This window comes from Streptomyces sp. NPDC051136 (assembly GCF_044455745.1).
Taxonomy (GTDB): domain Bacteria; phylum Actinomycetota; class Actinomycetes; order Streptomycetales; family Streptomycetaceae; genus Streptomyces.
On the sequence record NZ_JBITFE010000013.1, the window covers coordinates 1 to 56,320 of the forward strand.

Below are 56,320 nucleotides of genomic sequence, written 5' to 3' on the forward strand. Positions count from 1 at the left end.
TGGGTGGGGGTGGGGGGGGCGGGGGGGGGGGGGGGGGGGGGGCGCCCCGCGCCCCCCCCCCCCCCCGGCGCGCCCGGGCGCCCCCCCCCCCCCCCCCCCCCCCCCCCCCCCCCCCCGCCTCCTGCCCGTCACCTGCCGAGGATGCCCTGGGGCAGGAGCGACTGCGGGGAGGTGGCCGGGTGACCCACCTCCAGTGAGCCGAGGAGACTGTCCAGGAGCTGACCACCGGGAACGCCGGCGGACGGGCCGGGAGCGGGGGCCGCCTCGGCGACGGGAGCGGAGACCAGCACAGCGGCGGCCATGACGGAGACACAGGCGAGCTTCTTGATCATGTCCGTCCCAACGAACGGAGGCCCGGGGGGAAACGCTCACCGCGCACCGACTGGGCCAGTCGGGTTCAGCCCGGACCCGACGTCCCCGGACGCAGCGCGCCCGGCGTGCTCCGACGCCGTGTGTCCGACGTACCGGCGTACTCGGAGGTACCGGCGTACCCGGACGTACCGGCGTACCCGGACGTACCGGCGTACTCGGACGTGCCGAGTCTCCGGTCTTACCCGCCAGGTAATCGACCGTTCTCCACCGCCCCGGCAGGATCGGACGCGTCGACGGCGACTCCCGCCGACAACCGGATCACGCCAGCAAGGAGCACAGGATGCCCGCCACCCGTACCGCCCCCACGGGAGACCCGGTCGCCGAGGCCACCCGCTCGGTCGTCCGCGACTTCCTCGCCGCCCGCACGACCGGTGACACCGGGCGCCTGGCCGAGCTCTTCGCCGACGAGGTCGACTGGCTGCTCGCCGAGAACCCCGCCGTCCCCTGGATCCGTCCCCGCTCCACCGGAGCCGAAGCCGCCGCCCAGTTCACCGAGTTGTCGGAGCACGTCGTGCCCGAGGCGTCGCGAGCCGCCGTCGACACCTTCCTCGTCGACGGCGAGGACGCGGTCCTCATGGGGCGGTTGTCCGGGACCGTACGCGCGACGGGCAAGTCCTTCGAGGGCCCGTTCGCCCTGCGCCTGACGGTCGAGAACGGCAGGATCACCCGGCACCACCTGTACGAGAACAGCCTGTCCATCGCCGAGGCCTGCACACCGGACAGGTGAGGTGCGCGGCACGACCGGCCGCCCTCGTCACCGGCCTTGGGGAACATCGGTACAGCGGTTGGCGCTGAGAACGATCCTGTTCCGCACAGGGCTGGTCCGCCTGGCACCCGCTCTGCAAAGAGTCTCGCCAAGGTGCCCCCGGAAAGAGCCGCTACGCGATGATCTCGGCGACCAAAGTGCAGGCCGGCGGGGTCGTGCTCGCTTTCCGTACCGCCCGGGGTCAGCCGAGGCTGGTGCCTGCCTCTGGAGCCTTTCGGGCGTTGTTCCTGAGGTTGGCGAAGGGCAGCGCTCCGTGGACCTCTTTGAACTCGTCGATCAGGTCCTGCTCAGCCTCACCGGCCTCGTTCTCGGCCATCGGCCGCCAGGCGACGAGTAGCGCGTCCGAGTCGGCCAGCTGCCAGATGTAGCGACCGCCCCAGTGGCCGGCCAGGGTTCCGGCGCCATGGCGGCGGTAGTCGCCAAGCCGCTGCTTCAGTCCGTCCTGGCCCGCGGCCTTCCCGATGTACACGACCGTTGCCCCCTCCACCCAGGCATTGCTGAGCTTGTCGGCTGTCACGGACGGGTCGCGGCCTTTGAGGTGTCCGGCAGGGCTGGTGGGGAGGAACGACGGGGGCGAGGTGTCCGTGCGGATCACCACGTAGATTCCGTGCCCGGTGGGGACGTTGCTGTCGGGCAGTTCGCGGAACAAAACGAAGCCGCCGAAGCCTCGTTCGGTCAGGGTTTTCTGCGTCAGCTCTGGCGTCGGGCTCATGCACGGCATCGTGCCAGGCGCGTCTGACAGTCCTCGACGGCAGACTTCGTACCGCAGCCGAGCGGGGGGAGGTCAACGCGCTGTGAGTGATCGTAGGCCGCTGGGTCCTCCGCGGCGGCGGCGGGGTCCGAGGGTGGCGCCGCGAGGCCATCGGGCGTCTGGGGTGCAGGTTCCCGAAGGCCACCGAGGATCGTCCTCGAACGGCTCCTCCTCGGTGCCTTCCGGCTGCTCGCCGTGTCTTCCTTGCCCCCGAACGGCTTACCGTCTTGGGGGGAACCTTGATGGCGACGCCGTATCTGGTCACGAGCGGCGAAGGACAAGCAGGACCGCTTGTGTCCCTGAGGAACCAGGAGCCGCTGAACCCGCGTCTACCCGGTACTAGGCATTGAGAGGACACATGCCCCGTTCGCGTCCGCGTTTACGAATACGACGCCTGACACCTCGCCCGCCGCTCCGGCCGCAACCAGCTACGCCCCAGCCCGCACCAGCAACGCGGCTGAGCAGAGTGCTCCTCTCCTCCCGCGCCTGGTATCAGCGCACCGATTGGAGCAAACACACTGCCGTCGTCGCGGCCGCTGTCGCAGCTGCGGGTCTCGGGGTGACTGCGTGGGGCACGCTCATGTCTGCCCGTGTCGCGGAGGACCAGCTGGAGCAGTCGAAGGAGCAGCGAGTCGCGCACTCCATGGAGCAGGCCAGTCGTGTCACCTTCTGGCAGGAGCCTGGAGTCACCATCGTTGCGAACAGATCGCTGGACCCAGCGAACGTCTTTCTCGACCTCACAGGCCTCGGGGACAACGGGAGCATGATTACCGGTATTGAGTACTTGGGCACCGTACCGCCGTGTATCCGTCTGGCAGTGCCTGATGAAGAACTGCTGAAGCTCCTGGAATCGCGGGAGCCCAACGCCCCCGAGTCCAAGCGTGCGCATGTATCCAAGATCTACATTCAGGATTCCCGCGGCGAAACGTGGCAGCGCTCCAGCTACGGACGGCTCGAGCCGCAGGGGGAGGACGCCAGCGTCCGCATAGCACAGGGCATCGCCGCAATGACGAGGGTAATGGGCTACAAGGACGTGCTGCTGTCCCACCCTTCATTGAAGCGTGAAGCGCTGGATGCATGCGCCGAAGGAAGCTGACCATCGAGATCAAGATCGTTTCTGCACAATTGCGCAAGTGCTCCGTCACCCCGCAAGGCCCGCCGCGAGTACGAGAACCGCGTCACCACTCTCGGAACTCCGGCCTGACCAAGATCACCGGCTTAGTGTTAACCGCTGTACCCGGCCTTGGGGAACATTGGTACAGCCGTTGGCGCTGAGATTGATCATGATGTCTAGCTGCGGATCTCCGCGTTCGGGTGGGGCTGGGCCCGGAGTCGGTTGCGGAGGTCAATCTCCTCGGGGGTGAGCGTGTCTTCTGGACGGCGGATGCGGACGGGCTTGGGCCGCAGTGGCGGGCCGTCGTCCGCCGCGGCCTCTTCGGCTTCGGCCAGTGCCCGGTAGAGCGAGGCGACCGAGGGGTTTTTGCCTGCGTTCTTCCCGGTCTCAATGACCAGCTTCTTCGCGATCTCAGGGACGGGTACGCCCTTGTCCTTCAGCGCGACGGCGAAGGTGAGCATGTCGTCGTCGATGACCTTCGGCCGTCCGCCGTGGTTGCCCTTGGTCGCTGCGGTGACCTGGCCTTCGAGGGTCCTCTCCCGGATGTAGTTGCGTTCGATCTGTCCGGCGACGGCGAGCACGGCGAAGAACATGGCGCCCATGCCGTTGGGGTCGTAGATGCCGGTGAGCGGGCCGGTGAGGAGTTCGAGCTGGATGCCGCCGGCTTGGAGTTCGGCAGACAGCGTCATCAGCTCGGCGGCGTTGCGTGCGAGCCGCTTGAGCTCGTGGACGATGAAGATGACCGGCGTCTCGGGTGCGGCTTCCTTGAACTGGCGGGCCAGCGCAAGCGCCTTCTCCAACTCGGGCCGCACCCTGACGTGGGTGCCGATCTGCTCCTGGAAGACCTTGTGACACTCTGCGTGGTGGAGGGCGTCGAGCTGGCTCGCCAGCTCCTGGCGGGCAGTCGAGGTGCGGGCGTACCCGATCCTCACGGACCGCTCGGTGCGGGGCGCGGGCACGACGGCGAGCGCGGGGCCCCTGCTTCCACACGCGGCCGGGGAGGCGGACGCCGGGGGCGGGGATCTCCAGTTCCTCACGGAGCGCGGAGTGTGGTACTTCGCGGCGGTCTTCCCGCTCCGGGTGCGGCAGGCGCTTCCAGCGGGCGCGTCACAGTTCGGGCAGTCGTGACGCTCCACGCCAATGCTGCCTGATCGGGCGTGAGATCCATGGCGGCAGCCTCTCAGAAGTGCCTCGCACAACACGCCGGTTTCCAGAGGACTTTTGCGTACGGTGACCTGCGGAGATGCGATCACGCCGGGCCTCTCGCAGATCTCTCAGAGATGTTCATTTGTGAGAATGCCGAGAAGTCGAACGTGCAACCGATCGGCGCGCCTTGCCCGGCGCCGCGTCTCGGCGAAGACCGAACTGTGTGCTCAGGCGGGCTGACGGAGTGCGCTGACCAGTGCGCGCGGGTCGTCGGCATGGAAGCGGATGGTGTGGGCCTCTTCTGTTGCGCCGAGCGGGCGGGTGAAGGGGAGTGGCCGGTTCAGCTCCAGGGTCACCGAGGTTTGGCTGCCCACGATCAGGTCGAGGACCCCGTCCTCGGAGAGGGTGATGAGACCGCCCTCGGGATAGCGCCGGTCGACCCGGACCGAGGCGACCGCGTCCGGCGGTACAGCGAGGTCGAAGAGGGCTCCGTAGCGGATCCGCAGAGAACCGTCGGGGCGCACGACGTGCGGCCGGGTGACGCAGGCGGCGTGCAGGGCCAGCACAAGGACGACGCCGTACAGGTCGAGTACCAGGACCACCCGGTGGACTGCCGGCCAAGGGATGAGGAAGGCCAGGCCCACCGTCTCGATCACCATCACGAAGAGCAGCCCGTACATCATCGCGGTCTGGGGCCCGGTGTACGCGGCAGCGAGGTCCCCGGGGCGCACCCCGTGCGTGCCGCGCCGGATCCACCGCCCCAGGGAGGCGAGGGCGCGCAGTTCGTGGAGGACCAGGCGGCGGACCGTCACCGGCACTGCCTCCCGTACGGCGGCTCGCCGCGCCGCCCGGCGGTCCGCGCCGCGGGCGCGCGCGGCGACGTACAGAGAGCGCAGCACCCAGGCTTCCAGCAGGAGCACTGCGAGCACCAGCGTCTCGGCGCCCGCCAGCGCCCACCCGGGCGGCCGGACCCCCGCCACCAGGCAGGCCGCCAGTGCCAGTTCCCCCGGCAGTACGGCGGCTACCGCGATCCGCGCCTCCCGTACGCCCCTTGCCCGGCCGCTCATCCCCGACCCCTTCCCATGAAAGCCTCCATGAGTCGGCCCACGACTTCCGCCTGCGCTGGGGTGTACTCGGCGAGCAGCGCCTCCTTGAATCCGGTCACGACCACCCCGTCCTTGGGGATCGCGGCGAAAAGCTCCTCGGGGACGGCTGCCATCAGGTCAGCTGCCAGGGGTGCGATCCTCGGATCGTCGGTGGAGGCATCGGCGAGCGCGTCAAGGCGCTCGTACAGTTCGACAACCGCGGGATCGGCGATCAGCGTCCCGAGCAGCGCGAAAATCTCTTGGTTACCGGCGCTGGTGGCGTCCAGCAGTGTGAGGTACTCGCGGTCTTTGGCCTCGCTCGGCGAGTCTGTTCGGGAGGCCTGTGCCAGCAATGCGGCGAGGGCGGGTGAGACGGGCCCGGTCGCGCCCGGCGGCTCGGCGAGCAGGGCGCCGAGCCGGCAGCGGCGCTCCCTGATGTCGGCTTCCTGGCGGGCCAGGTCGGCGTCGAGTTCTTCCAACATCTCGGTCAGTTCGCGCCCGGCATCGTCGGCGAGGGCGTCGCGCACTTCATCGAGGCTGAGGCCGAGTTCGGTGAGCCGGCGCACCCGGGCGAGCAGGACGGCGTCGCGGACGCTGTAGGCCCGGTAGCCGTTGGGGCGCCGCTCCGGTTCCGGAAGCAGGCCGATGTGGTGGTAGTGCCGGATCGCCCGGGTGGTGAGTCCCATGAGCGCGGCGATCTCTCCGATTCGCATGCTGCCAGTAGAAACCCTGCCGTTGCGTCAAGGTCAAGGGGCGGAAGCATCGTCGGGCGCAAAGCGGTTCAAGCGCGTCTGCACACCGGCGTGGTACGGCCTCGCCAGCGCACGTATCTGGCCGGAGTCCGCTCCCGCTACCCCTCATCGTCCTCGTCGAGTTCCACTGTGTCCGGGTTGCGAAGCGGGCGTAGGGCGCCGTCTTCCGGGGTGGAGGCGGTGAAGCTTCAACGGCCCAGGACGTTGAGGTTGCGGTGCTTGAGTGGGGACAGGCGGGCGATGTCCTCGTCCCGGATCTTGTGGCCCTCGGCACGGAGCCGGGCGATGGCGGCGTCGATGTACCGGGTGGTCCAGAGCACCACGGCGTTGAGGACCAGGCCCAATGAGCCGAGCCGGTCCTCCATCCCGTCCCGGTACGCCTGGTGGATGGTTCCGCGCTTGCCGTGGCACACGTCGCGGGCCGGCTTGTGCCGGGCCTCCTGCACGGTGAGCTGGCGGTTCATCTGGCGGCGGTAGGTGTCGTCGACCGGGTCGACGACGCGGAGCACGTGCCCGGTCTTGGCGATCCGGCCGTACTCGGCGCATGCCAGCTGATGATGCTTCGTACGCCGCAGCGCGATCAGATCCCGGTCGACATCGTCCAGGAAGAAGAACCGCTCCAACTCGGGTCTCGTCGGCTCCTCGGCGAACTTCCCATACGCCTCGGCCTGATCATCAGTTAAGAACTCCACCGGCATGACGCGGACCGTAACCAGGCCCAACGCTGATCGGCGATCTTTCGGCGAACCTCAGTTCTGGGGATGATCGCTGTGCTAGCCGACCATGATCCTTCTCAGCGCCAACGGCTGTACCGATGTTCCCCAAGGCCGGTCACGGATCGGCGGTCCGTGACCGGCGGCATGACGGACCGCGTGACACCGCGGTCCTCACCGGCGTCGAGCGGGCCGTTCGCAGGTGACAACAGGCCACCGCCCAACGGCGACAGGCCACCCTCCAACGGCGACAGGCCACCGCCCAACGGCAGCAGGTCCTAGCCCGGCGGTGGCACGCCCGCCGTGCTCCGGCTGCCGTCGGAGCGAGCCGCCGAGCGTGCGGCGGGCCTACGACGACTCGCGCACCACCAGCTCCGTCGGCAGCGTCAACTGCTGCCGGGGCGCGCCGTGGTGCGTGATGTCGGTGAGGATGCGCGCCATGTTCCGGCCGAGTTCCTCCACCGGCTGACGCACCGTCGTCAGGGGCGGGTCGGTGTGGCGGGCCAGGATGGAGTCCTCGAAGCCGACGACGGCGACGTCGTCCGGCACCCGCCGCTTCTGCCGGCGCAGTTCGGCCAGCGCCCCGACCGCCATGAGGTCGGACGCGGCGAAGACGGCGTCCACGTCCGGCGCGCGTTCAAGAAGCAAACGCATGGCGTTCGCGCCGCCTTCTTCGGTGAAGTCGCCCGCCTCGACGAGGAGTTCCGCCGCGGGCAGCCCTGCCTCGTCGTGCGCGGCGCGCCAGCCGGCGAGCCTGGTGCGGCCGACGTCCATGTCCAGCGGGCCCGTGATGGTGGCGACCCGCCGCCGTCCGCTGCCCAGCAGGTGCCGTACCGCGGCGGCGGCCCCTCCGGCGTTGTCGGAGTTGACGTAGCTCAGCCGCTCGCCGGCGTCGCGGCGGCCGGCCAGGACGGTCGGCAGACCCATCTCCTCCAGCATGCCCGGCAGCCGGTCCTCGGAGTGCACCGAGACCAGCAGGACGCCGTCCACCCGGCGGGTCGCCACCGACTCGGTCAGCTGGTCCCGCTCGGCCTGGTCGCGGACGAGCATCAGCTGCAACTGGGTGCGGCTCTCGGCCAGGGCGCCGCTGACCCCGCGGATGAGCGCGGCGAAGAACGGCTCCGAGCCCAGGCGGCTCTCCGACTCCGGGATCACCAGCGCCACGGAGTTGGTGCGGTTGGTCACCAGGCCGCGGGCGACCGAGTTGGGAACGTAGTTGAGTTCCTTGATCGCCGCAAGCACCCTGGCGCGGGCGTCGGCACTGACCAGCTCCGAGCCGTTGACGACACGGGAGACCGTGGTGCGGCCCACGCCGGCCCGGGCGGCGACCGTTTTGATCGTTGGACGGCGGTTGCCGGTCATGTGCTCCCCCCTCGGCGGCCGCGGCGGCGACGCCTGCCGCGGAGGTGACCTGCGGCAATTCTTGCAGACCCCGCGGGCGGCGCAGCACCCCCCGACCGCGGGGGACGGGTCCGCCGGGCGGAGGGCCGACCGCAAGTTGCTTTCAAGTTATTGACAGATCGCTCCGTTCCCACGAGTCTTCGATGCGCCGGTGGGAACGTGCCCACCCGCAATTGGGCACGTTCCCAACCGTGTTCGAGCCGCTGTCTTTCATCGCTGTAGCCATCGCAGTAGTCATCGCAGCTTCGTCACTCCGATGTGTCAGCGCCGTCGCTAGGAGGAGATCCATGGGCACTCTCGGTTCGTTGCGCAGAAAGGCGGTGGCGACGGCCGCGGCCGTCGGCGCGCTGGCGCTCGTCGTCGGCTGCGGCGGCAGCGACGACTCGGCCACCGGAGGTGGCGAGAAGGACGGCAAGGTCACCATCACCATGGGCATGTACGGGGTGATGGGCATCAAGGAGACGGGCCTTCTCGAGCAGTACGAGAAGGAGAACCCCGACGTCGACATCAAGGCCGAGATCGCCGGTGACGAGCAGACCTACTACACCGCTCTGCAGACCCGGCTGGCCGCGGGCAAGGGCCTGAAGGACATCCAGGGCATCGAGATCGGCCGGGCCAAGGAGATCACCGAGACCCAGGCCGACAAGTTCGTGGACTTCGCCGACGTCGCGGGCACCGACCACTTCCTGCCCTGGAAGGAGTCCCAGATCAGCACCGAGGACGGCAAGGTGCTGGGCCTGGGCACCGACATCGGCCCGATGGCCGTCTGCTACCGCAAGGACTACTTCGAGAAGGCGGGCCTGCCCACCGACCGTGAAGAGGTCGCCAAGCTGTGGGAGGGCGACTGGAAGAAGTACGTCGAGGTCGGCCGCACCTTCAAGAAGGGCTTCAAGGGCGGGGACGTGGCCTACATGGACGCGGCCAGCGGTCTGTTCAACGCCATGGTCTACGGCTACCCCGAGCAGTACTACGACGACAAGGGCGAGCTGATCTACGACTCCAACCCGGCCGTCAAGGAGGCGTGGAACCTCTCCGCCGACGCGGCCGAGGACGGACTGACGGCCAAGCTCCGCCAGTTCCAGCCGGGTTGGGACCCGGGCCTGGCCAACGGCACCTTCGCCACGGCCGTGTGCCCGGCGTGGATGCTCAGCCACATCAGCGAGAAGGCCGGTGACGCGAACAAGGGCAAGTGGGACGTCGCCAAGGCCCCCAAGGGCGCCAACTGGGGCGGCTCCTTCCTCGGTGTGGTCGAGCAGAGCCCGGTGAAGGAAGAGGCCAAGAAGCTCGTCGCGTGGCTGACCGCGCCCGAGCAGCAGGCCCACATCTTCAAGGAGATCGGCAACATCCCGTCCTCGCGCGAGGCGCTGGACAGCCCCGAGGTGAAGAACGCCGAGTCCGAGTACTTCAGCGGCGCGCCGATCGGCCAGATCTTCGGGGCGGCCGCCCAGGAGATCCCGGACAAGCAGGTCCTCGGCCGCAAGGACGGCACGATCAAGGACACCTTCTCCCAGGGCCTGGCCCTGATCGAGCAGGGCGACGCCTCGCGTGACGAGGCGTGGAAGACCACCGGGGAGCGGATCGAGAAGGCGGTCGGCTGACTCTCGGCTCCCGAGGCCGGCCGGGCCCGTCCGCGTCCAGGCACAGGTCCTGGCCGGCGGGCCCGGCGCCTCGGGGGTGCCGTCCGGATCCTGCCGGGGTCGGACCCGCGCCGAGGCGTCACGTCGCGGCGCCGGCCCGATCCGGACGACACCCCCCAGCCCACACATCCGCTTTCAGGAAGGAAGACCGGTGGCCACCTCCACCACCAAGGCCCTGGCCGGGGGCGAGCCTCCGCGCCCGTCCCCCCGGACGGGCAGCGAGGACACCGCCCGGCGGCGCGGCGCGCTCTGGCACCGGCTCGACATCAAGGGCGCACCGTACGCGTTCGTCGCGCCGTTCTTCATCGTCTTCGCCGCGTTCAGCTTCTACCCCCTCGTCTACACCTCGTGGATCTCCCTGCACGACGTGGAGCTGGCCACCCTCGATGTCATGGAGTGGGTGGCGTTCGACAACTACGTGGAGCTGTGGGGCGACTCGCGGTTCTGGAACGCCCTGCAGAACACGATCACCATCGGCGTCATCTCCACCGTGCCGCAGCTGATGATGGCGCTCGGCATGGCGCACCTGCTCAACTACCGGATGCGCGCCTCGCTGTTCTTCCGGGTCGCCTCCCTGGTCCCCTACGCCACCTCGGTCGCCGCGGCCGCCCTCGTCTTCACCATGATCTTCGAGCGCGACTTCGGCATGATCAACTGGGCGCTCGGTTCGGTCGGGATCGACCCGGTCGACTGGGAGGCCGACAAGTGGCCCGCCCAGGTCGCCATCTCCACCATCGTGATCTGGCGCTGGACCGGCTACAACGCGCTGCTCTACCTGGCCGCGATGCAGGCCATCCCCGCCGACCGCTACGAGGCCGCTTCCCTCGACGGCGCCTCGCGGTGGCAGCAGTTCATCCACGTCACCGTGCCCGGCATCCGCTCCACCATCGTCTTCACCATCGTGCTCTCCACGATCGGCGCCACCCAGCTCTTCGGCGAGCCGCTGATCTTCGGCCAGGGGCCCAACGGCGTCACCGGCGGCGCGGACAACCAGTACCAGACACTGGGTCTGCTGCTGTACGAGGAGGGCTGGAAGAACTACCAGATGGGCCGCTCCGCGACCGTCGCCTGGGCGATGTTCATGCTGCTGGTCCTCGTCTTCGTCGTGCAGCGCGTCGTCAAGCGCCTGCGCTCCCGTACGTCCTGACCTGGAGCCGCCATGACCACCCAAAGTCTCCCGGCCCGGACCGACGCCCCGGCCCGGACCCCCGCCGTGAAGGCGAAAGGCCGCGGCGGCCGCAGGCTGCTGCGCCAGCGCGCCGGCCGCCAGCACCACGCCGGCCCCCTCGCCTACGTGCTGCTCGCCATCATGGCGATCCTCTCGATCTTCCCGCTGTACTGGACGATGGTGGCCGCGTCCACCGACAACACCCGGGTCAGCCAGACGCCGCCGCCCTTCCTGCCCGGCCCGAACCTGTTCAGCAACCTCGCCCGGGCCTGGGACGAGGCGGCGATGGGCAAGGCCATGATCAACAGCTTGATCGTGGCCGGGGTGATCGCCCTGTCCACCGTGCTGTTCGCGACGCTCGCCGGGTTCGCCTTCGCCAAGCTGCGCTTCAAGGGACGCAACGTCCTGCTCATGCTGGTGATCGGCACGATGATGGTGCCGCCGCAGCTCGCCGTCGTGCCGCTGTTCATGATGATGGCCGACCTCGGCTGGTCGCAGCAGCTGCCCGCCGTCATCTTCCCGACGCTGGTGAGCGCGGTCGGCGTGTTCTTCATGCGGCAGTACCTGACGGAGGCGCTGCCGGACGAACTCGTCGAGGCCGGACGGGTGGACGGGGCGCACTCGCTCAGGATCTTCTGGAGCATCGTGCTGCCCATCGCGCGGCCCGCGATGGCCGTCCTGTTCATGATCACGTTCGTGCACGCGTGGAACGACTTCTTCTGGCCCTTCGTCGTCCTCGACATGACCAACCCGACGGTGCCCGTAGCGCTCACCCAGCTCAGCGCGGGCTACGTCCGCGACCAGTCGCTGATCATGGCGGGCGCGCTGCTCGGCACGCTGCCACTGCTGGCGATGTTCGTCGTCTTCGGCCGCCAGATCGTCAGCGGCATCATGGCGGGCGCCGTCAAGGGCTGACCCACCGCCCTACGGCCCGGTCCCGCGCCGTCCGGGCCGTACGCCACCTCTTCGGGCGCGCGCCCCGCGCACATCTCCACCTCTGAAAGGACTTACGTGGTCACCGCAGCACAGCAGACCGCGTCCGCCGCCCCGGACGCCGCCCGTACCTTCCCCAAGGGATTCCTCTGGGGCTCCGCGACCGCCTCCTACCAGATCGAGGGGGCCGCCGCGGAGGACGGCCGCACGCCGTCCATCTGGGACACCTACGCCCGCACCCCGGGCCGGGTCCGCAACGGCGACACCGGTGACGTCGCCACCGACCACTACCACCGCCGCAGCGAGGACGTCGCCCTGATGTCCGAACTGGGCCTCGGCGCCTACCGCTTCTCCCTCGCCTGGCCCCGCATCCAGCCGACCGGCCGCGGGCCCGCCGTGCAGAAGGGCCTGGACTTCTACCGGCGCCTGGTGGACGAGCTGCTGGAGAAGGGCATCCAGCCCGTCGCCACCCTCTACCACTGGGACCTGCCGCAGGAACTGGAGGACGCCGGCGGCTGGCCCGAGCGCGCCACGGCCGAGCGGTTCGCCGAGTACGCGGCCCTCGCCGCCGACGCCCTCGGCGACCGGGTGAAGACCTGGACCACCCTCAACGAGCCCTGGTGCAGCGCCTTCCTCGGCTACGGCTCCGGGGTGCACGCCCCCGGCCGCACCGACCCGGTCGCCGCCCTGCGCGCCGCCCACCACCTCAACCTGGCGCACGGACTGGCCGCCCAGGCCCTGCGCGACCGCCTCCGCGCCGACGCCCAGGTCTCCGTCACCCTCAACATCCACCACGTCCGCCCCCTCACCGGGAGCGACGGCGACACGGACGCGGTCCGCCGGATCGACGCGCTGGCCAACCGGGTCTTCACCGGCCCCATGCTGAACGGTGCCTACCCCGAGGACCTGTTGAAGGACACGGCCGAGCTGACCGACTGGTCCTTCGTCCGGGACGGCGACCTGCGCCAGGCGCACCAGCCGCTGGACTTCCTCGGCGTCAACTACTACACACCCACCGTCGTCTCCGAGACCGACGGCAGCGCCACCCACAGCTCCGACGGGCACGGCAACAGTGCCCACAGCCCCTGGCCCGGCGCCGACCGGGTCGCCTTCCACCAGCCGCCCGGCGAGACCACCGCCATGGGCTGGGCCGTCGACCCGAGCGGTCTGTACGACCTGCTGCGCCGGCTGGCCGCCGACTTCCCGAGGATGCCGCTGGTCATCACCGAGAACGGTGCCGCCTTCGACGACTACGCCGACCCTGCCGGCCAGGTCAACGACCCCGCCCGGATCGCCTACGTGCGCGGCCACCTGGCCGCCGTCCACCAGGCCATCCTGGACGGCGCCGACGTGCGCGGCTACTTCCTGTGGTCCCTGCTGGACAACTTCGAATGGGCCCACGGCTACAGCAAGCGCTTCGGTGCCGTCTACGTCGACTACCCGACCGGCACCCGCATCCCCAAGGCCAGCGCCCGCTGGTACTCCGGGGTCGCCCGCACCGGCGTCCTGCCCGGCGCCTGACCACCGGTCGCCCCGTCCCGCACCACACCGGCGCGGGACGGGGCGTACGGGCAGCCGCCGGCCCGTCAGTCGAACGGCGCGAGGGTGAGGCGGGCCTCGGCCGGGTTGCCGTCGTGCACCAGCGACTCGTGGTTGCCGACGTCGTCGAAGGCGAACGCGTACGCCTTGCCGTCGGTCATGCGCTCGTGGATGACCCGGGCGTAGTGGTTGGTCACCGCGTCCCGGTAGAAGTTCGCCGCCGAGGGGTCGGGCTGGTTGGGGTTGCTCAGCAGCGTGGAGCGGTTGAACCCGGCGCACAGGGTACGGGAGATCGGCCCGCGCACCTGGTCGTTGGGTGCGTCCAGGAGCCGGTGGCAGCCGAAGACGCTGGAGGCGTCGGGCTTCTGGAAGCTGGTGACGACCGCACCGGAGCCGTTGGTGAAGTTCATGACGTTGCCGGAGACGCGCCCGAAGTACTTGGTGTCCGGCCGGTCACCGAAGGGGGTGACGGTGAGCGTCGCCGACGCGTACCTCTGCCAGACCCGGTTGATGTAGTCGTCCATGACCGACGCGGGCAGCGCCCCGGTCTCCACCCCGTACAGCGGCGCCAGTGCCCGCAGCACGGTGCCGTCGGGCCGGGTCTGGACCAGCCCGCCCCAGCCCGGCTGCGCCCGCAGCGCGTCGAACACCCCGCGGTAGCCACCGGCCTTGAGCGCTCCGGCACTGGCCGTGCTGCCGTCGGCGCGTTGCACGCCGACGGTGTAGGGCGCGGAGAACATGTCGACCTGGGTGCTGTTGAGCCACAGCCCGTCGTTGTTGAGCGTGTACTCCGACCAGTTGAAGAGGATGTTGCGGTTGGGGTCGCTCGGGTTCTGGACGGCGGGCTGGACCAGACCGCCGGTGGTGAGGCGGAAGTCCAGCTTCTGCCCGTAGGAGAAGTAGATGCGCCCCGACAGCTTCGGGATGCGGATGGTCTTGGTCTGTCCCGCGGCCGGCCCGGGGATGGACGCGTCCGGAGCGGGCGTGGGGGGATTGCCGCCCGCGGGCCAGGCGTGGAAGGTGCCGTTGGCGTCGGCCCAGCCCTGCTGGCCGGTCGTCAGCGAGGTGCCCAGGTTGTAGATGTGGACGGCGTCGCCGCGTGCGGAGTTGTTGGTGATCTTCAGGGGGATGGTCGCGGGCACCGCGGCGTCCGCGGGCGGGGCGGCGCCGAGCGTGAGCAGGGCGCCGGTCAGGCCCGCGGCCGCGGCCACGGCGAGCAGACGACATCTGAGTCGGGAGAGCACTCTCCACCTCCGTGCGGGTGGGGGGAATTGGTCCGTACCGATCCTGAGAGCGCTCTCAGCGTTGCGCTGGGATGCGTTCATGTCAATGCATCCGGCGCATGACACGGTCTCCCGGGCTCCGTCTTCGCACCCGCCCGGCACCGGCGGGCACTCAGCATCCGTCCGGCGGGCGCGCACCGGCACCCGTCCGGTGAGGGCGTGCATCAGCTCCCGGGGCGGCCGACCGGGGCGCGGGACAGCGAGGTGCGAGGAGGCCGGAGTTCAGCCGGTCACCGTGTAGTGCCGGACCGCTCGCGCGCCCCGCCGTTCGGTGCCGGGCCACAGGCAGTCCAGGACCGAGGCGGACGGCGGGAAGAGCGCGGACGGCACCGCCTCGCGGGCGAACCACTCCCAGCGCTCGATCTTGTCGGGCTCGGTGACCCGGGGCGCGCCGGCCGCGCGCCGGGTGACGGCGGCGGCCGTCACCCGGGTCAGCCCGCCCACCCCGTCGACGAGCACGGCCAGCACCCGCACCTCCGACGAGGCCGCCACCAGCCCCGTCTCCTCCGCCAGCTCCCGGACGGCGGCCGTCTCGAAGTCCTCGCCGGCGTCGACCTTGCCGCCGGGCAGTTCCCAGCGCCCGTCGTGACCGAGGCCGAGCAGGACCCGGCCGTCACCGTCGAGCACGGCGAGACCGACGCCGGTGAGACTCTGCGCCGCGGGGCGGGCACGTTCGGGGCGCTCGGCGCGCGGTACGGAATCGCTCATCGGGTCATTCCACACCCGGGCGGCGGCCGGCGGCCACCGGGGGCAGCAGGGCGGCGGCGTCGTGGAACTCCCGGCGCAGGGCGACGATCCCGTCGCCCGTCCTGTCCGGGTGCACCCGGTTGGTGAGCAGCACGGCGTAGCGCCGCGTGGCAGGGTCGACCCAGAGGCTGGTGCCGGTGAAGCCCGTGTGGCCGTACGAGTCCGGGCCGAACACCTCTCCGGCGGGGGAGCCGACCGGATCGCGGCCCTGCCAGGCGAGAGCGCGCCGCAACGCCAGGCCGTCGGTGTGGGCGGCCGTCATCAGGGCGAAGGTGGAAGGGCTCAGCAGGTCCCGGCCGCCGGCGGCGAGCGCGGCGCCGAGCAACTCCATGTCCGCGAGCGTGGAGAACAGGCCCGCGTGGCCGCCGACCCCGCCGAGCACCACCGCGTTCTCGTCGTGGACCTCGCCCACGACCCGGCGGCCCCGCCAGGGACAGTCCTCGGTGGCGACCGCCCGCGCCCGGCGTCCGGCGTCCGGCCCGAAGACGGTGTCGCGCATGCCGAGCGGCGTGCACACCAGCCGCTCCACCAGGGTGTCCAGGGGCTGTCCGGAGGCGGCCTCGGCGACGAGGCCGAGGACGATGAACCCCTGCGAGGAGTACTGGACACGGGTGCCGGGCCGCGCGGTCAGCGGCAGCAGACGCACCGCCTCCAGCAGCGAGGCACGCGTGGGGTGGTCGCGGTAGAGCGGCACCTGCCCCGGTATTCCCGAGGTGTGCGTCAGCAGTTGACGCACCGTCAGGTCGGCCTTGTCGCCGTCGCGGTAGGCGGGAAGGTGGGTGCCCACGGTGTCGTCCAGGCCGAGCGTCCCGTGTTCGACGAGTGCCATGACCGCGAGTCCGACGATCGGTTTGGTCACCGAGGCGAGGTCCCACACGTCGTCGCCGTCCAGGGGCGGTCCGTCCCAGCCGCGGCTGCCGGTCCAGCCCCGGTCCAGCGGACCCTCGGCGCCCCCGACCGACCAGGCGGCGCCGGAGTAGATCCGCCGTTCCCGTCCCTCGGCGAGCAGTCCGGCCAGGGCGCTCACGCCTCCTCACCGCTCCCGGCCGTGCCCACCGGGCCCAGCAGGGGGGTGCGCGCGCCGAGTCCCGCGGACACGGTGCGTGCGGCGGCCCGCACCATCGGGCCGAAGACCTCCACGCTGCCGGGGTCGAGGGTGAAGGTCAGTCCGCTGACGCCGATCGCCCCCACCGCCCTGCCCTGCCCGTCCAGGACGGGGGCCGCCACCGACCGCACGTCCGGCTCGCCGTACTCGTCGTCCACGGCGTAACCGCACGACGCCGCCCGGGCGAGCACCGTGCGCAGCGCGGCGGCGTCGGTGAGGGCGCCCGGGGTGCGCGCCTCCAGGTCCGGAGCGTCCAGGACCGCCGCCGCCTCCTCGGCGGGCAGCGCGGAGAGCATGGCGAGCCCCACGCCGCAGGCGTACAGCGGCGAACGGTGCCCCGGCCGGATGCTCATCCGGTACTCGCGGGCCGGCTCCGACTGTTCCAGGTACACGGCCTCATGCCCGTGACGCACCGCGTAGAACGCGACATGGCCGGTGCGCCGGCGCAGGTCGGCGAGGGCCGGCCGGGCCAGCTCCAGGACCCGGCTGTCGCTCAGGGCCGCCGCCGCCAGGCCCAGCAGCCGGGGCCCCGGACGGTAGCTGCCGCCCTCGGCGGGCTCCGCGAAGCCGTACTCCGCCATGGTCCGCAGATGCCGGTGGACGGTGGGCTTGGTCAGACCCGTACGGCGTGCGATCTCCCCCAGCCGGTGGGGGCCGCAGGGCTGGACGAGCGCATCGAGTACCTCCATCGCCTTGTCGACGGGGCCCTTCACGAGTTCCTGGTCGACCGACCGGGTGTTGACCGCTTTCACCATGTCGCTTAGCTTAACCCAACCGCATTCCATCTGACGGAACGGAGGTGTTGTTCAATGGAACGAATTCTTCAGGGGCGCACGCTGGACCGCGGCCGTCCCAGCCGACGCCACGTCCTGCGGACCGGCGGCCTGCTGCTCGGAGCCCTCAGCGCTCCGGCGCTCCTGAGCGCGTGCGGCACGACGGCCGCCGCGGACCGGGCCGGCAACGTGCTGCGCGTCTCCCAACCGGGCGACCCGAAGACGCTGGACCCGCAGAAGCAGGGCGACATGGTGTCCATGAACGTCCTGATCAACATGTTCGACACCCTCACCACCCGCGGCCGGGACAACCGGCTGCACCCCAGGCTCGCCCTGTCCTGGAAGGCCACCGACGCGCACACCTGGCGCTTCGCCCTCCGGCCCGGAGTGAGCTTCCACAACGGCGAGGTCTGCGACGCACACGCCGTCGCCTTCAGCATCGAGCGCCTGCTCGACCCCGCGACGAAGTCACCCATCGTCGAACTGCGCTTCGTCAAGGGCGTGACCGTCGTCGACCGGCTCACCGTCGACATCCACACCACCGTGCACGACCCCATCCTGCCCGCCAAGCTCTCCCTGTTCGGCGGCGTGGTGGTACCGCCCCGCCACCTCGCCGACGTGGGCGACGCGGCCTTCGCCGACCACCCCGTCGGCACCGGGCCCTTCACCTTCGAGAGCTGGCGGCGCGACCACGAACTGCGGATGCGCGCGCACGCCGGCCACTGGAACGGACGCCCGCCCGTCGACGCCCTCGTCTTCAGCCCCGCCCCCAACGCCTCGTCCTCGCTGGCCGCCCTGCAGAGCGGCGGCGTCGACCTCGTCGCCGGACTCACCCCCGACGCCGCCCAGCAACTCGACGGCTACGGCGGCGTCACCATCGACGGACACACCGGCATCCGCACCGCCTACCTCTCCCTGAACACCCTGGAACGCGGCCCGCTCCAGGACCGCCGGGTGCGCCAGGCGCTCAACCACGCCATCGACGTGCCACTGCTCATCAAGGCCGTGCTCGGCGGCAAGGCCACCGAGACGCCCGCACTCGTCCCGCGCGGCTCCTTCGGCTTCGACCCCACCGTCAAGCCCTTCACCCGCTCCGTCGACACCGCGCGGCGGCTGCTCGCCGAGGCCGGTCACCCGCACGGCTTCTCCACCACCCTCACCGCCTCCAACGTCGACGCCAACGTCGCCGAGGCCCTGTCCGGGCTCCTCGCCAGGGCCGGGGTGGACGCCCGCGTCGACCTGCTCGACCCCGGCACCTACTCCGCCCGCCTCACCTCCGACAACCGCGGCGCGCTCGGCCCGATCTACCTCGCGGCCAGCACCGTGTGGACCATGGACGGCGCGAGCATCGTCCAGTCCAATGTGCGCAGCGACCGCCGCCAGAGCCGCTGGCACTCCGCGGAGGCCGACCGCCTCATCGACGCCGAGGAACTCTCGGAGGACCCCGCGCAGCGCGAAGCGGCCTTCTCCGACCTGCAACGGCTGATGCGCCGGGAAGCTCCCTTCGTCTTCCTCTACCAGATCGACAACATCTACGCCCGCAACGCCCGGCCCCGCTGGACGCCGGGAGCCGCGGGCGTCCTCGCCATGGAGAGCGCGGAGGTGTCCCGATGAGCGCCCTCACCCTCGACGAGCCACCCGCCCCGGCGGATGCCGCCACCCGCCGGACGGACCGGGCGGGGCTGCTCCTCGGCGTGGTCAAACGCCTGGCCATCGCCCTGTTCGTGCTGCTGTGCACGGCGACCGTCGCCTTCTTCCTCGTCCGCCTGTCCGGCGACCCCGTGAAGATCCTGCTGCCGCCGGACGCCACGGCCGAACAGGAGCGGGTGCTGCGCCACTCCCTGGGCCTGGACCAGTCCCTGTTCGCGCAGTACCTGGACTACCTCCGGGGACTGCTGCACCTCGACTTCGGCGACTCCCTCGTCTACGGGCAGCCGGTGAGCGAGATACTCGCCGACCGGCTGCCGGCCACAGTCGAACTGGCCGCCGCCGCACTCGCGTTGACCCTAGTCGTCGCGATCCCGGCGGGCATCGTCGCCGCCGTGCGCCGCGGCCGCGGCACCGACCACACCGTGATGACCGGCGTCCTGCTCGGCCAGTCCACCCCGCCGTTCTGGGTCGGCATCCTGCTCATCCTCGTCTTCGCCGTCTGGCTGCGCCTCCTGCCCGCCTCCGGCTACGGCACCCTCGCCAACCTGGTCCTGCCCGCCGTCACCCTCGCCGTGTACTCCGTCGCCGTCGTCGCCCGCCTGCTGCGCTCCTCGCTGATCGACGTCCTGTCCTCCGACCACATTCGCAGCGCCCGCGCCAAGGGCTTCGGGCCGCTGCAAGTGGTGCTCAGGCACGGACTGCGCAACGCCTCGCTGCCGGTGGTGACCGTCGTCGGCCTGGAGGTCGGCAACCTGCTCGGCGGGGCGATCCTCACCGAACGCGTCTTCTCCTGGCCCGGAGTGGGACAGCTGACCGTCGAGGCCATCTCCAACCGCGACTTCCCGCTCGTCCAGGCCACCGTCCTGTTCTTCGCCGCCACCTTCGTCGTGGTGAACCTGCTCGTCGACCTCTCCTACAGCTTCCTCGACCCGAGGGTGAGGACGTCACGATGACCGTCATGTCCCCGGCCGCGACCGGCGCGGCCCCGCAGCGCAAGCCGTCCGGCGGCTCCGGCTCCGCCGTCCTGCGCGGGCTGCTGCGCAACAGGCTCGCCGTAGTGGCCCTCGCCGTACTCGTCACTCTGCTCGCCGCCGCCCTGTTCGCGCCCCTGATCGCCCCCTACGACCCCAACACGCAGAACCTCCTGCTGCGGCTGCGGCCCCCCGCCTGGCAGCACGGCGGCAGCGGTGCGCACCTCCTCGGCACCGACCAGCTCGGCCGCGACATGCTCTCGCGCGTCGTCTACGGCGCCCGGGTCTCCCTGCTGGTCGGCGCCGGCGCCGCGCTGCTCGCCGGCGTCATCGGCACCGTCGTGGGCCTCGTCTCCGGATACTTCGGAGGCTGGGCCGACCGCACCCTCATGCGGCTCGCCGACGTCCAGCTCGCCTTCCCCTCGCTGCTGCTGGCCCTCGCCGTCGTCGGCTTCCTCGGCTCCGGCCTGTGGGTCGTCATCGTGGTGCTCGGCTTCACCGGCTGGGTCTCCTACGCCCGTGTCGTGCGCTCCGAGGTGATGTCGCTGCGCACCCGGGACTTCGTCACCGAGGCCCGCGCGATCGGCGTCACCGACGTCACCATCATGCGCCGCCACCTGCTGCCCAACGTGATGGCACCGCTGGCCACCATCGGCACCCTGCACGTCGCCGCCGCCATCGTCGCCGAGGCCTCGCTCAGCTACCTCGGCCTGGGCGTCCCCAAGGAGACGGTCACCTGGGGCGGCATGCTCTCCGACGGCCAGCTCTACCTGGGCACCTCCTGGTGGGTCGCCGTCTTCCCCGGCATCGCGCTGATGCTGACCTCCCTCGCCATCAACATCACCGGCGACGCCCTGCGGGACGTCGCGGACCCGAAGGCCTACCGCCGATGAGCAACGACCGACCCGTACCCGACCCCGAGCGGACGGCCGCAGACGCCTCCCGGCCGCCGGCGGACCGGCGGCCGCTCCTGGAGATCGACCGCCTCAGCGTCGACTTCCGCCTGGAGACCTCCGTCGTCCACGCCGTCCAGGACGTCTCCTTCCACGTCCACGCCGGGGAGACCCTGGCCGTCGTGGGGGAGTCCGGCAGCGGCAAGAGCGCCACCGCCCTGTCCGTCCTGCGTCTCAACCCGAGCCCACCGTGCGTCTACGCGGGCGGCGAGATCCGCTTCGACGGGCGCGACCTGCTGCGCCTGTCCGAGAAGGAACTCGGCCGGGTCCGGGGCCACGACATCGCCATGGTCTTCCAGGACCCGATGACCTGCCTCGACCCGCTCCAGCGCGTCGGCGCCCAGGTGGCCGAGGTCCTCAGGCACCACACCGGCATGTCCCGCGCCGAGGCGAAACAGGCCGCGCTGGCGGCACTGGACGAGGTCGGCATCCCCGATCCCGCCCTGCGCTACCGCCAGTACCCGCACGAGCTCTCCGGCGGCCTGCGCCAACGCGTGATGATCGCGACGGCGCTGGTGGCCCGGCCCCGCGTTCTCGTCGCCGACGAACCGACCACCGCCCTGGACGTCACCGTGCAGCGCCAGATCCTCGACCTCCTCGTCACCCTCCAGCACAAGCACGACATGGCCGTCGTCCTGATCACCCACGACCTCGCGGTCGTCGCGGAGACCGCCGACCGCGTCGTGGTCATGAACAAGGGAAAGGTCGTCGAGACCGGCGACGTCCTCGACGTGTTCGACCGCCCGGCCCACGACTACACCCGCAAACTGCTGGCAGCCACCCCCCGACTGGAGGCGGCATGAGCACCGGCGTCACCGACACCACCGCCCCCGCGCCACTCCTGGAACTGAGCGGTCTGCGCAAGGAGTTCGGCGGCCGGCGCGCGAACGTCGCCGTCGACGACGTGTCGCTCGACGTCCACGAGGGCGAGACCCTGGCCCTGGTCGGCGAGTCCGGCTGCGGCAAGACCACCCTCACCCGGCTGCTCCTCGGCCTCCTCGAACCCACCGCCGGCCGCGTGCGCTTCGACGGGCAGGACCTCGCCGCCCTCACCGCGTCCGAACTGCGCGGCGTACGACGGCAGATGCAGGTCGTCCTCCAGGACCCCTACTCCAGCATGAACCCCCGTATGCGCATCACCGACATCGTCGCCGAACCCCTGGTGACCCACGAACCCGACGCACGCGGACGGCGGGCCCGGGCGCGCACCCGGGAGCGGGTCGGGGAACTCCTCGAAGCCGTCGGCCTGGACGCAGGCATCCAGGACCGCTATCCGCACGAGTTCTCCGGCGGTCAGCGCCAACGCGTCTCCATCGCCCGGGCCCTGGCGCTCCGCCCCCGGCTGCTGGTGCTCGACGAACCGACCAGCGCCCTGGACGTCTCGGTGCAGGCGACCGTCCTCGACCTCCTGGCCGACCTCCAGCGACGGCTGCGTCTCACCTACGTCTTCGTCTCGCACAACCTCGCCGTCGTGGCCCAGGTGGCCGACCGCGTCGCGGTGATGAGCCGGGGGAGCCTGGTCGAGGTCGGCGAGGCGACGGCGGTGCTGCGCGCCCCGCGGCACCCCTACACACGGCAGCTGCTCGACGCGGTACCGGTCCTCGACCCGCGCAGGGGACGACGGGCCGCGGAACGCGCGTCCCTCCCGGCACCGGAAGTGAACCGATGACGCGCCGCACGCTACAGGTGGGACAGCACCAGACCCGCACCGCCGAGCAGCGCCACGTCGTCGGCCGCGGCCGACGCGACCAGCACCTGCGGCTGTTCGGCACCCGCGAAGGCGACCGCGTCCCGCAGCCGCTCCTCCACCACGGTGCGCAGGCGCTCACCGCCCTCCCGCGCCTCGCCGTGCAGGATGAACAGTCCGGGCGCGAACAGCTGCTGCACGTTCACCAGTCCCAGGGCGAGGTTGTGCGCGTACTCCTCCACCACCCGCCCGGCGAGTTCGTCGCCGCGCTCGACCAGCGCGGCCAGCGACAGTGCACCACCGAGCCCCGCGGCGCGCGCTCTCGCCCGCAGCCAGCCGGTCGTGGCCAGGGTCTTCCAGCAGCCCCGGCTCCCGCACGTGCAGCGCTCACCGCTGGCCGACACCGTCATGTGCGCGCCGCTGCGCCCGCCGGGCGGCGCCATCACCTCGCCGTCGTACAGGACGCCCACCCCGAGCACCTCGCCGGTGGAGACCGAGGCGAAGGTGCGCCGCCCCCGGCCCGCGCCGAACCAGCGGTCCCCGAGCACCTGGAGCCGCGCCCGGTGCTCCAGACGCACCCCGGTCCCGGTGAGGGCGCCGAGCCGCTCGGTCACCGGATAGCCGTGCAGCGCCGGTACGTCGTTGACCTCCAGGATCAGTCCCGCCGAGGGGTCCACGAGCCCCGCGGCGGCCACCCCGATCCCCTGGACCTCGTGGGCGGCGAAGACACCGGCCACCCGGGCCAGCGCCCGGTCGATGTCCGCGGGAGCGGCCGAGGCCGCGTCGTACGACGCCTCGGTGCGGTCCAGCACCTGACCCCCCATGGACAGCACGGCCGCCCCGACCCGGCCGGGCACCAGCTCGACGGCCCCCAGCCGCCGCGGTGCCGCGGGAGCGGCCGGGTGCTCCCCGGCATCCGGGACCAGTCGCAACGGAGAACTTTTACGGACCATGCGCCGACTCTGCCATGGCCCTCTTTCGGAGAGGTAGCACCGTGAGCCAATCGAGACTGACCGAACTCACCTGGCGCGAAGTGCGCCGGGCCGGTGAGCGGGGCATCGCCCTGCTGCCCATCGGCTCGCAGGAGCAGCACGCCGGGCACCTTCCGATGGGCACCGACACGCTCCTGGTCGAGGAGGTCGTGGACCGGGCGCTGCACCTGCTCGAGGGGGACACCGCCGCGCCCCAGGTGGTCCGCCTGCCCACCCTGCCGTACGGGCACAGCCCGCACCACCTGTTCGCGGCGGCCGTCTCGCTCTCCGCGGCGACCCTGGGCGCCGTACTGGACGACGTCCTCGACTCGCTCGTGACCAGCGGTCACCGGCGCATCATGGTCGTCAACGGCCACGGCGGCAACGACGAGATCATGCGGCTCGCCGTGAAACGCCTCGCGCTGCGCGCCGAGGTCACGGTCGCCGCCTGCTCGTACTGGACGCTCAGCGACGGCGGGGACGGCGACGGGACGGAACGGCCGGAGGTCACCCCGGGCCACGCCGGATGGTTCGAGACGTCGCTGATGCTGGCCGCCCACCCCGCACTGGTGCGCACGCCCGTGCCCGCCCGCACTCCCGTCGAACCGCCCCCGCTGTTCGACGACCCGCCCCACCCCGGTCTGACCGTCGAGCGCCACGGCGAGTGGGAGCGGGTCGACGGAGCCACCGACGACGCGTCCGGCGCGGACGCCGGACGGGGCGGCCGGCTCCTGGACGACCGGGCGCGCGGACTGGCCCGCGCGATCTCGGCCTTCGACGCCGCGAGCCGGTGACCCCCATGACGCGAGGAGCAGAAATGAAGATCACCGAAGTCGACGTGTGGGTCGTCAACCTCCCACTCGTCAATCCCTTCACCAGTTCCTTCGAGACCAAGACGGGGGAGACCCGTACCGTCGTGCGCGTGCGCACCGACGCGGGCGTCGAGGGCTGGGGCGAGACGATGTGGGGCGCCCCGGTCGCGGCGATCGTCCGCCGGATGGCTCCGGACCTGATCGGGACCAGCCCGTTCGCGCTGGAGGGCTTCCACCGCAAGCAGCACATGGTGCCCTTCTTCCACGGCTACCTGGGCTACGCGGCGATCGCCGCCGTCGACGTCGCCTGCTGGGACGCGATGGGCAAGGCCACCGGCCAGTCCGTCACCGACCTGCTGGGCGGCGCCGTGCGCGACGAGGTCCCGATCACCGCCCTGATCACCCGCGCCGACGCTCCCGGCGCCACACCGGCGGACCTGCCCGGCGCCATGGCGGAGCACGCCGTGCGCGTCGTCGACGAGGGCGGCTTCGACGCCGTCAAGCTCAAGGGCACCCGGGACTGCGCGGGCGACGTCGCCGTGCTGCGCGCGGTCCGCGAGGCGCTGCCCGAGGTGAACCTGCGCGTCGACCCCAACGCGGCCTGGTCCGTCCCCGACTCGGTCCGGGCCGGCATCGCGCTGGAGGAACTGGACCTGGAGTACCTGGAGGACCCCTGCGCCGGCATCGAGGGCATGTCCCAGGTGAAGGCGAAGGTACGCATCCCGCTGTGCACCAACATGTGCGTCGTCCGCTTCGAGGACTTCGCCCCCGCCATGCGGCTGAACGCGGTCGACGTCATCCACGGTGACGTCTACAAGTGGGGCGGCATCGCCGCGACCAAGGCCCTCGCCGCCCACTGCGAGACCTTCGGCCTGGGCATGAACCTGCACAGCGGCGGCGAACTCGGCATCGCCACGGCCGCCCACCTGGCCGTCGTGTCGAGCACACCCGTCCTGTCGCGGGCCATCGACAGCATGTACTACCTGCACGCGGACGACATCATCGAGCCGCTGCACCTGGAGAACGGCCGCCTGCGGGTGCCGTCGGGACCGGGCCTGGGGGTGAGCGTGGACGAGGACAAGCTCCGCCACTACGCCAGCGTCAACGAACGGGACGGTGACCTGACCGGATGAGCGAGCCCACCGGCAAGCGAGCCGTGCACACGCCCGGGGCTCCCCGCCCCGCAGGTGCCTACTCCCAGGGGGTGGAGGCGGGCGGGTTCCTGTTCACGGCCGGTTTCGGCCCCCAGGACCCGGTCACCGGCGCCGTACCGGACGGTGTCGGAGCGCAGACCGCCCAGGTGCTGCGCAACGTCGGCGCGGTCCTCGCGGAGCGGGGCATGTTGATGCGGGACGTCGTGAAGGTCACGGCGCACCTGCACCACCTGGAGCGGGACTTCGCCGCCTACGACGAGGCCTACCGCGCCTTCTTCGACGAACCCTTCCCGGTGCGCACCACGGTCGGGTCCGACCTGATGCGCATCCTCGTGGAGATCGACGTGGTGGCCCTCCTGCCGGACCCCGGCCTGCCCGGGTGACCCCGCCGTGCCCGCCGGCCCGGCCCCGTACGGGCCGGCGGGCGCCGCGGTCGTACGCTGAACAACACCGAACGAGTCGTGTGGGAGTGGAACGTCATGCCTCTGCTGGAGCCCGAGCCGGAATCCCTGCGCCCCGGCACGACCCGGGCCGCCTCCGCCGACCGGGTGCCCGACGACGGGGCCGCGGGCACGCCCGAGGCGCTGCGCGCCGCGCTCACCGGGCTGCTGGGCCCCGGCAAGGTGCTCTGGAAGATCTCCGACCTGGTGAAGTACGCCTCCGACGCCAGCCCCTACCGCTTCGTGCCGCAGGCCGTCGTACTCGCCGAGGACATCGACGACGTCCGCGCGGTGCTTGCCTACGCACGCGGCCACGGCCGCCAGGTCGTCTTCCGCGCCGCCGGCACCAGCCTCAACGGCCAGGCCCAGGGCGAGGACATCCTCGTAGACGTCCGCCGCCACTTCACCGGCATCGAGGTCCTGGACGACGGTGCCCGGGCCCGGGTCCGCCCCGGCACCACGGTGATGCGGGCCAACGCGACCCTCGCCCGGTACGGCAGGATCCTGGGGCCCGACCCGGCCAGCGCCATCGCCTGCACCCTCGGCGGGGTCGTCGCCAACAACGCCTCCGGCATGACGGCCGGCACCACACGCAACTCCTACCGCACGCTCGCCTCGCTGACCTTCGTGCTGCCCAGCGGCACCGTCGTCGACACCGCCGACCCGCAGGCCGACGAGACGCTGGCGCGGGCCGAGCCCGAGCTGTGCGCGGGGCTGCTCGCGCTCAAGGCGGAGATCGAGTCCGACGCGGAACTCGCCGCCCGCATCCGGGCCAAGTACGAGATCAAGAACACCAACGGCTACCGGCTGGACGCCTTCCTGGACGGGGCCACGCCGGTCCAGATCCTGCGCGGACTGATGGTCGGTTCCGAGGGCACCTTCGGATTCCTCGCCGACCTCGTCTTCGACACCCTTCCCCTCGACCGCAGGGTCACCAGCGGTCTGCTCTTCTTCCCCTCGCTGACCGCCGCCGCGGCCGCCGTCCCCCTGTTCAACGAGGCCGGGGCCCAGGCCGTCGAGCTGATGGACGGCAACACGCTGCGTGCCTCGGTGAGCGTGCGGGGCGTGCCGGCCGACTGGGCGGGTCTGCCGCGGGAGACGGCGGCGCTGCTGGTGGAGTTCAGGGCACCCGACGAGGCGGCACAGGCGACCTTCGAGCAAGCCGCGGCGGCCGTCGCCGACCGGCTGGAACTGGTCGCGCCGGTCGCGTCGGTGACCAACGCGTTCACCCGGGACACCAAGGCGATCTCCGGCTACTGGAAGGCCCGCAAGGCCTTCGTCACGGCGGTCGGCGGCTCCCGGCCGGCGGGCACCACCCTGATCACGGAGGACTTCGCGGTGCCGCCCTCCCGGCTGGCCGACGCCTGCGAAGCCCTGCTCGCGCTCCAGGCCGAGCACGGCTTCGACGCCGCGGTCGCCGGCCACGCCGCCCACGGCAACCTGCACTTCCTGCTCGCCTTCGACGCGTCGAAGCCCTCCGACGTCGACCGGTACGCCGCGTTCATGGACGACTTCTGCCGGATGACCGTGGAACGCTTCGACGGATCGCTGAAGGCGGAGCACGCCACCGGACGCAACATCGCGCCGTTCCTGGAGCTGGAATGGGGCCCCAGGGCCACCGAGCTGATGTGGCGCGTCAAAGAGGTCATCGACCCCGGCGGCGTACTGGCACCCAGGGTCGTCCTCGACCGCGACCCCGGGGCCCACCTGCGCGGACTGAAGACGATCCCCGGGATCGAGCCGGTCGCCGACCCCTGCATCGAGTGCGGTTTCTGCGAACCCACCTGCCCGAGCCACGACCTGACGACCACCCCGCGCCAGCGCATCGTGCTGCGCAGGGAGATGCTGCGCCAGCCGGCCGGTTCGCCCGTGGAGGAACAACTCCTCGCCTCCTACGGCTACGACGCCGTCGACACCTGCGCGGGCGACTCCACCTGCGCGATCGCCTGTCCGGTCGGCATCGACACCGGCGCCATGATGAAGGACTTCCGTCACCGGAGGCACTCGCCCCGCGAGGAACGGGTCGCCGCACTCACCGCGCGGCGCTTCAGGACCGTGGAGGCGTCGGCACGGCTCGCGGTCGCCGCGGCGGACAGGATCAGCGACCGGCTGCTGACCGCCGCGACCGGCCTCGCCCGCAAGGCCGTACGACCCGACCTGGTGCCGGAGTGGCTGCCCGAGATCCCGGGCGCCGCCGCCCGCACCGCGCCGCCCACCACCCGGACCGGAGCGAGCGCCGTCTACTACCCCGCCTGCGTCAACCGGATCTTCGCCGGTCCCGAGGGCGAGGGCACCCCGTCGCTCCAGCGGGCCCTGGTCGACGTATCGGCCCGCGCCGGCCGGCCCGTCTGGATCCCCGACGACGTCGCGGGCACCTGCTGCTCGACGATCTGGCACTCCAAGGGCTACGAGGACGGCAACACCGTGATGGCCAACCGGATCGTCGAGGCCGCCTGGGCCTGGACCGACGGCGGACGGCTCCCCCTCGTCGTCGACGCCTCGTCCTGCACACTCGGCATCCGGCACGAGGTCGTCCCCTACCTCAGTCACGCCAACCGGGAACTGCACGAGCGGCTCGAAGTGATCGACTCCGTCGTGTGGGCCGCCGAGGAACTCCTGCCCCGGCTGACGATCCGCCGCACGACCGGCTCGGCGGTGCTGCACCCGACGTGCTCGATGCAGCACCTGGGCGACGTGGACCAACTGCGCGCGGTCGCCGCCGCGGTCGCCGACGAGGTCGTCGTTCCGGACGACGCCGGTTGCTGCGCCTTCGCCGGCGACCGCGGCATGCTGCACAAGGAGCTGACGGCCTCGGCGACGGCGAAGGAGGCCGCCGAGGTGACCTCGCGCCCGTACGACGCCCACCTGTCCGCCAACCGCATGTGCGAGATCGGCATGGACCGCGCCACCGGCCGTACGTACTACTCCGTCATCGTCGAGCTGGACCGGGCCACCCGCCCCTGACCCGTGTCACCCCCGCTGGGTGAGGGTTTGGGGGTAGTCGGTGATGATGCCGTCGACGCCGAGGGCGGTCATGGTGCGGATGGCGCCGGGTTCGTCGACGGTCCAGACGTTGATGTCCATGCCGAGTTGGTGGACGCGGTCGACGAGGGTCTGGTCGGTGACGGTGTGCTGGGGGTTGATCTGGTCGGCCCATTGGCTGAGTTCGAGGAGTTCGGTGTCGGTGGGGCGGTCGGCGTCGAGGATGCCGATGGGGATGTCGGGCTGGGCGGTGTGGAAGGTGTGGGCGTCGTCGGTCTGGAAGGACTGGACGGCGAGTCGGTGGTGGGCGAGGGCTTTGCGGAGGTAGTCGGGTTTGTTGTGGAGGGTGGTGGCGAGGTCGGTGGCGATGGTGGTGCCGTATTGGCTGCAGGGGCTGATTTCGGCGAGGAGTCCGGTGGGGGTGTGCTGGAGGTGGTTGATGACGGTGTCGAGGGTGATGATGCGTTGGCCGGTGTAGCGGGGGTGGAACCAGGTTCCGGCGTCGAGGCGGCGTAGTTCGTTCCAGGTGAAGTCGGAGACGCGGTAGCGGGGGCGGTCGGGGTAGAGGTCTTCGATGTCGGTGGTGCGTTCCATGGTGCAGTCGTGGAAGTTGACGAGTTTGCCGTCCTTGGTGCGTTGGACGTCGATTTCGACGTGGTCGGCGCGTTGGCGGACGGCGAGGTCGATGGCGGCGGCGGTGTTCTCGGGTGCCATGCCGGAGGAGCCGCGGTGGGCGATGACCTCGGGGCCGGTCGCGGCGTGCGCACCGGTCGACGACAACGCCAGCACCACACCGCCCAGCACCGCCACGGCCAGCCCGGCCGCCCTGCCGCTCGCGCGCCTCACCGCGCCGTCCCGGACGCGGCCGGCACCGGGGGCGCCGCGGCGGGCAGGGCGTCGAGCACCGCCGCCGCCATGGTCACCGGGTCGCCCGAAGGCGCGACGGGACCGGGATCGTGCCGCTCGTTCCAGGCGTTCTCCAGCCCGAACCAGTCGATGGCGGCCGGTGGCCGGCCGGTGACCAGCGCGGTGTCGAGGGAGTCCAGGAACTTCGTCCAGCGCACCGCGTAGAAGCCGGAGACCAGCCCGGACCACTCCCGGTTGGCGTAGTCCCGCAAACCGCCCGTGTCACTGCCGGAACGGTGGCCCCAGGTGGTGAGGATGGACCGGGCGTCGAACTCGGCGGCGGCCTTCTCCGCCGCGGTGCGTCCCCAGGACCTGGCGTCCGCGAGCCAGGGGCCGAGGAGGAAACGGGTGTCGGTGGCCAGCAGCCGGTCCAGCAGCGTCATGTCACTCTTCCATTCCGCGGCCCCCGCACGGAAGCGCGGCAGGTCACCGGTGTCGTAGGCGGCCTTGATCTCCGGCAGCAGGGAGCGGCTGCGGTTGGCCAGCGCCTGGCGGGCGAGGTCGACCAGGTCGAAGCGGTAGGCGTCCGTCGTACGCAGCTCCGGCGCGACCTGGAGCAGCTCGGCCAGTGCCTCGCGCACCGCGGCCGGGTCGTAGCGCATCGCGCCGGGGCTCCAGCTGGCCGCCGAGGTGGCCGTCAGCCGGGGCCGGGCGGTGAAGAGGCTGTCCTGCGACTCGCTCCAGGTGCCGGACGGCGTGCTGTAGGGACCCGTGCGCAGCAGCGCCCAGGCCCGGGCCGCGTGCGGGTCGGGCCCGCCGTAGCGGCGTCGCGCGTACGCGCTGAACCACGCCGCCTGGTCCACGGGGCCCGTACGCCAGGCCAGTTCGGTGAACAGCTCGTAGGCGACGGGATTGCCGCCGGTGCCCTCCGGCAGGTACGCGATGCCCGACAGGGCGCTGCCGGGCTTGGTGTGCCACCGTTCGAAGCGCTCGGTCCACACGGCGGTGTTGGCGCCGACGGTGGTGTGACCGCCGAAGTTGGGGATCGTGCCGAACGCGTACGGCGCGCCGTGCCAGGTGGTCTCCCGGTCGAGGCCGTCGTAGCGGTCGGACAGGCCGTCGACGATGAGCAGCCTGCGCTTGTCGACGGCGTCGATGATCTGCGTCGACGGGTTGTTCTGCCAGCCGATGAGGGTCCACACGGCGCCGGGACGCGCGCTCTGGAGCGCGTTCATCACGGCCCGGGCGGCATCCCCGACGGGCACGTTCCCCGGCCGGCCGCCCTCGTGCAGGAGGTCCATCTTGTACATCGCGGAGTCGCCGAACAGCTCACGCTGATGGCGGTAGAACGAGGCGGCGACCCTGGAGAACACGGCCGTGCGGGGGTCCAGCCAGTCGGGCCGCTCGAAGCCGACCCAGGTTCCCTGCGGGACGACCGTGCCACCCGGGTTGCGCTCCGTGAAGCCCGGGGGGACGGTGCCGTAGTAGCCGGGCAGTACGGGTGTCATGCCGAGCTCACGCAGGCGGTTCGCGATCCTGCGGCCGAGCGCCGCCCGGTCCTCGATCAGCCGCTGGGACACGGGGCCGGCGAAGCCGGACATGTTCTGCATCAGCCACCAGGGCTGGTGCGCCGGACCGGGAATCCAGGCTCTGAGTTCCCCGGCCGAGTAGCCGAACTCTTGGAGCGTCGCGTAGTAGACGGCGTCGGCGCCCATCTGGACGAAGACCTCGTTCACGCCGTGCAGGGCGAGGAGATCGATCTGCTCCTCGTACGAGGCCCAGTCACGGTAGGCGCCGGAGTAGCCGTCGTCGGTGTCGTTGAGGGCGAACCGGTGCGGCACCGAGGCCTGTCGGCGTACCGGTCCGTCGGGCGCGGGCAGGGTGCGCGGCAGCTTCGCCGTGCTGCGGCCGGGCCACCCGACATCCACCCTTGCCGAGTACTTGAGGTACCAGTTGACTCCGCTGAGGAGCACGGCGGGGCTGGTCCCGGTGACCCGGACACGGCCGGCCCGGCCGGAGACGCCGAACCAGTCGCCGGAGGCGGGGCGGCCCACCGGGACCAGCGTGAACTGCGAGGCGTGCCGCGGCAGCAGCCGGGCGAGCGCCGCCCGGGCGGAGTGCGTGGAGAACGCCGGCCCGTCGGGCGGGGCCGCCGCCGCGGGGGTGAGTGCGGTGGTGAGAAGGGCGAGGGCGACGGCTGCGCAGAGGGCAGCCCAGGGTCTGAGGCTTCTCACGGTCACCTCTGGGGAGTTGTCGAGGGGGTGTTGGTGAATATGGGGGCGGGCGGGCAACCAGTCAAGGGAGCCCCGCCGTGCGCAGGTGGGTCTTCGGCCACCGCCGGCCGCCGGCCGGCGCGGCGGACGCCGACACGTCCGTACGGTGCGTGAAGGCATGGCCAAGCCGTCACGGAAGGTAGCGCCGGTGTCTCAGACTGGGCGTCATGGAGTTCTTCTGCTATCACCGCGACCGCGCCGGCTCCCTCGCGCTGCGTGACCAGCTGCTGGAGGCGCACTGGTCCTACATGGACGGGTTCGCGGCGGAGATGATCGCGCGCGGGCCCACCCTCACCGCTGACCGCGAGGCCCCCACGGGCAGCGTGCACGTACTCGACCTGCCCGGTCCCGCCGCCGCCAGGACGTTCGCCTTCGAGGAGCCCGGATACCGGGCGGGGGTGTACCGCGATGTGATGCTGCGCCGGTGGCGCAACACCCTGGGGCGCACCATGTGGGACTTCCCCGGCGGCCGGACCGGTGACGACCGGTTCCTGGTACTCGGACTGGGCGCCGGCGAGGCCGTCGACCTGGAGGTGCCGCCCGGCCGGGACGAGGTGATCGCGTACGGTCCTCTGCTGTCCGACGACGGCGGCACCTGGCTGGGTACGGCCGCACTGGTGCGGGCACCGGGCCCGGACGCGGCGCGGGCCCTGCTGACCGTGGACCGCTATGCGGAGGTCGAGGTCCACCCGTGGCGGTTCGGCGGGCGCCCCTCCTGATCCGGCCGGGGAGGCCCCGCAGCGGCCTGTGAGCAGGGGGCGAACGGCCGGGCGACCGCGAGGGAGACCGGCAGGCCGGGCGACCGGACAAGGGACCCGCCGGTGTGCGCCGAGGACGCCTCCCGCACGTCGGCCGGGACGGCTCCGCCGTGCGGGTTCGGCCATTCGGGTCCATGCTGGAACCCGGGCCACGAAGCCCACAGACCGACCCGCCGGGAGGTCCTGTGATCCTGCTCGCGCTGCTCATACCGGTCGTGATGATGGCCTTCCTCTTCGCCGCGGACGCGCTCGAGGACCTGATCTTTCCGCCTCCGGCGGCCCCGGACGAAGAGGCTCCCGGTACCGACGTCGCCCGCACGACCACGCCCTGAGACGAGGCCGGCGTGCCGGGAGCAGGGCCGGCACGCGTCGCCCGGTCACCGGCCCCGTGGGGCAGCGGACCGGGCGACGCGCGGTGAGGCGGCGCCGGGGAGCGGCGCCGCCGTCGGTCGTCAGCCGCCGCTCGTGCTCACCTTCACCTCGTCGACCACCAGCTGCTGCGGGAAGGCGGTCGAACCGTCGGGGTCGCCCGGCCAGTAGCCGCCGACCGCGAGATTGAGGATGAGGAAGAACGGCTTGTCGAAGACCCACTCGTTGCCGTTGAGGTCGGCCGGCGTACGGGTCTGGTACGCCGTGCCGTCCACCGACCAGGTGATCTTGTCCGGCGCCCAGTCCACCGCGAAGGTGTGGAACGCGTCGGCGAACGCCTCGCCGTTCGGCAGCGTGTAGCCCGCGCCGATGCCGCCCGAGCCGGAGTAGCCGGGGCCGTGGATGGTGCCGTGGACCGTCGACGGCTCGAACCCGACGTTCTCCATGACGTCGATCTCGCCCGAGTTCGGCCAGCCGACCTGGCCGATGTCCTGGCCCAGCATCCAGAACGCGGGCCAGATGCCCTGTCCGCGCGGGATCTTCATGCGGGCCTCGACGTGCCCGTAGGTCGCGGTGAACTTGCCGGAGGTGTTGAGGCGCGCCGAGGTGTACTCGCACGTGCCGTACCAGCACTGGTAGTTGCCCGGGTTCTCGCGGCGGGCCTCGATCACCAGGTGGCCCTGGCCGTCGAGCTTCGCGTTGTCTGTGCCCGAGGTGTAGTACTGCCGCTCGTGGTTGTCGACGTTGTCACCGGTCTCGAGCTGCCACTTGGCGGAGTCGACGCCGGATCCGGCAGGTCCGTCGAAGGTGTCCGAGAACGTCACCGCCGCGGCGGACGCCGGCCGGTGTTCCGCCTGGGCGGGGGTCACCGCGGCGGCCGCGACGAGGGTGGCGGACAGGGTGGCGAGCAGACAGCCGCGAAGCAGTCCTGGGGAGGTCATGTCTCTCCCTTTCATGGGCCCGCTCCCACGGTGGGGGAGCGGGCGCCGAGGTGGGGGGAAGGGGGGTGGGGGTACGGCGCGGGTGGGGCCGGCCGGGGTCAGTCGAAGGACTCGAGCGTGATCGCCGCGTTCTCGGGGTCGCCGTCGTGCACCAGCGACTCGTGGTTGCCGACGTCGTCGAAGGCGAAGGCGTACGCCTGACCGTCCCGCATCTGCGCGTGGATCAGACGGGCGTAGTGGTTGGTGACGTCGTCCTGGTAGAAACCGGAGGCGTCGGCGTCCGGCTGCTCGGGGTTGCCGAGCAGCGTGGAGCGGTTGTACGCGGCACACAGGGTCCGCGAAATGGGGCCGCGCACCTGGTCGTTGGGGGCGTCGAGCTTGTTGTAGCAGCCGAAGACCGAGTCGGAGTCGGGTTTCTCGAACGAGGTCACCACCGCGCCGCTGCCGTCGGTGAAGTCCATCCTGTCGCCGTTGACCCGGCCGAAGAACTTCGTGTCCGGCTGCTCCTTGAACGGCGTCACCGTGAGCGTCTCGCCGGCGTACTTGGACCAGACCCGGTCGATGTAGTCGTCCATCACGCCGGTGGGCAGGTCGCCGGAGCCGACGCCGTGCCCGGGTGCCAGGACGCGCAGGGGAGAGCCGTCGGCGCGGGTCTGCACCAGTCCTTCCCAGCCGCCGCCCTGCTGCACGAGACCGTCGGCGACCGCCTTGTACCCGCCGGGCTTGAGCGACCCCGTCTGCTTCGTCGAACCGTCGCCCGCGGTCAGGCCGACGGAGTAGGGCGCCGAGAACATGTCCACCTGCGTGGAGTTGATCCACAGGCCGGAGTCGTTCAGCGTGTACTCGGTCCAGTTGAACAGCGTGTCGTGGTTGGGGTCGGCGGCGTTCTGCACCGCGGGCTGGACGAGGCCGCCCTCGGCGAGCCGGAAGTCGAGCTTCTCGCCGTACGAGAAGTAGACCCGCCCCGAGAACTTCGGAAGCTGAACGGTCTTTGACCCGCCGTTTGCGGGGCCGGTGAACGAGGCGTCGGGTGCCGGGACCGGCGGGGCGCCCCCGGCGGGCCAGGCGTGGAAGGCGCCGCTCTCGTCGGCGTAACCCTGCCGGCCCGAGGCGAGTTCGGTGCCGATCACGTACACGTAGACCTGTTCGCCGCTGCCCGAGTCGTTCTTCAGGGTGAGCGGGATGGTGTCCGGTACCGCCGAAGCCGGTTCGGCCGGCCCGACGACGACGGCGACGGCGCCGATCGACGCCGCGACGGCCAGGGACGCCGTCAGCTTGCGTGGGGAAAGCACACGGTCCTCCTTGGTGTGGGGGACTTGCAGCGTTGTAGTCCTTCCCCGTGCATGTCAACTAGTTGAACGAGATCAATCGGAAGAGGTCCCTCCAGGTTCGGAAGGTGAAGAAGGGGGAAAACGGCGCCTGCCGACTGCCGTGCGTGCGGGGGGCGTTGCGGTGGGTTCATTGACATGTCCGCCGCTACTTACGATCCTGGACCCGTTGCCTACTTCCATCGATGTACACCACGGCCCGTGGAAGCGGAGGGACATGCCGCGCCTGTCTGCAAGCCCACCGACCAGGACCGGGAAGCGCCTGCGCCGCGTGCGCGGTGCCGTCGCCGCCCTGCTGTCCGGCGTTCTCGTCGCCCTCCTGCTCGTGGTGTCCTCGGCCGGGTCGGCGCAGGCGGACCGGACCGGCCTGCGGGCCGCCGACCCGAGCGTGATCCGGGTCGGATCCACCTACGTCTCGGTGCAGTCCACCGGGGGCGGCATCGCCGTGCGCCAGGCCGCGTCCACGGCCGCGCTGGCGGCGGCGCCCGCCCGGCAGGTCTGGTCGGACACCCGTGGCCGCGGCGAGGTGTGGGCCCCCGAGATCGTGCGGGACGGCGGTCGCTACTACATCTACTTCTCGGCCGGCCGCGGAGCTGCCCACCGGATGTACGTGATCAGCTCCACCGCCGCGGACAGCGGATACACCGCCGAGACGAAACTGGCGCTGCCGGACGACAAGTGGGCCATCGACGGCACCCTGTTCACCTTTCAGGGACAGCGCTGGTTCGTCTGGTCGGGCTGGGCCGGTGACACCAACGTCGAACAGAACCTCTACCTCGCGCGGATGAACAGCCCGACGGCGCCGACCGGCGCGCGGTACGTCATCTCGCAGCCGCGGGAGAGCTGGGAGCGGGTGGTCGGCGACCCGTTCGTCAACGAGGGTCCGGAGCCGGTCAAGGATCCGGACGGCCGGCTGCACATCGCCTACTCGGCCAACGGCAGTTGGAGCGACCGGTACTGTCTGGCCGACCTGAGGCTGCGGGCCGGCGGGGATCCGACGTACGTGTGGGACTGGTACAAGTCCAACGGCTGCCTGTTCGGGTCCCACCGCGAGACGATGATGTCCGGCTGGGACCCCACCCTGCACGTCGACGGTCCCGGCCACCACAGCTTCGTCCTGCTCGACGGGGACATCGCCACGAGTCCGCCCGCCGGCCCGAGGTTCCCGCTGATGTTCCACGCCGTCGCCAAGGGGACGCCGTACGCGTGGGAGAACCGGTACTGGTACACCGGCACCTTCTGCTGGTGGGGCGGGACCACCTACAGCCGTGCCGACGTCCCGGGTCCCACCAGCGACACCGGCTGGAGCCTGAAGTACTTCGAGTAGCGCCAGGCCGGCGGCGACGCCGGGGAGCCGACGGACGCGGGCCCGTACCGCACAAACGTCCACGTCGCCGGGCTGCCCCCGGTCGGTACCTCGGCCCGCGCGGCGGTGGTGCCATCGACCAGACTGTCCGCCATGGACCACTTCCTCTCGCCCCCGGCCCGCGCCGCATCGGCCGTGACCGCTGCCGTCCTGGCGGCCTGTTGCCTCACCGCGTGCTCCGGGGACGGGGAGGAGGCGCCGGCGGTCATCCGCGTCAACCAGGTCGGATACGCGGCCGGCGAGCAGAAGTACGCCTACGTCATGGGAGACCGGGACGCCTTGGCCGACGCCGGGTTCGAGGTCCTGGACGAGCACGGCGACACGGCAGGGCACGGCAGCCTCGGCCCCTCCCTCGGCGGCTGGAACGGCAGGTACACCGCCGTGCGGCGTGTCGACCTCTCCTCGCTGCACCGCACCGGCACCTACCGGTTGCGCCTGACCGGTGCGGACGGCGGCCCCGAGGTCCGTTTCCGGGTGGCGCCGGCCCGGCAGTTGCTGGATCCGCTGCGCGCGGACACCGTCCGCTTCTTCGGCACCCAGCGGGACGGCGAGGACGTCCTGACCGCCGCGACCGGGCGGGAGCCCTCGCACCTGACCGACCGGCGGGCCCGCGTCTACGAGCCGCCGCCGGCCGGTGCGACGGCCGGTCCGGCGACGTCCGGACCCGAGCTGACGGAGGTGGGCGGTCCCGTGGACGTCTCGGGCGGGTGGTTCGACGCGGGCGATTTCCTGAAGTTCACGCACACGGCGTCCTACGTGGTCGCCCAGATGCTGAGTGCCGTGCGCGACACACCGCCGGTGCCCGGGCTGCGGGAGGAGGCACGGCACGGGCTGAGCTGGCTGGACAGGATGTGGGACGGGGAGACGGGCACCCTCTACGCCCAGGTGGGACTCGGCTCCGGCGGCAAGGAGGTCCGCGGCGACCACGACGTGTGGCGGCTGCCGGAGGAGGACGACCGGCTCACCGTGCGGCCGGGGGACCCGGACTACCTGCTCAAGTACCGGCCCGTCTTCCGGGCCGGCGAGCCCGGCGAGCCCATCAGCCCCAACCTCGCGGGCCGGGTGAGCGCGGCCTTCGCCCTCGCCGCGCAGACCGAGGCGGAGGACGACCCGGCGCGGGCCCGCGCGTGGCTGGACAAGGCGGCCGCGGTCTACGCCCGGGCGGACACCGAGCCGGACGGGGGAGACCTGGTCACCACCGTGCCCGCGGACTACTACCAGGAGCACACCTGGCGCGACGACCTGGAGTGGGCGGCCGTCGAACTCGCCCGCGGCGCGGACGCCCTGGGCGACGCGCGCTCGGCACGGTGGAGCGGCGAGGCGGCCACCTGGGCCCGCGCGGCCCTGCGGGAGGAACACGGCGGCCCCCTGGGCCCCGCCGACGTCAGCGCCCTCGCACACGCCGACGTGCTCACCGCGGCGGACCCCGACGCGGGCCTCGCCACCGCCCTCCGGGCGGAACTGAGGCGGCAGGTGGAGACGGGGAGGAAACGCGCGGCCGCGGACCCCTTCCGGTCGGGCGTCATACCCGGTGACTTCGACGCGGTGCCGAACACCTTCGGCCTGCTCGCGACCGCCGAGCTGTACGCCCGCGTCACCGGGGACCACCGCTACGACGAGTTCGCCGCGCAGCAACGGGCCTGGGTCTTCGGGGCCAACGCCTGGGGCACCAGCTTCGTCGTGGGCGCGGGCGACCTCTACCCGCACTGCCTCCAGCACCAGGTCGCCAACCTGGCCATGAGCCGCACCGGCCGCGGCGACATCCTGCGCGGCGCCGTCGTCAACGGCCCCAACGACGCGGCGCTGCTGAAGGAACCGGACACCTTCGACGGGGCCCGCGCCTGTTCCCACGCTCCGGACGGCACGGCGTGGGCGGACCTCGACGGCCGCGGCGCCGGCTACGTCGACGACGTCCGGGCCTGGCAGACGGTGGAGCCGGCCGACGACTTCACCTCGACGGCCCTGTACGCGCTCTCGCTCGCCGTCGGGCGGCCCTGACGCGGAGGGCGGGTGCCGCGGAGGCCGGGCGGGCCCCGTGGCGGGTCAGGACGTGGTCGGCCAGGTCCGCAGCAGCACGTCCAGCGCGTCGAGGATCTCCGTCCAGCTCTCCTGGGAATCGGGGGCGCTGTGGCTGAACCCGCCGGCGGCCTCCAGATTGACGTAACCGCTGAAGACACTGCCCAACAGCCGTACGGCATGGGTCTGGTGCGGTTCCGCCAGGTGGTACCCGCGCAGAATGGCCCGCGACATCTGGGCGTGCCGGACTCCGGCGCTGGAGGCAGCCGCCTGCGGGTCCAGGGGGAACTGGGTGGCGGCGAAGCGGCCGGGGTGTTCGCGGGCGTAGTCGCGGTAGACGTTCGCGAACGCGGTCAGCGCGTCCTTGCCGGCCCGGCCGGCCACCGCCTCGGACGCCCGGTCGGCCAGCTCCTCCAGGGCGAGCAGCGCGATCCCGGTCTTGAGGTCGTGGGCGTTCCTGACGTGTGAGTAGAGGCTCGCCGTCCTGACGCCGAAGCGCCGGGCCAGCTCCGTCGGAGTGGTGCGCTCGAAACCGATCTCGTCGGCCGTCTCGGCCCCGGCCCTGATCAGCCCCTCGGTCGTCAGCCCTACCCGAGCCACACCGTCCTCCACATCGCTCACCTGGCAGCCGCGGATGATTATGAGCTTGCCTAACCCCCTTAGGCAAGCGGTGAAGGAGCTGGTCCGGTGACGGTCGGCCCCGCGCTCGCTCCCGGCGGGGCGGCGCAGCGGTGCCGTTAGCATGTTCGAACTCGCGACGATCCGTACGAGCACCCTTGTCCGTCCGACCCCTAGCAAACGGGCCAAACAGTTGAAAACCCCTCCCGCACGAATACCCCCGGGCAGAGACCGCGGCCTCCTGCTCGCCGCCCGGCCTCGGCCGCGGACCCTGCTGTGGACCGCGGCCGGTGTGGTGACCGCCGGTTTCCTCGTCGCGTTGGAATGCGCCGCACGTCACTACGGCGTGCGGGGCCCGATCACCGAGCAGGCGCGGGAAGTGGTCTTCTCACCCCGCTCGGGACCGCTGCTGTACGCCGGGCTCGCCCTGACGATGGTGGTACTGACCTGGCGGCAGCGCCTGATCGCGGCCGGTGCCGCGATCGGCGTCGACGTCGTCTTCCTGCTGGTGCGCTGGGCGGTCGGCGCCGAGCTGAACTTCGGCAACGGCGCGCTGTGGGTGGTCCTGGGCTGCGGGGTGGTCGCCGTGACCCGCCGCAGGGGCGCCGAGCGCACCCTGCTGCTGAAGGGCGTCGGACTGGGGCTGCTGCTGGTCGCCGGCCACAAGACCGGCGACACCTGGCTGCTCATCACCTCGGAGACCCGCAAGACGGTGCTCGACCCGTACGTGGCCACCGCCGACCAGGCCCTGGGCAACCCCTCGTGGCTGGCCGGCCGGTTCGTCGAGGCCACCGCACCGGTCGGCGGCCACGTGCTCCATCTCGTCTACGGTCAGCTGCCCTTGGCGGCCGCCCTCGTCGGGCTGTACCAGCTGCGTCACGTGGCCGTCGAGCGCCGCTTCCCGAGCCACCACCTCGTGCGCACCTTCCTCGTCATCGGCCTGCTCGGGCCCGCCGTCTACATGATCTTCCCGGTGGTCGGACCGGTCTTCGCCTACGGCGCCGAAGGCGGCCAGTGGGCGGTGGCCAACCTGTGGCCGGGCACACCACCACCGGTGGGCGCACCGCACGCCGTCCCGTTCGACGACATCACGCCGCGCAACTGCATGCCCAGCCTGCACACCGCATGGGCCACCACGCTGTTCGTCCACTCCCGCAAGGGATCGCGGGCCGTGCGGTTCGCGGGCGCGTTCTGGCTGGTCGCCACCCTCACCGCGACACTCGGCTTCGGTTACCACTACGGCGCCGACCTCGTCGCCGGAGTGGTCTTCGCGCTCACCGTGGAGGCCGCGATGCGCGCGTCCGCGCGGGGCTGGGACCGCGCGGCCGTCCGGCTGGTCGCCCACGGCACGGCGGTCTTCGCCGCGCTGCTGGTGGCTTACCGGTACCTGCCGGCCGAGATGGCCGAGCACCGGTGGGCCGCCGGGCCGCTGCTCGTCCTGGCGATGGCCTCCGTGATCGTCGCCTATCTGCGGACCACCCGGCGGTGGGAGCCGAAGGCCGTGCCGGTGCGGCAGCCGGAACCGCCGCGCCCCGCGGAGCCGCAGCCCGAGCTGGTCTGACGCCCGGGCCGGGGCCCCGGTACGAGACCGGCCCCGGGCCTACTTGAAGTAGTGGCCCTGCTCCAGGTCCTCGACGAGCCCCGGCTGGACGGGCTCCCACCCCAGCAGCTCGCGGGTCAGGATGCTGGACGCCGCACGGTTGGCCGCGAAGGGGCCTGCCATCCAGCCGAAGTGGGCGTCCGCCTCCGAGACCGGGACCGACACCGCCGGCAGGCCGAGCTGCCGGCCGATCACCTCGGCGAGGTCCCGCGCGGGCAGCCCCTCCTCCGCGACCGCGTGCAGGGTCGAGCCCGCGGGGGCCTCCTCCAGCGCCAGCCGGAACAGCCGGGCGGAGTCCAGCCGGTGCGCGGCCGACCAGCGGTTGGTGCCGTCGCCGAGGTAGCCGGCCGCACCCTTCTCGCGGGCGATGGCGATGAGTGCCGGGACGAACCCGTTGTCCCCCTCGCCGTGATTGGTCGGGGCCAGCCGGACCACCGAGGAGCGGACACCGCGGGACGCGAGGGCCAGCGTCAGTTCGGCGGTCACGGCCCGCACGTGCTGGGCGTCGCCCCGGGCGGCCGCGGCCGGGTCAGGGTCGTGACCGTCGCGTTCGGTCGCCACCCGGCCGGCGATTGAGGGGGTCCCGGACGCGATCGTCAGGGGCCGTCCGGACCCCGCGAGCGCCTCGCCTATCACCTCGACGGCCCGCCGGTCGGCCTCCCCGGCCCCCTTGAAATTCCCCGAGAACGCGATGTCGTGCTTGAAGGCCAGGTGTACGACCCCGTCCGCGCCGGCGGCGGCACCCCGCAGCACGTCGAGGTCGTCCAGGGTGCCCCGGACCACGTCGGCCCCGGCCGCGGTGAGCGCGTCGGCCGAGGCGTCCGAGCGGGCGAGTCCGACGACCTGATGACCGGCGCCGATCAGCTCGGGAACGACGGCTGGGCCGATCCAGCCTGAGGCGCCGGTGACGAAAACACGCATGAGATTCCCTCCAGATATGCCCGTACGGGGCGACCGCCGACGACGCCGACGACGCCGACGGGGGGGGGGCCACGAGCGGCGAGCGCGGGACCCCGCGACCATCCATGACAGCCGCTGTCATCGAAGGTAACACGCGATGTCAGTGACTGTCATCGTGAGGGTCTGCGGGCGTCCGGGAGGGAAGGCCGCCCGGGGCAAGGCGCGGAGGCGTCCGTCCCAGGGCGCGGCTGCGGCCGCGCCCCTCCCGTCGTCCCGCGCCGGGAGGGGGCGGTGGCGGTGGCGCGGGTCAGGACGCCACGAAGCGGGCGATCTGCCCCAGTACCACGGTGTCCGCCAGGTAGCCGATGTGGGTCTGGCAGAGCACGTTGTTGTTGGTCGCACCGCTCAGACGGGTGCTGGTGTAGGGGAGGATGATGCCGTCGCACGCCGAGTACCAGGTGGCGTACTCGGTGCTCCCCGGCGTCTCGTCGCCCGAGGTGATCTGGGCGATGAACGACGAGCCCGGATACATCTGGCGGCAGGTCGTGTAGATCAGACACGCGCCGGCGTACGTCGTCCCGTGGTTCGCTCCGGCTATCGACGCGAGGTGGCTGACGCTGGAGTTCCCGCCCAGCACCTTCAGGTAGTACTGGCTGACGAGACCGCCCATCGAGTGGTTGACGATCGCCACCTTGCTCGCGCCGGTCCGCGCCTTGACGTTGTCGACGAACGTGGCGAGGCCCCGGGCGTTGGTGACGTTGTCGCCGTAGGAGTCGTACTCGTAGGCGAAGAGGTCGGAGCTCGACCAGCCGTTGAGCCGGAAGACGCTCATGGCGGTGACCCAGTTGGCCGCGCTGCCGGTGTAGCCGTGGACGAAGACCACCGGCGTGCTGGTGGACAGGGGCTGGGCCGCGGTGCCGGCCGAGGTGGCCGCCGCGGTGCCCGTGGGGGTGAGCGCACCGGCCGCCGGTGCGGAGGAGAAGAGGCCGAACACGACCGCGGCGGCCGCGAGCACGCCGAGAAGCCGGCGTGGGGAACGACGACGCATGGAGCCCTCCAGGAGGGAATCGGGTAGCTGACCCGATCAGAGTCCTGGGGCGGGGCTCCGGAGCCATCGGCAGAATCACCAGCGCCGGAGAAGTGACGGGGAACGGGCGTGCGCCGACCGCCGCACGCCCCGCGTCGCGGGAGCACAGCGTCACGACAGGGCGTCAGGCCCCCGGGGACGGAGCATCACGGCAGGCGTCAGGTCTCGCGTCCACGACACCGGGTTCTCCGCCGCCCGCGTCACCGGCGTCCGGGCAACGAAAAGGCAGGGGGAACACTCTCCTCCTGCCACTATCAACCTATAGCGCATGGGGGGCCTTGCGGCAAGGCCCCCCACCTGGCGCAGAATCAGCGCCCTCGACCGCCGCTCGCGCACCGCGGGCGGCCTCACCCGACGCTTTCGCTCCATGGGGGACTCATGATCGACGTACTCGTCGTCGGCGGCGGACCGACCGGCCTGATGCTCGCCGCCGAACTGCGCCTGCACGGCGTACAGGTGAGGGTGCTGGACAAGGAGACCGTGCCGACCGAGGTGGTGCGCTCACTGGGCCTGCACGTGCGCTCCATCGAGGTGATGGACCAGCGTGGTCTGCTGGGGCGCTTCCTCGAACACGGCAAGCGGTATCCGGTCGGCGGCTCCTTCGCCGCCATCGACAAGCCCGCGCCGGCACTGGACACCGCACACGCCTACACCCTCGGCATCCCGCAGCCCGTCACCGACCGCCTGCTCGCCGAGCGCGCCACGGAACTCGGCGCCGAGATCGCCCGCGGGTGCGAACTGGTCGGACTCGGCCAGGACGACCAGGCGGTCACCGCCGAACTCGCCGACGGCACGCGCCTGCGCGCCCGCTACCTCGTGGGCTGCGACGGCGGCCGCAGCACCGTGCGCACCCTGCTCGGCGTCGGCTTCCCCGGCGAGCCCTCCGGCACCGAGACGCTGATCGGCGAGATGCGCGCGACCGCGGACCCGGAGACGGTCGCCGCCCGAGTGAGCGAGGTCCGCCGGACCCAGAAGCGGTTCGGTCTGGGGCCCGTCGGGGACGGGATGTACCGCGTCGTCGTGCCCGCCGCGGGGCTCGCCGAGGACCGGTCGGTGGCGCCGGCCCTGGAGGAGTTCAGGCAGGCGCTGCGCGATTGCGCGGGCACCGACTTCGGTGTGCACTCACCGCGCTGGCTGTCCCGTTTCGGCGACGGCACGCGCCTGGCCGAGCGCTACCGTACGGGCCGGGTGCTGCTGGCCGGCGACGCGGCGCACATCCACCCGCCGGTCGGCGGGCAGGGCCTCAACCTCGGTGTCCAGGACGCCTTCAACCTCGGCTGGAAGCTGGCCGCCGAGGTGAACGGCTGGGCGCCCGACGGGCTGCTGGACAGCTACCACACGGAACGGCACCCGGTGGCCGCGGCCGTGCTGGACAACACCCGCGCCCAGATGGAACTGCTGTCCACCGAGCCCGGGCCCCTCGCGGTGCGCCGGCTCCTGGCCGAACTGATGCGCTTCGAGGACGTCAGCCGCCACCTGACCGAGAAGGTCACCGCGCTCGACGTCCGCTACGACTTCGGACCGGGCCACGCACTGCTGGGCAGCAGGATGCGGGACGTCGAACTCGAAGGCGGACGTCTGTACGACCGGATGCACTCCGGCCGCGGGCTGCTCCTCGACCGGACCGGCGCACTGTCGGTGAAGGGCTGGTCGGACCGGGTGGACCACGTCGTCGACGGCGGTGCGAAACTGGCGGTGCCCGCGATGCTGCTGCGGCCGGACGGTCACGTGGCATGGGTCGGTGACGACCAGCAGGACCTGTACGACCGGCTGCCCCGGTGGTTCGGCGCCGCCACCGGCTGACCTCCCCGTCACGGGCCCTGACCGACCCCGCTTCCCCACGGAGAACCCTCATGAACCACGTCGCGGACCCCAGCCGCTACGACGGCGCCATGCAGTACCGCCGCACCGGACGCTCCGGGCTCGACCTGCCGGCGCTGTCCCTGGGCTACTGGCACAACTTCGGCGACGACAAGCCGTTCGAGACCCAGCGGCGGATCGCCCTGCGCGCCTTCGACCTCGGCATCACCCACCACGACCTCGCCAACAACTACGGCCCGCCCTACGGTTCCGCCGAGATCAACTTCGGCCGGATCATGCGGCAGGACCTCGCGCCGTACCGCGACGAGCTGGTGGTGTCCACCAAGGCCGGGTGGGACATGTGGCCCGGTCCGTACGGCCAGGGCGGCGGCTCGCGCAAGTACGTGCTCGCCTCCCTCGACCAGTCCCTCAGGCGCACGGGTCTGGACTACGTCGATATCTTCTACTCCCACCGCCTGGACGCCTCCACCCCGCTGGAGGAGACCATGACGGCGCTGGACACGGCGGTGCGGCAGGGCAAGGCGCTCTACGTCGGCATCTCCTCCTACGACGCCGAACGCTCCCGGCAGGCCGCCGCGATCCTCCGCGACCTGGGCACCCCGCTGCTCATCCACCAGCCGTCGTACAACATGCTCAACCGGTGGATCGAGACCGAGGGCCTGCTCGACGCCGCGGCCGACGAGGGCTTCGGCGTCATCGGGTTCACCGCGCTGGCGCAGGGGCTGCTCACCGGCCGCTACCTCGACGGCGTGCCCGAGGGGTCGCGTGCCACCCAGGGGAAGTCCTTCGCCACCGACTGGCTCACCGAGGACACGGTCCGGCGGCTGCGCGCGCTGAACGACATCGCCGCCCGCCGGGGCCAGAGCCTGGCCCAGATGGCGCTCGCCTGGGCGCTGCGCGACCGGCGTGTCACCTCGCTGGTGATCGGCGCCTCCCGGCCCGAGCAGCTGGAGGAGAACGTGGCCGCCCTGGCCGACCTCTCCTTCGGGGACGACGAACTCGCCGAGATCGACAAGCACGCGGTCGTCGAGGGCGACGTCGACCTGTGGCGACAGGCCCGCACCGGCGACCTCGGCTGAGGCACCGGGCCGCCGTGAAGCCGGCCGGTCAGGACGGGGCCGCGCCGGTGACGTGCAGCATCCGCGGTGAGCGGCCGGCCGGCTCGGGCAGCCGCAAAGGCTCCCGACCCGGAGTGACCGTGCCCAGCAGTGCCGCCCGGCGCGCCCCCGTTCCCGAGGGGATCGCGCCGGGCAGGCCGTTGACGGTCAGGAACCCCAGCAGGGCGAAGGCCAGGGCCTCCTTGGCGTCGGACGGCAGCCCGAGCGCGTCGCTGGAGTCGAGGGTCACCCCGGGCAGCTCCTCGGCCAGCATGCCCATCAGCACCGGATTGTGCGCACCACCGCCGGAGACGACGAGCCGCGTGACGCCGTGGGCGCGGCAGGCGTCGGCCACCGTGACGGCGGTGAGCCTGGCCAGGGTCGCCAGGACGTCGTCGGGCTCCGCGACCGGCGCCGCGGCGAGCGCGTCGAGCAGGTACGGCAGGTGGAACTGCTCCTTGCCGGTGCTCTTGGGAGCGGGCCTGGCGTAGTAGGGGTCGTCCAGCAGCACCCTGAGCAGCGCCGGATCGGCCCGGCCCGCTCCCGCCCGGCGCCCGTCCTCGTCGTACTCGGCCGCGCCGCCGGTGAAGTGCCGTACGGCGGCGTCCATCAGGGCGTTGGCGGGGCCGGTGTCGAAGGCCAGTGGCTCGGCGCCGGGAGCGACGACGGTGACGTTGGCGATGCCGCCCAGGTTGAGGGCGGCGGGGACGCCGGGCAGGGCGGCCAGGGCGAGGACGTCGGTCATGGCGACCAGCGGCGCCCCCTGACCGCCGGCCGCGACGTCCCTGCTGCGCAGGTCGGAGACGACGGGCAGACCGGTCGCCTCGGCGATCCAGGCGGGCTGGCCGAGCTGGAGGGTGCCGCGCACCGCGCCGTCCTCGACCCAGTGGTACATGGTCTGCCCGTGCGAGACCACCAGATCCGCGGCGCCCCCGCACAGCTCACCCACCGCCCGCACGGCCACGTCGGCGAACGCCTGCCCGACCCCGGTGTCGAGCCGGGCGACCGTCCGCATCGTCGCCGCCGACGGCGGCAGACTGCTCGCGATCAGATCGCGCAGCTCGGCCGGGTAGGGGGCGGAGAGATGGCCCAGCGGGCGCATCACCAGGACCTCGCCCCGCAGTTCGAGGTCTGCGGCGGCCGCCTCGATGGCGTCGTAGGACGTGCCTGACATCAGGCCGATCACACGCACGGGGTACTCCTGCGGGGGTTGGGCGAGCCGGACGGGATCCGCTCGGTCAGTTGCGGCCGGCCGTCGTGGTCAGCTGGTCGGGTCCGGCGCCGGGCTCCTCGTCGAGGGCCGGGCTCCCCGTGGCCTCCGGCGCCCGGTGGAACAGGCTCAGTACGCCGCCCACGAGCAGGGTGATCAGCACGCCGATGGGCACCAGCCACTGGGCCGCGATCGCCTGGGACACCGTGGTCCCGCCCGTGGTGACGTCGATCTTCACGCCGCGCACGATGTACGTCATCACCCCGATGGTCACCAGGAAGGCCACGATCGAGTCGACCTCGTTGGCCCGCCTGACCAGCCGCCCCAGCAGGAACGCGCCGAGCAGCGCGCCGTAGGTGTACCCGGCGATGGTCAGACCCGTCAGGTACACGTTGCCCGTGCTCGCGCTGAACGCGCAGGCGAAGACGGCCATGAGCGTCGCCCACACCAGCGTCATCCAGCGGGCGAGCCTGAGCAGCGCCTCCTCGGACGGTGTGGTGCGGAAGAAGCTGTGGATGATGTCGGCGACCGTGGAGTTCGACATGGAGTTCAGCGCCGAGGACAGCGACCCCATCGCCGCGCCCAGGATGCCGGCCACGAGCAGGCCCGAGACGATCACGGGCAGCCCGTGCAGGATGAACTCCGGGTAGAGGTTGTCCGAGCTGGACAGCCCCAGCTCCGAGAAGGACTTGCCCTGGTTGTACGACCACAGCAGCGCGCCGACGAGGGAGAAGGCGGCGAACTGGACGGTGACGAAGACACCCGAGGCGATCATGGCCTTCTGGCCCTCGCGCAGCGTCCTCGTCGCCAGCACACGCTGGACGATCAGCTGGTCGGAGCCGTGCGAGGCCATGGCGAAGATGGCGCCGCCGACGATGGCGGTGGGCAGGGCGAACGGGCTGGTGAGGATGTGGGCGAGGTTGAAGTCGGTGTCGAAGAGGGTGAACTTCCCGGCGTCCAGCGCACGCGCGTAGCCGTCACCGCCGACGTGGGCGGAGAGCACCGCCACGGCGAGGACCGCGCCGCCGAGGTAGAGGACCATCTGGATGGCGTCGGTCCAGATGACCGCCTTGATGCCGCCCAGGTAGGTGTAGACGACGGTGATCAGCGTGATCACGATGATGATCACGCGGTAGCTCGCGTGCACACCGAACTCGTCGAGCAGCAGCTTGATCGGGATGGCGGAGGCGAACAGCCGCACGCCCTCGGCCAGCAGCCGGGTGAACACGAAGGTCACCGAGGCGAGCCCCTGCAGCTTCAGCCCGAACCGGTCGCCCAGGTACTGGTAGGCGCTGACGAAGCCGCCGCGCTTGTAGAGGGGGATCAGCACGGTGGCGACGACGACGCGTCCGATGACGTAGCCGAGGGCGAGTTCGACGTTGCCGAAGCCCTGGCCGCTGTAGGCGCCGCCGGGCACGCTGATCACGGTCAGCACACTGGTCTCGGTGGCGACGACGGAGAAGGAGACCGTCCACCACGGCATGTGGCCTTCACCGACGAAGTAGTCCTTCGCCGACTTCTGCCGGCCTGCCTTCCGCAGGCCGATCCAGGCGATCCCGATCAGGTAGACCACGATCACCACGAGGTCGAGCTGGCGCACGCTTGCTCCTAGGCACTGGCCGGTGGGGTCGCCGGCGTGGGGAGAGGGGGGAGGGGAGAGGTCCGGCGGACGCGGACGACGAGGGAGGTGTGCGGGGTGCTGCGGTCCACGGCCAGCAGCCGGGCCCCGTCCAGGGGGTCGCCGAGCGGGGACGTGAGCCGCACGGGCAGTCCGGAAGCGGTGAGGGCGGCGGTCAACGGCGCCATCAGGGCCGGGCCGAGACCGGTCAGCCCGCCGGTGACGGCCAGCGGCAGCGGGTCGCCGCCCCCGGTGATCCGGCCGGCCGCCGCGAGCGCGGTCTCGGCGAGGTCGGCGGCCGCGTCCCGGACGATCACCGCGGCCACGGCGTCCCCGGCCTCGGCTGCGCGGGCCACCTCGGGGGCGAACGAGGCGGCCGTACGGGCGGGATTCCCGTCCCGTCCGACGGTCGCCGGCAGTCGTTCGAGGTCGCCGAAGAGACCGGCGGCGGCGTCCAGCAGAGCGGTGGCCGGGCCCCGTCCGTCGTGGGCGCGCAGGGCCGCGCGCAGTCCGGCGGTGCCGATCCGGGCGCCGCTGCCGTCGTCGCCGAGCAGGGGACCCCACCCGTCGACGCGGGCGTAGGTCCCGTCGGCGCCGATGCCGACCGCGACCGATCCGGTGCCGATCGCCAGGACCACCCCCGCCCGGCCGCCGAGCGCGCCCGCGTGCGCGGTGACCGCGTCGCTGGTGACGGCGGCCTCCTCGACGGGCAGGTCGTCGAGGAGCGCATCGGCCAGGGAACGGGACGCCGCGGGGGCCGAAGCCGCTCCGGCGGCGCCCACCAGGACCGCTTCCGGCCGGGCACCGCCCCGCTCCCGGAGCAGCGGCTCGACGGCGGCGCGCACGGCGGCACGGGCCGCCGCCACACCGTCGGGCGCGGCGAGACCGGGAGCACCGGACACGGAACTGACGGCCCGTGACGAGTCGGCGCTGCTCCACAGCACGGCGCGGCAACCGGTCTTCCCGAGATCTACCGCCACTACTGAAGTCATACGGCTCGCCCTTTGCCCGAGGGACCCGGCACGTCGAGAGCCACCGGGTCGTCGGTGACCGGTGCGGATCGCCGTCCGAGTATGGGAACGCCGCCCTCCGTATGTCAATAAGTAACGTCGCGTCGTTTTCCGCGTAACTTTTTGACCCCCTCGGGCCGCCCCATTACTCTGTGCGCATCACTCCCAGGAGGGGCCATGGTCCGCCAGTCCTCGTCCCGTGAGCCGGAGCCGTCCGCCCAGGACGCCCCGCTCGCCGACATCCTCACGCGCGTCCGCGCAGCCCGGCCCTCCCTGGCCCCCTCGGAACGCCGGGTGGCCGACGTGGTCCTCGCCCACCCGGGGCAGGTGGCGGAACTGTCCATCCACGCGCTGGGGGAGCGGGCGAGCACCTCGGCGGCCACCGTGATGCGGTTCTGCCGCACCGTCGGCACGGGCAACTACCCCCAGCTGCGCCTGGCGCTGGCCGCGGCCGCCGCGCGGGAGCACGCGCTGGGCGGCGAGCGGGCGGCGCAGGGCGGCACCGACATCAGCCCGACGGACTCGCTGGACCGGATAGTCAGCAAGATCATCTACAACGAGGTCCGGGCCCTGGAGGACTCGGGCGCCGAACTGGACATCGACGCGCTGGGCCGGGCGGTCGAGGCGGTGGCCGAGGCCCGCAGGGTCGACATCTTCGGCGTGGGGGCCAGCGCGTTCGTCGGCCAGGACCTGCACCAGAAGCTCCACCGCATAGGCCGGATGGCCTTCATCTGGAGCGACCGGCACGCGGCGCTCACCGCGACGGCCCTGCTGGGGCCCGGCGACGTGGCCCTGGCCGTCTCCCATTCCGGGGAGACGGAGGACACCACCGAGCCCCTCCAGGCCGCGGGCGAACGCGGAGCCACCACCATCGCCCTGACCAACGACCCCGGATCCACCCTCGCGACCAGCGCCGACCTCGTCCTCACGACCTGCGCAAGGGAAACGCCGTTCCGCTCCGGTGCGACCGTCAGCCGCATCGCCCAACTGGCCGTCATCGACTGCCTGTTCGTCGGCGTCGCGCAGCGCTCCTACGACGCGGCGACCACCGCCCTCGAAGAGACCTACGGCGCCGTCCAGCGCCGTCGGCGCCCCGCCCGCCGCACCGGGTGACGGCGGGTCACGGCCGCACCGGGTGAAGGCGGTCACGGCCGCGCCCTCCCCACGCCTCCCGTCAGACGGACCCGTCCTCGCGCAGACTCGTCACCAGGTCGCGCGGCAGGCCGTGGGTGTCGTGGAGGTAGGCGAAGTCGTCCTCTCCCAGCGGGCCCCGGAAGCGGGGCCGGGCGAGCACGTCCCGGCCGCGTCGCAGCAACCGCCGGAAACGGCGCTCCTCGTCCACCAGCAGGCGCCGCACCAGGTCCGGGTCGACGTCCTGCCGGAAGTGGTCCGAGGTGTGCGTGATCAGCTCGTCCGGCAGGTCCCCGATGCCGCGTGAGGGGTCGTCCCGCCACAGCACGGTGAGCAGCCGTCGCACCAGGCGGCGCAGCACGTAGCCCCGGCCGGTGGGGGAGGGGCGGACTCCGTCGCCGACGACCACGACGACCGACCGGAGGTGGTCGCAGACGACCCGGAAGGAGGATTCGTCCAGCGACCACAGGGTGGGCAGCACCCGCCGCCACGGCTCGAAGACGTCGCAGTCGAACACCGTCGGCTTGCCCTGCAGCAGCGAGGCGAGGCGCTCAAGGCCCAGACCGGTGTCGACGTTGCGCTGCGGAAGCGGCACCAGACGGCCGTCGTCGAGCCGGCGGTGGCGCATCATCACGTGGTTCCACACCTCCACCCAGCGGTCGTCGCCCGTGGGCGTGGACCGGGGAGGGGTGTCACCGCTCCACAGGAAGATCTCCGAATCGGGCCCGCACGGGCCGACCGGGCCGTTGGACCACCAGTTGTCGTCCACCGTCGGCTCCACGGGAACGCCCCGCTCCTGCCACAGCCGCAGGGACTCGGTGTCCGGCCCGACCTGCTCGTCACCTCCGAACACGGTGGCGTGCAGGAGGCCCGGGTCGACGCCGAGACCCTCGGTGAGCAGCCGGTGGCCCCAGTCGAGACTCCGGGTGCCCTCGTAGTCGCCCAGCGACCACGTGCCGAGCATCTGGAACACCGTCAGGTGGGTGCCGTCGCCGACCTCGTCCAGGTCCGTGGTGCGCAGGCAGCGTTGGACGTTGACCAGCCGCCGGCCCAGCGGGTGGGGGCGGCCCTCCAGGTACGGGGTGAGCGGGTGCATGCCGGCGCTGGTGAACAGCACGGGGTCGCCGGGTTCGGGCAGCAGCGTCGAGCCGGTGATCCGGCGGTGGCCGTGGTCCTCGTAGTACTCGGCGAACGTGCGGATGATCTGCTCGGTGTCCATGGGGTGACTCCTTCGCTGCGCGACGGGAGGGCCACCGGAGAACGGAAGCCGGCGGTCGTCGCTGCGCGAGGGAAGGCGTCGGAGCGCCACGCGGAACACCGGCGGGCCGTTTCCGGTCGCCGGTGGGAAAGGGGGAAGGTCAGACGGCGGCAACCGGCGAGCTGGTCGCTCGCGCGGTCGCGGAGGTGCTGCTGCCGGTGACGTTCATGCCACGAAGGTAACTCGCCGGGCGCCGGTACGCACACGACTTTGCCCGGGGAAGCGTGTGTGGTCGCGCCCGGTCGGGAGGCGGGCGTTCCTCAGCAGCCGGGCCCGCCTTCACCGGCGCCGTCCGGTGGCGCCGGCGCCCAGGTGGGGAGCCAGGTGTCCTCGGGCAGCGGGTCCAGGCTCGCGAAGTGGCCGACGACGGCCCGCAGGCCCGGGTGCGGATTCTCCCGGGGGAGGAGGAGGGAGAGCGGGTAGGCGAGCGTGGGGCGCGCGACGGGGATGCGGCGCAGATCGTGGCCGGCCGGCCAGGCGTACCGGTCGCGGGAGCCCACCAGGGTGGCCACGTCGTCGGAGTCGGCGAGGATGTCGAGGAGCACCTCGTTGCCGAAGTTCGGGCCCGCGGCGTCCACGCGGAGACCGAACGCGGCGGTGAGCTGATCGTAGAAGTCCGCCCATTCGCTGCCCGGCGCGATGCCCGGCACCCAGATCCGGTGCCCGCGCAGCCGCTCCGGGGTCAGCGTGCGTGCGGCGGCGAGCGGGTGCCTCGGGCCGACGACGAGTTCCAGTGGGGAGTGGAACGCGTGGATCATCCGCACGTCACTCGGCAGGGCGGCCGGGTCGGTGACCGAGCGGAACGAGGCGTCGACGTCGCCCGCCCGGACGGCGGCCACCGCCAGACGCGGATCGTCGACCCGGAGCGTCACCACGTCGAGTGCCGTCCCGGGGTGCGAGCGCCAGTAGTCGTGCAGGACGACGGCCTGAGCACTCCGCAGACCGAGAACGTCGATCCGCAGGGCCCGCGAACCCCGTGCGACAGCGGCGACGGCGCGGTCGGCGTCGGCGACGATGTTCCGGGCGTGCGCCAGGAAGGCCTGTCCGTCGAGCGTCAGCTCCACCCCGCGGGCGGTGCGGGTGAACAACCGAACGTCGAGCGTGCGCTCCAGGGCCGCGATGCGCTTGGAGACGGCCTGCTGCGTCACACCGAGCTCGTCGGCCGCATGCCGCAGCTGGCCCAGCTCGGCCGCGCGGACGAACGACCGCACCGCTTCGGTATCCATGGCGGTGAGGATAACGCCGCCCTTCGTCAACCGACGGTTGTGGCCGACCGGGATCGGACGTGCCGGGGAGACGACGGGCCGCCGGCCGCGTTCCGTCCGGCGTGCCATAACCTCGTTGACGAGTAGGTCAGTTGTCATGGTGTCCGCACAAGGAGGCGACGGTGCTCACGAGAAACGGCTCGCGATGGCTCGTGTGCGCCGTGGCGCTGGCCTGTCTGGCACTGATGGGACCCAGCGCCCCCGGTGGTGCCCTCTCCGGCAGGTCACTGCCCGCGGAACCCGTCAAGGACATCGTGCCGAACCGGGTCATGACCTGGAACCTCTGCAATCCCTGCGACGCGAGCAATCTCGACCGGGCCGCGGAGATAGCCGCGCACGCGCCCCAGGTCATCGGCATGCAGGAGGCGTGCGCACGCGACGTCGACAAGATCCGGGACTACCTGGAGGCCTACCACGGGCTGGTCTACCACGTCGCGTACGGGACGGTCCTGCAGAACTGGGGCCGTTGCGGCGGAGCGCCGTGGAACCCGGGGGGCTTCGGCCAGGCCATCCTCTCGGCGGCACCGATGACCGACCCGGTCAAGGCCGAGTACCCCGAGGGCGGTTCCGAGGACCGTGGCTATCTCGCGGTCACCACCGAGGTGGGCGGCCGCTCCGTCCGCGTCTTCGACACGCACCTCGCGCAACGGCGTCAGGAGGAGTTCCGCGAGGGCCAGGTCCGCGCCCTCGCCGCGGAGGTCGGCCGGCACGACCGCGCCATAGTCGTCGGCGACTTCAACGCCGTGCCCGAGGCGTCCGAACTCGATCCCCTGTGGGCGCTGGCCACGGACGCCGACCCGCGGTGCCGTCCCGCACCCGCCGGCACCTGCGAGCCGACCACGGACTGGCGGAGCAAGTTCGACTACGTCTTCCTGCGCGGCATCGCCCCCGCCGGACACCGCGTGGTCCGCACCCGGTACTCGGACCACGACATGCTGTACGCCGACCTGGACGTGACCTGAGCCCCCACAGCCGGACGCCGCGAAGTGACAGGGCGGCGTCCCCGCCCGTGACTCGACTCGCCCTTGTTCCGGCCGGCTTGACCGGCGCTCTGCCCCGCCGGGGACCGACGGTCGCATAAGCGGTTGCCCGCAGGCCCCGCCGGCGGATGCAATGGCCGCATGGTCACCGAGGTGCGCCCGCCGGCGCGAGACGACACGAACGCGCCCGTCCGGATCGGTGCTCTCGCACCGCTGAGCAGGCCCGGATGGGACGAGGCGGGCCGGCACCTGCTGGCCGGGATGGAACTGGCCGTGCACGAGGTCAACGACACCGGCGGCATCGCGGGCAGACCTCTGGAGCTGGCGGTCCGCGACACGGCGGCGGACCCGGACCGGGCCGTGGCGGCCGTGGACGAACTGGCCCGGCTGGGCGTGGCCGCCCTGGCGGGGGAGTACCACAGCGTCGTCGCCCGCGCCGCCGCCACCAGGGCCGACGCACGCGGTCTGCCGTTCCTGTGCTCGTCGGCCGTGCTCGACGCACTCACCGACCGGCCGACGCGCTGGGTCGCGCGTCTGCCTCCGGTCCAGTCCCACGGCTGGCGGATCTACGCGGACTTCCTTCTCGCCGCGGGGCACCGTCGCATCGCCGTGGTCGCCGCGCCGAGTCTCTACTGGGAGACCGGTGTGCGCATCCTGCGGAGCCACCTCGCCCCGCGCGGCGGCACCGTCGTCGCTCTCGACGGGCGCGAGCCGGACCCCGCGTCGGTGTGCGACGCACTCGCCGAGCAGGACGCGACCGTCCTCCTCCTCCTGGTCGGCCACCCCGAGCCTGCCGTGCCGATCCTCAGGTCCGTCCGCCGGGACCCCCGCCTGACCGGAGTCCTCGTCGGCGCTCCGGCGGGACAACCCGAGTTCGGGACGTGGGCGGCCGCACTGGGCGCCGACGGCGCGGCGGTCCCGTTCCTCCGGTATCTGCCCGAGCACCCGGGCCCGCTCGGCACGCGCGTCGGGACGGCCCTGCGCCAGCGGCTGGCCGACGCTCCCTCCTTCGTCGCCTTCGAGGGCTACGACACGGTGGCGGTCCTCGCCGACCTGCTGCGCTCGCACGGCGTCGACCGGGCGCGTACCGCCGCGTCCTGGGCGAGTGTCTCGGTCGACGGCACCCGGGGACCCATCCGCTTCTCGCGGACCCCGGACACCGGCGTGTGGCAGTGGACCGGAGCGCCGGTCCAGGTCGTCGACCGGGATCCGGCGGACCCCGGCCGCTTCCGCGTCCTGCACACCGGCTGACGCACAGGCCCGCGGCCAGGCGGGGCACTGCCCGGCTCGGGAACGTCAGCCGTACAGCGCCAAGCGGTGCAGCGCCGCGAGCGCGTCGTCGATGGGATGGTGCTGCGGCCTGCCCGAGGCGTCCAGCACGTTCCACCTCTGGAGGTTGACCGCGACGGCCATGCGGCGCCCGCCGTCGGCACGGATCCCGGCCAGCGCTCCCGCACCCCAGGCCGTGCCGCCGTGGCCCCAGAACACGTCCGGACCGCCCCCCTCGATCGGGTGCAGTCCGAGGCCGTACTCGATCGTCCGCCCCTCCTGCGACACCACCGGCACGGTGCGCCGCATCTCGGCCAGCGACGACCGGCTGACGATCTCACCGGCCAGCAGCTTCCCGAAGAAGCGGTTCAGGTCCGAGACGGTGGACGTCAGGGAGGCCGCCGGTCCCACCCACGACATGTCGAAGACGCTGTAGTCGCGGGGCGGGTCGATCATGCCGAACCAGGCCTCGTAGAGGCGCGAGTGCGGCTCGCCCAGGTACGGACCGGTGGGCAGCTCGGTGTGCCGGAGCCCGGCGCGTTCGATGACCTCGCGGGTGATGTACCGCTCGGCGGTGGTGCCGGTCACCCGTTCCAGGAGCCGGCCCAGGAGCAGGTAGTTGGTGTTCGAGTACAGGCCGGGGGTGGCGCCGGG

Annotated in this window: 49 protein-coding genes and 1 pseudogene (1 of these 50 cut by a window edge); 25 read left to right on the forward strand and 25 right to left on the reverse strand. The window is 72.0% G+C overall.

Going from position 1 to position 56,320, the window contains the following annotated elements:
- Window positions 1-128: 128 nt before the first annotated feature.
- On the reverse strand, window positions 129-332 hold the full coding sequence (locus ACIBCJ_RS31315; RefSeq protein WP_362107497.1) for a hypothetical protein: 204 nt from the start codon (window positions 330-332) through the stop codon (window positions 129-131).
- 320 nt (window positions 333-652) lie between these two features.
- Between ACIBCJ_RS31315 and ACIBCJ_RS31320 the strand changes: the two genes are divergently transcribed.
- Entirely contained in the window at window positions 653-1,099 is a 447-nt protein-coding gene (locus tag ACIBCJ_RS31320) for a nuclear transport factor 2 family protein (RefSeq protein WP_365981306.1), read from the forward strand.
- Window positions 1,100-1,319: 220 nt separating this feature from the next.
- On the opposite strand, the gene ACIBCJ_RS31325 is transcribed toward ACIBCJ_RS31320, so the two are convergent.
- On the reverse strand, window positions 1,320-1,850 hold the full coding sequence (locus ACIBCJ_RS31325) for a hypothetical protein (RefSeq protein ID WP_365981304.1): 531 nt from the start codon (window positions 1,848-1,850) through the stop codon (window positions 1,320-1,322).
- Window positions 1,851-2,469: 619 nt separating this feature from the next.
- On the opposite strand from ACIBCJ_RS31325, the gene ACIBCJ_RS31330 reads away from it, so the two are divergent.
- The gene (locus tag ACIBCJ_RS31330) at window positions 2,470-2,985 is read left to right on the forward strand and encodes a hypothetical protein (RefSeq protein ID WP_365981303.1); all 516 of its coding nucleotides are present in this window, start codon (window positions 2,470-2,472) and stop codon (window positions 2,983-2,985) included.
- A gap of 194 nt (window positions 2,986-3,179) precedes the next feature.
- Here ACIBCJ_RS31330 and ACIBCJ_RS31335 read toward each other — a convergent pair whose 3' ends face one another.
- The 5 genes and pseudogenes from ACIBCJ_RS31335 to ACIBCJ_RS31355 form a co-directional block, all read right to left on the reverse strand.
- A complete protein-coding gene (locus tag ACIBCJ_RS31335) occupies window positions 3,180-3,935 on the reverse strand; it encodes a recombinase family protein (RefSeq protein ID WP_365981302.1) in 756 nt (251 codons plus the stop codon).
- Between the two features lie 441 nt (window positions 3,936-4,376).
- The gene (locus ACIBCJ_RS31340) at window positions 4,377-5,216 is read right to left on the reverse strand and encodes a hypothetical protein (protein WP_365981301.1); all 840 of its coding nucleotides are present in this window, start codon (window positions 5,214-5,216) and stop codon (window positions 4,377-4,379) included.
- Entirely contained in the window at window positions 5,213-5,947 is a 735-nt protein-coding gene (locus tag ACIBCJ_RS31345; RefSeq protein ID WP_362107482.1) for a MerR family transcriptional regulator, read from the reverse strand. The genes ACIBCJ_RS31340 and ACIBCJ_RS31345 overlap by 4 nt, the downstream gene beginning before the upstream one ends.
- Before the next feature lie 230 nt (window positions 5,948-6,177).
- Window positions 6,178-6,684 (reverse strand): annotated as a pseudogene (locus ACIBCJ_RS31350) (Tn3 family transposase); the annotation flags it as partial.
- Between the two features lie 363 nt (window positions 6,685-7,047).
- Window positions 7,048-8,061, reverse strand: coding sequence for a LacI family DNA-binding transcriptional regulator (locus ACIBCJ_RS31355; RefSeq protein WP_362107458.1), 1,014 nt, complete (start codon window positions 8,059-8,061; stop codon window positions 7,048-7,050).
- A 326-nt stretch (window positions 8,062-8,387) separates the two neighbouring features.
- On the opposite strand from ACIBCJ_RS31355, the gene ACIBCJ_RS31360 reads away from it, so the two are divergent.
- From ACIBCJ_RS31360 to ACIBCJ_RS31375, 4 genes are all read left to right on the forward strand, one after another.
- Entirely contained in the window at window positions 8,388-9,698 is a 1,311-nt protein-coding gene (locus ACIBCJ_RS31360; protein ID WP_362107455.1) for an extracellular solute-binding protein, read from the forward strand.
- Window positions 9,699-9,888: 190 nt separating this feature from the next.
- Complete coding sequence (locus ACIBCJ_RS31365; RefSeq protein WP_362107452.1) at window positions 9,889-10,884, forward strand: sugar ABC transporter permease; 996 nt, start codon at window positions 9,889-9,891, stop codon at window positions 10,882-10,884.
- Window positions 10,885-10,896: 12 nt separating this feature from the next.
- Window positions 10,897-11,820, forward strand: coding sequence for a carbohydrate ABC transporter permease (locus tag ACIBCJ_RS31370; protein ID WP_133890807.1), 924 nt, complete (start codon window positions 10,897-10,899; stop codon window positions 11,818-11,820).
- A gap of 96 nt (window positions 11,821-11,916) precedes the next feature.
- Complete coding sequence (locus tag ACIBCJ_RS31375; protein ID WP_365981300.1) at window positions 11,917-13,359, forward strand: GH1 family beta-glucosidase; 1,443 nt, start codon at window positions 11,917-11,919, stop codon at window positions 13,357-13,359.
- Window positions 13,360-13,424: 65 nt separating this feature from the next.
- Here ACIBCJ_RS31375 and ACIBCJ_RS31380 read toward each other — a convergent pair whose 3' ends face one another.
- From ACIBCJ_RS31380 to ACIBCJ_RS31395, 4 genes are all read right to left on the reverse strand, one after another.
- Complete coding sequence (locus tag ACIBCJ_RS31380; RefSeq protein WP_365981299.1) at window positions 13,425-14,621, reverse strand: glycoside hydrolase family 64 protein; 1,197 nt, start codon at window positions 14,619-14,621, stop codon at window positions 13,425-13,427.
- A 261-nt stretch (window positions 14,622-14,882) separates the two neighbouring features.
- Window positions 14,883-15,368: an NUDIX domain-containing protein gene (locus ACIBCJ_RS31385; protein WP_362107442.1), complete on the reverse strand. Its 486-nt coding sequence runs from the start codon at window positions 15,366-15,368 to the stop codon at window positions 14,883-14,885.
- A 4-nt stretch (window positions 15,369-15,372) separates the two neighbouring features.
- Window positions 15,373-16,434 carry a serine hydrolase domain-containing protein gene (locus ACIBCJ_RS31390; RefSeq protein WP_362512979.1) on the reverse strand — a complete coding sequence of 354 codons (1,062 nt, stop codon included), beginning with the start codon at window positions 16,432-16,434 and terminating at the stop codon, window positions 15,373-15,375.
- A complete protein-coding gene (locus tag ACIBCJ_RS31395; RefSeq protein WP_365981297.1) occupies window positions 16,431-17,267 on the reverse strand; it encodes an IclR family transcriptional regulator in 837 nt (278 codons plus the stop codon). The genes ACIBCJ_RS31390 and ACIBCJ_RS31395 overlap by 4 nt, the downstream gene beginning before the upstream one ends.
- 54 nt (window positions 17,268-17,321) lie before the next feature.
- Here ACIBCJ_RS31395 and ACIBCJ_RS31400 point away from each other — a divergent pair, with 54 nt between their 5' ends.
- The 5 genes from ACIBCJ_RS31400 to ACIBCJ_RS31420 are packed head-to-tail and all read left to right on the forward strand — an operon-like array spanning window position 17,322 to window position 22,528.
- Window positions 17,322-18,899: an ABC transporter substrate-binding protein gene (locus ACIBCJ_RS31400; RefSeq protein ID WP_365981296.1), complete on the forward strand. Its 1,578-nt coding sequence runs from the start codon at window positions 17,322-17,324 to the stop codon at window positions 18,897-18,899.
- Window positions 18,896-19,888, forward strand: coding sequence for an ABC transporter permease (locus ACIBCJ_RS31405; protein ID WP_365981294.1), 993 nt, complete (start codon window positions 18,896-18,898; stop codon window positions 19,886-19,888). The genes ACIBCJ_RS31400 and ACIBCJ_RS31405 overlap by 4 nt, the downstream gene beginning before the upstream one ends.
- Window positions 19,885-20,799 (forward strand): ABC transporter permease, encoded by a 915-nt coding sequence (locus ACIBCJ_RS31410; RefSeq protein ID WP_362512991.1) that lies wholly within the window; start codon window positions 19,885-19,887, stop codon window positions 20,797-20,799. Before ACIBCJ_RS31405 ends, ACIBCJ_RS31410 begins: the two co-directional genes overlap by 4 nt.
- On the forward strand, window positions 20,796-21,662 hold the full coding sequence (locus ACIBCJ_RS31415; RefSeq protein ID WP_362107425.1) for an ABC transporter ATP-binding protein: 867 nt from the start codon (window positions 20,796-20,798) through the stop codon (window positions 21,660-21,662). Before ACIBCJ_RS31410 ends, ACIBCJ_RS31415 begins: the two co-directional genes overlap by 4 nt.
- Window positions 21,659-22,528: an ATP-binding cassette domain-containing protein gene (locus tag ACIBCJ_RS31420; protein ID WP_365981293.1), complete on the forward strand. Its 870-nt coding sequence runs from the start codon at window positions 21,659-21,661 to the stop codon at window positions 22,526-22,528. The genes ACIBCJ_RS31415 and ACIBCJ_RS31420 overlap by 4 nt, the downstream gene beginning before the upstream one ends.
- An 11-nt stretch (window positions 22,529-22,539) precedes the next feature.
- Here the strand turns inward: ACIBCJ_RS31420 and ACIBCJ_RS31425 are convergent, their stop codons facing one another.
- Entirely contained in the window at window positions 22,540-23,499 is a 960-nt protein-coding gene (locus ACIBCJ_RS31425; RefSeq protein WP_399283946.1) for an ROK family protein, read from the reverse strand.
- Window positions 23,500-23,540: 41 nt separating this feature from the next.
- On the opposite strand from ACIBCJ_RS31425, the gene ACIBCJ_RS31430 reads away from it, so the two are divergent.
- The 4 genes from ACIBCJ_RS31430 (at window position 23,541) to ACIBCJ_RS31445 (ending at window position 28,887) form a co-directional block, all read left to right on the forward strand.
- Window positions 23,541-24,311: a creatininase family protein gene (locus ACIBCJ_RS31430; protein ID WP_365981292.1), complete on the forward strand. Its 771-nt coding sequence runs from the start codon at window positions 23,541-23,543 to the stop codon at window positions 24,309-24,311.
- Between the two features lie 23 nt (window positions 24,312-24,334).
- Window positions 24,335-25,462, forward strand: coding sequence for an enolase C-terminal domain-like protein (locus ACIBCJ_RS31435; protein ID WP_365981291.1), 1,128 nt, complete (start codon window positions 24,335-24,337; stop codon window positions 25,460-25,462).
- The gene (locus ACIBCJ_RS31440) at window positions 25,459-25,866 is read left to right on the forward strand and encodes a Rid family hydrolase (RefSeq protein ID WP_365981290.1); all 408 of its coding nucleotides are present in this window, start codon (window positions 25,459-25,461) and stop codon (window positions 25,864-25,866) included. Before ACIBCJ_RS31435 ends, ACIBCJ_RS31440 begins: the two co-directional genes overlap by 4 nt.
- Before the next feature lie 96 nt (window positions 25,867-25,962).
- Entirely contained in the window at window positions 25,963-28,887 is a 2,925-nt protein-coding gene (locus ACIBCJ_RS31445) for an FAD-binding and (Fe-S)-binding domain-containing protein (RefSeq protein WP_365981289.1), read from the forward strand.
- Window positions 28,888-28,893: 6 nt separating this feature from the next.
- Here the strand turns inward: ACIBCJ_RS31445 and ACIBCJ_RS31450 are convergent, their stop codons facing one another.
- Together ACIBCJ_RS31450 and ACIBCJ_RS31455 are read right to left on the reverse strand one after the other, a co-directional pair.
- Window positions 28,894-29,751: a glycerophosphodiester phosphodiesterase family protein gene (locus ACIBCJ_RS31450; RefSeq protein ID WP_365981288.1), complete on the reverse strand. Its 858-nt coding sequence runs from the start codon at window positions 29,749-29,751 to the stop codon at window positions 28,894-28,896.
- A complete protein-coding gene (locus ACIBCJ_RS31455; RefSeq protein WP_365981287.1) occupies window positions 29,748-31,985 on the reverse strand; it encodes an alpha-N-acetylglucosaminidase in 2,238 nt (745 codons plus the stop codon). The genes ACIBCJ_RS31450 and ACIBCJ_RS31455 overlap by 4 nt, the downstream gene beginning before the upstream one ends.
- Window positions 31,986-32,191: 206 nt before the next feature.
- Between ACIBCJ_RS31455 and ACIBCJ_RS31460 the strand changes: the two genes are divergently transcribed.
- Window positions 32,192-32,743 (forward strand): YciI family protein, encoded by a 552-nt coding sequence (locus tag ACIBCJ_RS31460; RefSeq protein ID WP_365981286.1) that lies wholly within the window; start codon window positions 32,192-32,194, stop codon window positions 32,741-32,743.
- Between the two features lie 224 nt (window positions 32,744-32,967).
- Window positions 32,968-33,114 carry a hypothetical protein gene (locus ACIBCJ_RS31465; protein WP_133889613.1) on the forward strand — a complete coding sequence of 49 codons (147 nt, stop codon included), beginning with the start codon at window positions 32,968-32,970 and terminating at the stop codon, window positions 33,112-33,114.
- A 120-nt stretch (window positions 33,115-33,234) separates the two neighbouring features.
- Here ACIBCJ_RS31465 and ACIBCJ_RS31470 read toward each other — a convergent pair whose 3' ends face one another.
- On the reverse strand, window positions 33,235-34,092 hold the full coding sequence (locus ACIBCJ_RS31470) for a glycoside hydrolase family 16 protein (RefSeq protein WP_362512303.1): 858 nt from the start codon (window positions 34,090-34,092) through the stop codon (window positions 33,235-33,237).
- Between the two features lie 98 nt (window positions 34,093-34,190).
- The gene (locus tag ACIBCJ_RS31475) at window positions 34,191-35,384 is read right to left on the reverse strand and encodes a glycoside hydrolase family 64 protein (protein ID WP_362105944.1); all 1,194 of its coding nucleotides are present in this window, start codon (window positions 35,382-35,384) and stop codon (window positions 34,191-34,193) included.
- Window positions 35,385-35,637: 253 nt separating this feature from the next.
- Between ACIBCJ_RS31475 and ACIBCJ_RS31480 the strand changes: the two genes are divergently transcribed.
- Together ACIBCJ_RS31480 and ACIBCJ_RS31485 are read left to right on the forward strand one after the other, a co-directional pair.
- Window positions 35,638-36,747, forward strand: a complete 1,110-nt coding sequence (locus tag ACIBCJ_RS31480; RefSeq protein ID WP_362105941.1) for a glycoside hydrolase family 43 protein — start codon at window positions 35,638-35,640, stop codon at window positions 36,745-36,747.
- Between the two features lie 132 nt (window positions 36,748-36,879).
- Complete coding sequence (locus tag ACIBCJ_RS31485; RefSeq protein ID WP_365981285.1) at window positions 36,880-38,784, forward strand: glycoside hydrolase family 9 protein; 1,905 nt, start codon at window positions 36,880-36,882, stop codon at window positions 38,782-38,784.
- Window positions 38,785-38,829: 45 nt separating this feature from the next.
- Here ACIBCJ_RS31485 and ACIBCJ_RS31490 read toward each other — a convergent pair whose 3' ends face one another.
- Window positions 38,830-39,402, reverse strand: a complete 573-nt coding sequence (locus ACIBCJ_RS31490) for a WHG domain-containing protein (RefSeq protein WP_362512295.1) — start codon at window positions 39,400-39,402, stop codon at window positions 38,830-38,832.
- Window positions 39,403-39,691: 289 nt separating this feature from the next.
- Between ACIBCJ_RS31490 and ACIBCJ_RS31495 the strand changes: the two genes are divergently transcribed.
- Window positions 39,692-40,981 (forward strand): phosphatase PAP2 family protein, encoded by a 1,290-nt coding sequence (locus ACIBCJ_RS31495; RefSeq protein WP_362105963.1) that lies wholly within the window; start codon window positions 39,692-39,694, stop codon window positions 40,979-40,981.
- Between the two features lie 39 nt (window positions 40,982-41,020).
- Here the strand turns inward: ACIBCJ_RS31495 and ACIBCJ_RS31500 are convergent, their stop codons facing one another.
- A complete protein-coding gene (locus tag ACIBCJ_RS31500) occupies window positions 41,021-41,941 on the reverse strand; it encodes an SDR family oxidoreductase (protein WP_365981284.1) in 921 nt (306 codons plus the stop codon).
- 286 nt (window positions 41,942-42,227) lie between these two features.
- On the reverse strand, window positions 42,228-42,968 hold the full coding sequence (locus ACIBCJ_RS31505; RefSeq protein ID WP_362105928.1) for an alpha/beta fold hydrolase: 741 nt from the start codon (window positions 42,966-42,968) through the stop codon (window positions 42,228-42,230).
- A 417-nt stretch (window positions 42,969-43,385) separates the two neighbouring features.
- Here ACIBCJ_RS31505 and rox point away from each other — a divergent pair, with 417 nt between their 5' ends.
- Entirely contained in the window at window positions 43,386-44,810 is a 1,425-nt protein-coding gene (gene rox, locus ACIBCJ_RS31510) for a rifampin monooxygenase (RefSeq protein WP_365981283.1), read from the forward strand.
- A gap of 50 nt (window positions 44,811-44,860) precedes the next feature.
- Window positions 44,861-45,907: an L-glyceraldehyde 3-phosphate reductase gene (mgrA, locus tag ACIBCJ_RS31515; protein ID WP_362105922.1), complete on the forward strand. Its 1,047-nt coding sequence runs from the start codon at window positions 44,861-44,863 to the stop codon at window positions 45,905-45,907.
- A gap of 28 nt (window positions 45,908-45,935) precedes the next feature.
- On the opposite strand, the gene ACIBCJ_RS31520 is transcribed toward mgrA, so the two are convergent.
- The 3 genes from ACIBCJ_RS31520 to ACIBCJ_RS31530 are packed head-to-tail and all read right to left on the reverse strand — an operon-like array spanning window position 45,936 to window position 49,745.
- The gene (locus ACIBCJ_RS31520) at window positions 45,936-47,117 is read right to left on the reverse strand and encodes an anhydro-N-acetylmuramic acid kinase (RefSeq protein WP_362105919.1); all 1,182 of its coding nucleotides are present in this window, start codon (window positions 47,115-47,117) and stop codon (window positions 45,936-45,938) included.
- A 46-nt stretch (window positions 47,118-47,163) separates the two neighbouring features.
- Window positions 47,164-48,735, reverse strand: coding sequence for a sodium:solute symporter (locus ACIBCJ_RS31525; protein WP_362512281.1), 1,572 nt, complete (start codon window positions 48,733-48,735; stop codon window positions 47,164-47,166).
- A gap of 8 nt (window positions 48,736-48,743) precedes the next feature.
- On the reverse strand, window positions 48,744-49,745 hold the full coding sequence (locus tag ACIBCJ_RS31530) for a BadF/BadG/BcrA/BcrD ATPase family protein (protein ID WP_365981282.1): 1,002 nt from the start codon (window positions 49,743-49,745) through the stop codon (window positions 48,744-48,746).
- 195 nt (window positions 49,746-49,940) lie between these two features.
- Between ACIBCJ_RS31530 and ACIBCJ_RS31535 the strand changes: the two genes are divergently transcribed.
- Window positions 49,941-50,876 carry a MurR/RpiR family transcriptional regulator gene (locus tag ACIBCJ_RS31535; RefSeq protein WP_362512275.1) on the forward strand — a complete coding sequence of 312 codons (936 nt, stop codon included), beginning with the start codon at window positions 49,941-49,943 and terminating at the stop codon, window positions 50,874-50,876.
- Between the two features lie 61 nt (window positions 50,877-50,937).
- Here the strand turns inward: ACIBCJ_RS31535 and ACIBCJ_RS31540 are convergent, their stop codons facing one another.
- Window positions 50,938-52,113: an alanine--tRNA ligase-related protein gene (locus ACIBCJ_RS31540; protein WP_362105907.1), complete on the reverse strand. Its 1,176-nt coding sequence runs from the start codon at window positions 52,111-52,113 to the stop codon at window positions 50,938-50,940.
- 299 nt (window positions 52,114-52,412) lie between these two features.
- Complete coding sequence (locus tag ACIBCJ_RS31545; protein ID WP_365981281.1) at window positions 52,413-53,378, reverse strand: LysR family transcriptional regulator; 966 nt, start codon at window positions 53,376-53,378, stop codon at window positions 52,413-52,415.
- A gap of 224 nt (window positions 53,379-53,602) precedes the next feature.
- Between ACIBCJ_RS31545 and ACIBCJ_RS31550 the strand changes: the two genes are divergently transcribed.
- A complete protein-coding gene (locus ACIBCJ_RS31550; protein ID WP_365981316.1) occupies window positions 53,603-54,379 on the forward strand; it encodes an endonuclease/exonuclease/phosphatase family protein in 777 nt (258 codons plus the stop codon).
- Between the two features lie 159 nt (window positions 54,380-54,538).
- Entirely contained in the window at window positions 54,539-55,648 is a 1,110-nt protein-coding gene (locus ACIBCJ_RS31555; RefSeq protein WP_365981280.1) for an ABC transporter substrate-binding protein, read from the forward strand.
- A 45-nt stretch (window positions 55,649-55,693) separates the two neighbouring features.
- Here the strand turns inward: ACIBCJ_RS31555 and ACIBCJ_RS31560 are convergent, their stop codons facing one another.
- Window positions 55,694-56,320, reverse strand: the 3' portion of a protein-coding gene (locus ACIBCJ_RS31560; protein WP_365981279.1) for a serine hydrolase domain-containing protein. 492 nt of this gene lie beyond the right edge of the window; the window shows 627 of its 1,119 coding nt (coding positions 493-1,119); the start codon falls outside the window, past its right edge — the gene reads right to left on this strand; it ends in the stop codon at window positions 55,694-55,696.

Bases quoted from the DNA above. Each gene is read 5' to 3' on its own strand.
- ACIBCJ_RS31315 (WP_362107497.1), bottom strand. From the start codon at position 332: ATGATCAAGAAGCTCGCCTGTGTCTCCGTCATGGCCGCCGCTGTGCTG.
- ACIBCJ_RS31320 (WP_365981306.1), top strand. From the start codon at position 653: ATGCCCGCCACCCGTACCGCCCCCACGGGAGACCCGGTCGCCGAGGCC.
- ACIBCJ_RS31325 (WP_365981304.1), bottom strand. From the start codon at position 1,850: ATGAGCCCGACGCCAGAGCTGACGCAGAAAACCCTGACCGAACGAGGC.
- ACIBCJ_RS31330 (WP_365981303.1), top strand. From the start codon at position 2,470: ATGTCTGCCCGTGTCGCGGAGGACCAGCTGGAGCAGTCGAAGGAGCAG.
- ACIBCJ_RS31340 (WP_365981301.1), bottom strand. From the start codon at position 5,216: ATGAGCGGCCGGGCAAGGGGCGTACGGGAGGCGCGGATCGCGGTAGCC.
- ACIBCJ_RS31345 (WP_362107482.1), bottom strand. From the start codon at position 5,947: ATGCGAATCGGAGAGATCGCCGCGCTCATGGGACTCACCACCCGGGCG.
- ACIBCJ_RS31355 (WP_362107458.1), bottom strand. From the start codon at position 8,061: ATGACCGGCAACCGCCGTCCAACGATCAAAACGGTCGCCGCCCGGGCC.
- ACIBCJ_RS31360 (WP_362107455.1), top strand. From the start codon at position 8,388: ATGGGCACTCTCGGTTCGTTGCGCAGAAAGGCGGTGGCGACGGCCGCG.
- ACIBCJ_RS31370 (WP_133890807.1), top strand. From the start codon at position 10,897: ATGACCACCCAAAGTCTCCCGGCCCGGACCGACGCCCCGGCCCGGACC.
- ACIBCJ_RS31385 (WP_362107442.1), bottom strand. From the start codon at position 15,368: ATGAGCGATTCCGTACCGCGCGCCGAGCGCCCCGAACGTGCCCGCCCC.
- ACIBCJ_RS31395 (WP_365981297.1), bottom strand. From the start codon at position 17,267: ATGGTGAAAGCGGTCAACACCCGGTCGGTCGACCAGGAACTCGTGAAG.
- ACIBCJ_RS31400 (WP_365981296.1), top strand. From the start codon at position 17,322: ATGGAACGAATTCTTCAGGGGCGCACGCTGGACCGCGGCCGTCCCAGC.
- ACIBCJ_RS31405 (WP_365981294.1), top strand. From the start codon at position 18,896: ATGAGCGCCCTCACCCTCGACGAGCCACCCGCCCCGGCGGATGCCGCC.
- ACIBCJ_RS31410 (WP_362512991.1), top strand. From the start codon at position 19,885: ATGACCGTCATGTCCCCGGCCGCGACCGGCGCGGCCCCGCAGCGCAAG.
- ACIBCJ_RS31415 (WP_362107425.1), top strand. From the start codon at position 20,796: ATGAGCAACGACCGACCCGTACCCGACCCCGAGCGGACGGCCGCAGAC.
- ACIBCJ_RS31420 (WP_365981293.1), top strand. From the start codon at position 21,659: ATGAGCACCGGCGTCACCGACACCACCGCCCCCGCGCCACTCCTGGAA.
- ACIBCJ_RS31425 (WP_399283946.1), bottom strand. From the start codon at position 23,499: ATGGTCCGTAAAAGTTCTCCGTTGCGACTGGTCCCGGATGCCGGGGAG.
- ACIBCJ_RS31435 (WP_365981291.1), top strand. From the start codon at position 24,335: ATGAAGATCACCGAAGTCGACGTGTGGGTCGTCAACCTCCCACTCGTC.
- ACIBCJ_RS31440 (WP_365981290.1), top strand. From the start codon at position 25,459: ATGAGCGAGCCCACCGGCAAGCGAGCCGTGCACACGCCCGGGGCTCCC.
- ACIBCJ_RS31445 (WP_365981289.1), top strand. From the start codon at position 25,963: ATGCCTCTGCTGGAGCCCGAGCCGGAATCCCTGCGCCCCGGCACGACC.
- ACIBCJ_RS31460 (WP_365981286.1), top strand. From the start codon at position 32,192: ATGGAGTTCTTCTGCTATCACCGCGACCGCGCCGGCTCCCTCGCGCTG.
- ACIBCJ_RS31470 (WP_362512303.1), bottom strand. From the start codon at position 34,092: ATGACCTCCCCAGGACTGCTTCGCGGCTGTCTGCTCGCCACCCTGTCC.
- ACIBCJ_RS31480 (WP_362105941.1), top strand. From the start codon at position 35,638: ATGCCGCGCCTGTCTGCAAGCCCACCGACCAGGACCGGGAAGCGCCTG.
- ACIBCJ_RS31485 (WP_365981285.1), top strand. From the start codon at position 36,880: ATGGACCACTTCCTCTCGCCCCCGGCCCGCGCCGCATCGGCCGTGACC.
- ACIBCJ_RS31500 (WP_365981284.1), bottom strand. From the start codon at position 41,941: ATGCGTGTTTTCGTCACCGGCGCCTCAGGCTGGATCGGCCCAGCCGTC.
- ACIBCJ_RS31505 (WP_362105928.1), bottom strand. From the start codon at position 42,968: ATGCGTCGTCGTTCCCCACGCCGGCTTCTCGGCGTGCTCGCGGCCGCC.
- rox (WP_365981283.1), top strand. From the start codon at position 43,386: ATGATCGACGTACTCGTCGTCGGCGGCGGACCGACCGGCCTGATGCTC.
- mgrA (WP_362105922.1), top strand. From the start codon at position 44,861: ATGAACCACGTCGCGGACCCCAGCCGCTACGACGGCGCCATGCAGTAC.
- ACIBCJ_RS31530 (WP_365981282.1), bottom strand. From the start codon at position 49,745: ATGACTTCAGTAGTGGCGGTAGATCTCGGGAAGACCGGTTGCCGCGCC.
- ACIBCJ_RS31535 (WP_362512275.1), top strand. From the start codon at position 49,941: ATGGTCCGCCAGTCCTCGTCCCGTGAGCCGGAGCCGTCCGCCCAGGAC.
- ACIBCJ_RS31540 (WP_362105907.1), bottom strand. From the start codon at position 52,113: ATGGACACCGAGCAGATCATCCGCACGTTCGCCGAGTACTACGAGGAC.
- ACIBCJ_RS31545 (WP_365981281.1), bottom strand. From the start codon at position 53,378: ATGGATACCGAAGCGGTGCGGTCGTTCGTCCGCGCGGCCGAGCTGGGC.
- ACIBCJ_RS31550 (WP_365981316.1), top strand. From the start codon at position 53,603: ATGGGACCCAGCGCCCCCGGTGGTGCCCTCTCCGGCAGGTCACTGCCC.
- ACIBCJ_RS31555 (WP_365981280.1), top strand. From the start codon at position 54,539: ATGGTCACCGAGGTGCGCCCGCCGGCGCGAGACGACACGAACGCGCCC.